General features: G+C 39.5%; 55 protein-coding genes and 3 pseudogenes (1 of these 58 running past the window's edge). 38 read left to right on the top strand and 20 right to left on the bottom strand.

What is annotated here, in order from left to right:
• Positions 1–65 carry the 5' end (the start) of a lysophospholipid acyltransferase family protein gene (locus J8M01_RS17870; protein WP_211058839.1) on the bottom strand. 538 nt of this gene lie to the left of the window's left edge, so 65 of the gene's 603 nt are visible here — the first part of the coding sequence; the start codon lies at positions 63–65; the stop codon falls past the left edge of the window.
• A gap of 46 nt (positions 66–111) precedes the next feature.
• The gene (locus tag J8M01_RS17865; RefSeq protein ID WP_192506610.1) at positions 112–360 is read right to left on the bottom strand and encodes a helix-turn-helix transcriptional regulator; all 249 of its coding nucleotides are present in this window, start codon (positions 358–360) and stop codon (positions 112–114) included.
• 263 nt (positions 361–623) lie between these two features.
• Between J8M01_RS17865 and J8M01_RS17860 the strand changes: the two genes are divergently transcribed.
• Positions 624–1,349 (top strand): S24 family peptidase, encoded by a 726-nt coding sequence (locus J8M01_RS17860; RefSeq protein ID WP_211050824.1) that lies wholly within the window; start codon positions 624–626, stop codon positions 1,347–1,349.
• Positions 1,350–1,411: 62 nt separating this feature from the next.
• A complete protein-coding gene (locus tag J8M01_RS17855; RefSeq protein WP_192506612.1) occupies positions 1,412–1,744 on the top strand; it encodes an HIT domain-containing protein in 333 nt (110 codons plus the stop codon).
• Here J8M01_RS17855 and J8M01_RS17850 read toward each other — a convergent pair.
• Positions 1,731–3,659 (bottom strand): GGDEF domain-containing protein, encoded by a 1,929-nt coding sequence (locus tag J8M01_RS17850; protein ID WP_211058838.1) that lies wholly within the window; start codon positions 3,657–3,659, stop codon positions 1,731–1,733. The genes J8M01_RS17855 and J8M01_RS17850 overlap by 14 nt on opposite strands.
• A 191-nt stretch (positions 3,660–3,850) precedes the next feature.
• Between J8M01_RS17850 and J8M01_RS17845 the strand changes: the two genes are divergently transcribed.
• Positions 3,851–5,176 (top strand): amidohydrolase, encoded by a 1,326-nt coding sequence (locus J8M01_RS17845; RefSeq protein ID WP_211058837.1) that lies wholly within the window; start codon positions 3,851–3,853, stop codon positions 5,174–5,176.
• Between the two features lie 258 nt (positions 5,177–5,434).
• Here the strand turns inward: J8M01_RS17845 and rluA are convergent, their stop codons facing one another.
• Together rluA and J8M01_RS17835 are read right to left on the bottom strand one after the other, a co-directional pair.
• Complete coding sequence (rluA, locus tag J8M01_RS17840; RefSeq protein WP_211058836.1) at positions 5,435–6,088, bottom strand: bifunctional tRNA pseudouridine(32) synthase/23S rRNA pseudouridine(746) synthase RluA; 654 nt, start codon at positions 6,086–6,088, stop codon at positions 5,435–5,437.
• Between the two features lie 124 nt (positions 6,089–6,212).
• On the bottom strand, positions 6,213–7,349 hold the full coding sequence (locus J8M01_RS17835; RefSeq protein WP_211058835.1) for a LamG-like jellyroll fold domain-containing protein: 1,137 nt from the start codon (positions 7,347–7,349) through the stop codon (positions 6,213–6,215).
• Positions 7,350–7,654: 305 nt separating this feature from the next.
• Here J8M01_RS17835 and J8M01_RS17830 point away from each other — a divergent pair, with 305 nt between their 5' ends.
• Entirely contained in the window at positions 7,655–8,716 is a 1,062-nt protein-coding gene (locus J8M01_RS17830; protein ID WP_210996014.1) for a hypothetical protein, read from the top strand.
• Positions 8,717–8,809: 93 nt separating this feature from the next.
• Here J8M01_RS17830 and rapA read toward each other — a convergent pair whose 3' ends face one another.
• Entirely contained in the window at positions 8,810–11,704 is a 2,895-nt protein-coding gene (gene rapA, locus J8M01_RS17825) for an RNA polymerase-associated protein RapA (protein ID WP_211058834.1), read from the bottom strand.
• 280 nt (positions 11,705–11,984) lie between these two features.
• Between rapA and J8M01_RS17820 the strand changes: the two are divergent.
• The 5 genes and pseudogenes from J8M01_RS17820 to J8M01_RS17800 form a co-directional block, all read left to right on the top strand.
• Positions 11,985–12,857: pseudogene (locus tag J8M01_RS17820) on the top strand (PIN domain-containing protein); the annotation flags it as partial.
• A gap of 257 nt (positions 12,858–13,114) precedes the next feature.
• On the top strand, positions 13,115–14,497 hold the full coding sequence (locus tag J8M01_RS17815; protein ID WP_058405775.1) for a PhoH family protein: 1,383 nt from the start codon (positions 13,115–13,117) through the stop codon (positions 14,495–14,497).
• 192 nt (positions 14,498–14,689) lie between these two features.
• Positions 14,690–15,052 carry a hypothetical protein gene (locus J8M01_RS17810; RefSeq protein WP_008109624.1) on the top strand — a complete coding sequence of 121 codons (363 nt, stop codon included), beginning with the start codon at positions 14,690–14,692 and terminating at the stop codon, positions 15,050–15,052.
• 209 nt (positions 15,053–15,261) lie between these two features.
• Complete coding sequence (locus J8M01_RS17805) at positions 15,262–16,299, top strand: hypothetical protein (protein ID WP_058405776.1); 1,038 nt, start codon at positions 15,262–15,264, stop codon at positions 16,297–16,299.
• Positions 16,296–16,643, top strand: a complete 348-nt coding sequence (locus tag J8M01_RS17800) for a hypothetical protein (RefSeq protein WP_058405777.1) — start codon at positions 16,296–16,298, stop codon at positions 16,641–16,643. The genes J8M01_RS17805 and J8M01_RS17800 overlap by 4 nt, the downstream gene beginning before the upstream one ends.
• Before the next feature lie 137 nt (positions 16,644–16,780).
• Here the strand turns inward: J8M01_RS17800 and J8M01_RS17795 are convergent, their stop codons facing one another.
• From J8M01_RS17795 to J8M01_RS17780, 4 genes are all read right to left on the bottom strand, one after another.
• On the bottom strand, positions 16,781–19,981 hold the full coding sequence (locus J8M01_RS17795; protein WP_058405778.1) for a CusA/CzcA family heavy metal efflux RND transporter: 3,201 nt from the start codon (positions 19,979–19,981) through the stop codon (positions 16,781–16,783).
• A gap of 11 nt (positions 19,982–19,992) precedes the next feature.
• Positions 19,993–21,303: an efflux RND transporter periplasmic adaptor subunit gene (locus J8M01_RS17790; RefSeq protein ID WP_211058832.1), complete on the bottom strand. Its 1,311-nt coding sequence runs from the start codon at positions 21,301–21,303 to the stop codon at positions 19,993–19,995.
• 64 nt (positions 21,304–21,367) lie between these two features.
• The gene (locus J8M01_RS17785) at positions 21,368–22,585 is read right to left on the bottom strand and encodes a TolC family protein (RefSeq protein ID WP_211058831.1); all 1,218 of its coding nucleotides are present in this window, start codon (positions 22,583–22,585) and stop codon (positions 21,368–21,370) included.
• An 81-nt stretch (positions 22,586–22,666) separates the two neighbouring features.
• Entirely contained in the window at positions 22,667–23,017 is a 351-nt protein-coding gene (locus tag J8M01_RS17780; RefSeq protein WP_211058830.1) for a hypothetical protein, read from the bottom strand.
• Positions 23,018–23,181: 164 nt separating this feature from the next.
• Here J8M01_RS17780 and J8M01_RS17775 point away from each other — a divergent pair, with 164 nt between their 5' ends.
• The 4 genes from J8M01_RS17775 (at position 23,182) to J8M01_RS17760 (ending at position 29,935) form a co-directional block, all read left to right on the top strand.
• Positions 23,182–24,081: a cation diffusion facilitator family transporter gene (locus J8M01_RS17775; protein WP_211058829.1), complete on the top strand. Its 900-nt coding sequence runs from the start codon at positions 23,182–23,184 to the stop codon at positions 24,079–24,081.
• A gap of 455 nt (positions 24,082–24,536) precedes the next feature.
• Complete coding sequence (locus J8M01_RS17770) at positions 24,537–25,829, top strand: TolC family protein (RefSeq protein WP_211058828.1); 1,293 nt, start codon at positions 24,537–24,539, stop codon at positions 25,827–25,829.
• 70 nt (positions 25,830–25,899) lie between these two features.
• Positions 25,900–26,796: an efflux RND transporter periplasmic adaptor subunit gene (locus tag J8M01_RS17765; RefSeq protein ID WP_211058827.1), complete on the top strand. Its 897-nt coding sequence runs from the start codon at positions 25,900–25,902 to the stop codon at positions 26,794–26,796.
• A 10-nt stretch (positions 26,797–26,806) separates the two neighbouring features.
• Positions 26,807–29,935: a CusA/CzcA family heavy metal efflux RND transporter gene (locus tag J8M01_RS17760; RefSeq protein ID WP_211058826.1), complete on the top strand. Its 3,129-nt coding sequence runs from the start codon at positions 26,807–26,809 to the stop codon at positions 29,933–29,935.
• A 71-nt stretch (positions 29,936–30,006) separates the two neighbouring features.
• On the opposite strand, the gene J8M01_RS17755 is transcribed toward J8M01_RS17760, so the two are convergent.
• A complete protein-coding gene (locus J8M01_RS17755; protein WP_211058825.1) occupies positions 30,007–30,894 on the bottom strand; it encodes a cation diffusion facilitator family transporter in 888 nt (295 codons plus the stop codon).
• Positions 30,881–31,612, bottom strand: coding sequence for a transglutaminase family protein (locus tag J8M01_RS17750; RefSeq protein WP_211058824.1), 732 nt, complete (start codon positions 31,610–31,612; stop codon positions 30,881–30,883). Before J8M01_RS17750 ends, J8M01_RS17755 begins: the two co-directional genes overlap by 14 nt.
• A gap of 77 nt (positions 31,613–31,689) precedes the next feature.
• On the opposite strand from J8M01_RS17750, the gene cadR reads away from it, so the two are divergent.
• The 23 genes from cadR (at position 31,690) to J8M01_RS17640 (ending at position 51,801) form a co-directional block, all read left to right on the top strand.
• On the top strand, positions 31,690–32,079 hold the full coding sequence (gene cadR, locus J8M01_RS17745; RefSeq protein ID WP_008128687.1) for a Cd(II)/Pb(II)-responsive transcriptional regulator: 390 nt from the start codon (positions 31,690–31,692) through the stop codon (positions 32,077–32,079).
• Between the two features lie 42 nt (positions 32,080–32,121).
• Entirely contained in the window at positions 32,122–32,499 is a 378-nt protein-coding gene (locus J8M01_RS17740) for a MerR family transcriptional regulator (protein ID WP_058405785.1), read from the top strand.
• Positions 32,500–32,560: 61 nt separating this feature from the next.
• On the top strand, positions 32,561–32,950 hold the full coding sequence (merC, locus tag J8M01_RS17735; RefSeq protein ID WP_058405786.1) for an organomercurial transporter MerC: 390 nt from the start codon (positions 32,561–32,563) through the stop codon (positions 32,948–32,950).
• Positions 32,938–33,162: a GDCCVxC domain-containing (seleno)protein gene (locus tag J8M01_RS24005; RefSeq protein WP_082653641.1), complete on the top strand. Its 225-nt coding sequence runs from the start codon at positions 32,938–32,940 to the stop codon at positions 33,160–33,162. Before merC (J8M01_RS17735) ends, J8M01_RS24005 begins: the two co-directional genes overlap by 13 nt.
• Positions 33,163–33,295: 133 nt before the next feature.
• The gene (locus J8M01_RS17730) at positions 33,296–33,676 is read left to right on the top strand and encodes a hypothetical protein (RefSeq protein ID WP_058405787.1); all 381 of its coding nucleotides are present in this window, start codon (positions 33,296–33,298) and stop codon (positions 33,674–33,676) included.
• A 107-nt stretch (positions 33,677–33,783) separates the two neighbouring features.
• Positions 33,784–34,281 carry a DUF411 domain-containing protein gene (locus J8M01_RS17725; RefSeq protein ID WP_004589252.1) on the top strand — a complete coding sequence of 166 codons (498 nt, stop codon included), beginning with the start codon at positions 33,784–33,786 and terminating at the stop codon, positions 34,279–34,281.
• Positions 34,281–35,708 (top strand): TolC family protein, encoded by a 1,428-nt coding sequence (locus tag J8M01_RS17720; RefSeq protein ID WP_004589253.1) that lies wholly within the window; start codon positions 34,281–34,283, stop codon positions 35,706–35,708. Before J8M01_RS17725 ends, J8M01_RS17720 begins: the two co-directional genes overlap by 1 nt.
• Entirely contained in the window at positions 35,708–37,450 is a 1,743-nt protein-coding gene (locus J8M01_RS17715; protein ID WP_004589254.1) for an efflux RND transporter periplasmic adaptor subunit, read from the top strand. The genes J8M01_RS17720 and J8M01_RS17715 overlap by 1 nt, the downstream gene beginning before the upstream one ends.
• Before the next feature lie 14 nt (positions 37,451–37,464).
• On the top strand, positions 37,465–40,629 hold the full coding sequence (locus tag J8M01_RS17710) for an efflux RND transporter permease subunit (protein ID WP_008467841.1): 3,165 nt from the start codon (positions 37,465–37,467) through the stop codon (positions 40,627–40,629).
• Positions 40,630–40,682: 53 nt separating this feature from the next.
• Positions 40,683–41,030 carry a copper resistance CopC family protein gene (locus J8M01_RS17705; RefSeq protein ID WP_058405791.1) on the top strand — a complete coding sequence of 116 codons (348 nt, stop codon included), beginning with the start codon at positions 40,683–40,685 and terminating at the stop codon, positions 41,028–41,030.
• 19 nt (positions 41,031–41,049) lie between these two features.
• A complete protein-coding gene (locus J8M01_RS17700; RefSeq protein ID WP_211058823.1) occupies positions 41,050–41,937 on the top strand; it encodes a CopD family protein in 888 nt (295 codons plus the stop codon).
• Between the two features lie 15 nt (positions 41,938–41,952).
• On the top strand, positions 41,953–42,423 hold the full coding sequence (locus tag J8M01_RS17695) for a nuclear transport factor 2 family protein (protein ID WP_008467847.1): 471 nt from the start codon (positions 41,953–41,955) through the stop codon (positions 42,421–42,423).
• A gap of 27 nt (positions 42,424–42,450) precedes the next feature.
• Positions 42,451–44,274 carry a copper resistance system multicopper oxidase gene (locus tag J8M01_RS17690; RefSeq protein ID WP_058405792.1) on the top strand — a complete coding sequence of 608 codons (1,824 nt, stop codon included), beginning with the start codon at positions 42,451–42,453 and terminating at the stop codon, positions 44,272–44,274.
• Positions 44,271–45,137, top strand: coding sequence for a copper resistance protein B (locus J8M01_RS17685; RefSeq protein WP_028834968.1), 867 nt, complete (start codon positions 44,271–44,273; stop codon positions 45,135–45,137). The genes J8M01_RS17690 and J8M01_RS17685 overlap by 4 nt, the downstream gene beginning before the upstream one ends.
• Positions 45,138–45,754: 617 nt before the next feature.
• Positions 45,755–46,177 carry a hypothetical protein gene (locus tag J8M01_RS17680; RefSeq protein ID WP_010558026.1) on the top strand — a complete coding sequence of 141 codons (423 nt, stop codon included), beginning with the start codon at positions 45,755–45,757 and terminating at the stop codon, positions 46,175–46,177.
• Between the two features lie 299 nt (positions 46,178–46,476).
• Positions 46,477–46,890 carry a MerR family transcriptional regulator gene (locus J8M01_RS17675; RefSeq protein ID WP_008467855.1) on the top strand — a complete coding sequence of 138 codons (414 nt, stop codon included), beginning with the start codon at positions 46,477–46,479 and terminating at the stop codon, positions 46,888–46,890.
• A gap of 101 nt (positions 46,891–46,991) precedes the next feature.
• Positions 46,992–49,235, top strand: a complete 2,244-nt coding sequence (locus J8M01_RS17670; RefSeq protein ID WP_058405793.1) for a heavy metal translocating P-type ATPase — start codon at positions 46,992–46,994, stop codon at positions 49,233–49,235.
• 24 nt (positions 49,236–49,259) lie between these two features.
• Positions 49,260–49,613 carry a cupredoxin domain-containing protein gene (locus J8M01_RS17665; RefSeq protein WP_058405794.1) on the top strand — a complete coding sequence of 118 codons (354 nt, stop codon included), beginning with the start codon at positions 49,260–49,262 and terminating at the stop codon, positions 49,611–49,613.
• An 8-nt stretch (positions 49,614–49,621) separates the two neighbouring features.
• On the top strand, positions 49,622–49,957 hold the full coding sequence (locus J8M01_RS17660; RefSeq protein WP_058405795.1) for a DUF2933 domain-containing protein: 336 nt from the start codon (positions 49,622–49,624) through the stop codon (positions 49,955–49,957).
• Complete coding sequence (locus J8M01_RS17655) at positions 49,950–50,615, top strand: isoprenylcysteine carboxylmethyltransferase family protein (protein ID WP_058405796.1); 666 nt, start codon at positions 49,950–49,952, stop codon at positions 50,613–50,615. The genes J8M01_RS17660 and J8M01_RS17655 overlap by 8 nt, the downstream gene beginning before the upstream one ends.
• On the top strand, positions 50,599–51,021 hold the full coding sequence (locus J8M01_RS17650) for a hypothetical protein (protein WP_058405797.1): 423 nt from the start codon (positions 50,599–50,601) through the stop codon (positions 51,019–51,021). The genes J8M01_RS17655 and J8M01_RS17650 overlap by 17 nt, the downstream gene beginning before the upstream one ends.
• A gap of 10 nt (positions 51,022–51,031) precedes the next feature.
• On the top strand, positions 51,032–51,403 hold the full coding sequence (locus tag J8M01_RS17645; RefSeq protein WP_058405798.1) for a hypothetical protein: 372 nt from the start codon (positions 51,032–51,034) through the stop codon (positions 51,401–51,403).
• A 62-nt stretch (positions 51,404–51,465) separates the two neighbouring features.
• On the top strand, positions 51,466–51,801 hold the full coding sequence (locus J8M01_RS17640; RefSeq protein WP_247671185.1) for a hypothetical protein: 336 nt from the start codon (positions 51,466–51,468) through the stop codon (positions 51,799–51,801).
• 216 nt (positions 51,802–52,017) lie between these two features.
• Here J8M01_RS17640 and J8M01_RS17635 read toward each other — a convergent pair.
• Positions 52,018–52,479, bottom strand: a pseudogene (locus J8M01_RS17635) (MauE/DoxX family redox-associated membrane protein); the annotation flags it as partial.
• 33 nt (positions 52,480–52,512) lie between these two features.
• A pseudogene (locus J8M01_RS17630) lies at positions 52,513–52,635 on the bottom strand (IS256 family transposase); the annotation flags it as partial.
• On the opposite strand from J8M01_RS17630, the gene J8M01_RS17625 reads away from it, so the two are divergent.
• The gene (locus J8M01_RS17625) at positions 52,622–52,837 is read left to right on the top strand and encodes a Tn3 family transposase (protein ID WP_160327105.1); all 216 of its coding nucleotides are present in this window, start codon (positions 52,622–52,624) and stop codon (positions 52,835–52,837) included. The pseudogene J8M01_RS17630 and the gene J8M01_RS17625 sit on opposite strands and share 14 nt — an antisense overlap.
• Before the next feature lie 169 nt (positions 52,838–53,006).
• Here J8M01_RS17625 and J8M01_RS17620 read toward each other — a convergent pair whose 3' ends face one another.
• From J8M01_RS17620 to merR, 6 genes are all read right to left on the bottom strand, one after another.
• On the bottom strand, positions 53,007–53,444 hold the full coding sequence (locus J8M01_RS17620; RefSeq protein ID WP_058405800.1) for a MerR family transcriptional regulator: 438 nt from the start codon (positions 53,442–53,444) through the stop codon (positions 53,007–53,009).
• A 113-nt stretch (positions 53,445–53,557) separates the two neighbouring features.
• Positions 53,558–54,997 carry a mercury(II) reductase gene (gene merA / locus J8M01_RS17615; protein ID WP_058405801.1) on the bottom strand — a complete coding sequence of 480 codons (1,440 nt, stop codon included), beginning with the start codon at positions 54,995–54,997 and terminating at the stop codon, positions 53,558–53,560.
• 20 nt (positions 54,998–55,017) lie between these two features.
• Entirely contained in the window at positions 55,018–55,437 is a 420-nt protein-coding gene (merC, locus tag J8M01_RS17610) for an organomercurial transporter MerC (protein ID WP_058405802.1), read from the bottom strand.
• Complete coding sequence (gene merP / locus J8M01_RS17605) at positions 55,437–55,721, bottom strand: mercury resistance system periplasmic binding protein MerP (protein ID WP_058405803.1); 285 nt, start codon at positions 55,719–55,721, stop codon at positions 55,437–55,439. Before merP ends, merC (J8M01_RS17610) begins: the two co-directional genes overlap by 1 nt.
• A 46-nt stretch (positions 55,722–55,767) precedes the next feature.
• Entirely contained in the window at positions 55,768–56,115 is a 348-nt protein-coding gene (locus tag J8M01_RS17600; RefSeq protein ID WP_058405804.1) for a mercuric transporter MerT family protein, read from the bottom strand.
• A gap of 191 nt (positions 56,116–56,306) precedes the next feature.
• Positions 56,307–56,759 carry an Hg(II)-responsive transcriptional regulator gene (gene merR, locus J8M01_RS17595; RefSeq protein WP_082653642.1) on the bottom strand — a complete coding sequence of 151 codons (453 nt, stop codon included), beginning with the start codon at positions 56,757–56,759 and terminating at the stop codon, positions 56,307–56,309.
• A gap of 270 nt (positions 56,760–57,029) precedes the next feature.
• Here merR and J8M01_RS17590 point away from each other — a divergent pair, with 270 nt between their 5' ends.
• Positions 57,030–57,653: a recombinase family protein gene (locus tag J8M01_RS17590; RefSeq protein ID WP_008467336.1), complete on the top strand. Its 624-nt coding sequence runs from the start codon at positions 57,030–57,032 to the stop codon at positions 57,651–57,653.
• Positions 57,654–57,671: the final 18 nt, after the last annotated feature.

Below are 57,671 nucleotides of genomic sequence, written 5' to 3'. Positions count from 1 at the left end.
CCAAAACGGTTATTTGTACGAGGGACTTCTTTCGGGATTTGATGTTGTCTAAGTGGGTGCTGCATATTGCAACCTTCTTTTCTTTGCACTGTAGCATAATATCAAACCTTATTAATTGGGTTTTTTCATACCAATGATAATGTTGGTAATATCAAGTAAATAGACATCTTCAACTAACCCAATGACATCATTCCAACGAGGGTTGAACTCATTATTTTCCCAACGGCGCAAAGTGCGTTCTTCAATGCCGTAGTTTGCGGCAGACTCGGCTTGGGTATAACCTCGACTTTTACGAGCAAACTTAAGGATATCTGATCCGCGAGGTGTACGATTAATTCTTGCTGGTGCACTTTTTTGCATAATTTATATTCTCCTTCATTTATTACGCATTAATGTATTTATAGTATGAAAGTTGCTATAAATAGGTGTATAATGCAGCATTAAATACGCATCTAGTTGTTATTCTCTTTATGTAAACATCAATTGATTGCGTATTTTTTTAAATTATAGTTTTAAAAATTACGCATTACAAATGTTATTTTTAATTTTTTGAGCCTTATTTCTTTCTTATAGGCACATAAATTCATTTTTTGGTATTTGATTTTTTAGAAGGCCTAACTTACATGACTGAAAATTATAATGAAAATAGTTGTGGTGATGAGCATCAGCGTGCGTCATTTGCCACGCGTGTCGAGCAAGCAATCAAACCTGATAGTATACGCACGTTTGCGTCAAAAATAGGTGTTTCGGAAGGTACTTTGCGTAGGATATTAAAGGGAGAAGACCCTAAGTTAAGTATTACTGAACGTATTGCGCGAGAATCAAACACAGACTTCCTATGGTTAGTAAAAGGAGAAGGCGAGCAAAGTCAAGATAGTTTGGTTTCTCCATTATTAAGTCAAAGTGTCGTGAATGTTGATGAGTTCCAAGAAAAGTTTGTACTGGTTCCGGGTTATCATATTTCAGTCAGTACTGGATATGGTGCATTTAACGATGCAGCGTTAGTTGAGCGACACTTAGCTTTTCGTAAGAAGTGGATTGATTATAAAAACCTAGATAAGAGTCAATTAGCCGTTGTGTTTGCAAAAGGTGATTCTATGGAGCCGACCATACATAACAACAACACAATTTTGGTTGATCTATCAGACAAGAAACTCAGTGAAGGGCTTATTTATGTGGTGCGCTTAGGTGAAGAGCTTTATGCGAAACGTTTGCAGCAATATATTGATGGCTCTGTACGCCTTATTAGTGATAACAAAGAATATGTGGAGCAACATGTGCAAGCGCATGAACTCGATCAGCTAGAGATCATTGGCAAGGTGGTTTGGATTGGGAAGGATTTAGCGTAGCGTGATTAGCCGTAGGCGAATATATATCATATTCAAAAGTGTATTATGAAGGAGAAAATGGCATGGACGACTTTTATTGTGAACAAGTACTGAGTAATAAAGTATCCGTTGATATTGTCATGGAAACGAGTGATGTGCTGGCGTTCCACCATACTCGGGCATTTTGGCCTGTACATATCGTGGTTATACCCAAAGCTCATGTGCCATCTTTAACCGATTTAGGTGAGCACGACGTATCGATTGTTCACAAAATTATGGCTGTGGTCACGCAAGTCGCTCAGCAAGTTGAGGCGCAGCACGGTGCATGTCGAGTATTAACGAATTTAGGTAACTACCAAGATTCAAAGCATTTACATTTTCATGTTAATTATGGTGAACCCATTACGACACGTTGATGTCAACGACTTCAACCACGCAGTTCCTGCCTTGTTTTTTTGCTTGATATAGCCCGATATCGAGTGCGCTATAAATTGAAGCAAATTTGGTATGCTCAAGTCCGTTAGTTGCATAGTAAGCGAAACTAGCAGTGACTGTAATGGAAGTATGATCGGCTAATGTTACAGGTTGACTACTTAGCGTCTGCCTTGCACTTTCAACGATATTCAAAATGTTGGTTTTTTTAATGTGTGGAATAAAGACAACGAACTCCTCTCCACCTATCCTAGAAATAAAGTGAGGTTGTGTGATGGCCTTTTTTATAGTGTGACAACACTGAATTAAAGTTTGGTCACCTGCTGGATGTCCATATGTGTCATTAATTTTTTTGAAGTGGTCTAAATCGAGTAGTATTAGTGCGTGAGCGTATTCTGACTCGATAGGTGCAGCATATTTAGACAGTGCTTTATACATGGCTGCACGGTTGAATGCGCCAGTTAAGGTATCGTGTTCTGCTAAATAGCGCTGTTTATTGCGTGAACGCCAGACAAATATGACAATTAAAGTAATACAAGCTATCGTCAGCCAGAGCCGATATTGATTGTATTGCAACTGCTGTATTTTATGTGTTTGTTGTAGGTTTTTTTGTTCAAGGCGAATCGTTTTCAATTCAGCTTTTGACATTTTTAGTTCTGTTTGAACGGCAATTAACGCTTGCTGATTTTGGTTTTTAGCATGTGTTTTCTCCAAAGCAATGTATTTCTCTTGAAATAAGTAAGCTTGCTCGAACTGGTTCAGTTTGGCATGAATTTGTATGATCACCCCAAGGGCACTCAATTGATGTGTAATGTCATTCCCTTTTTTAATTAACTGTAGTGACCATGTCGCGGCTTTTAATGCCCAGTCATACTGTTGCAATTGTAGATGTGTTTTGGCGAGTGTTAAGTGGGTATCAAATAGCAATGTAGCGTGCTGTTCTACATCAAGTATATTCAATGTGTCGATTAGCAAGGTTAATGCTTGGCTTGGTTCTTCGTACGCTAAGTGTAATTTTGCTAATTGGATATTACTATTGGCTACGCCATAATTATTGTTTAGGTTCGTAAATGTGCGTTGAGCGCTGAGTAGTAGAGATGAGGCTTGCTCAAAAGCTAAGTTTTTCCGATACGCAATACCAAGATTTAATTGGGTGAGTGCTATTTTTTGTTGGTTATTCGCTAATGTGCGTAACTCTAATGCATTTTTAAAGTGCGTGATTGCATTATCATATTGCCCCATATCCATTAGAGTTAACCCTATATTATTAAAGGTGACCGCTTGCCTTGAAGGGTTAGGGCGAGTGCCTAAGATTTTTTTGTACAAGGTTAACGCTTTATTGTGATACCCATGGTGATTCGCAACAATCGCAGATAAGTTCCAACGATACTTTGGATCTATTATCGGTTTGTCTATCGCTTCAGCTAGGGCATTCATTTTATCAAGATGTCGCGTAATACTATGATAGTTGCCTTTTTTAATGTGATCCCAAACTATGTGTTGCAATACTAGTGACGCTAATTCTTGGTGCGTTTTTTCATTGATGAGGTTTTGCACTTCCTTGAACTTACTCTCACTGAGTTGGTGTTTATTCTGCATTGATGCTTGTATTGCGTGTAATAAGCGTTGCTCTACCTCAGTAAGCGGGGAGCCTGGCTCAAGGTGAATTAATAGCGGCTTTGATAATTGCTCGGCGAGTTTTGCAGCAACCGTTGTTAAGTATATTCGCTCTAACCCTGGTTGCATTGTACGGTGTTGTTGCACGAGTGTTTCAAGAGTGTCTTGTGGTGATTGGCTGAGAGTTTGTTCGTATTGACTGAACCAGTTAGGGATAGATGCTTGCGTGCTCAGAGGTAATAAGCTGATAACAATACATAGGAAAAAGAATAAAACTTTCATAAATAGCAGCACAAGTTAGTTGAATACGTTTAAGCGCTTCCGTGTGCCAGCAAGCGTGCCATTCTAGCATAAATACAAAAATAAAATATGCTGTGCCAATTAAAAATACGGCCGTTGGATTTGAATAGTCATTGCTGCTCATCAATGAAGTTGCTACCTTGATGGTTCTTACAACAACTATAATTACGATAATGAAATTATTCACTTCAAGCTTACTTTTAATACTTGCAAGTCAAGTTAACGCACATGATATTGATTTATCTAAATCAGTGTTAAAGCAATTGCCTGACTTAGAATCGTTATATTTGCACTTACATCAACACCCTGAACTCTCATATAAAGAGCAGAAAACAGGACAACGTTTAGCAAAAGAGTTAACCGCTTTGGGTTTCACCGTGACCGAGGGCGTCGGCGGATTTGGTGTTGTTGGCATGCTAAAGAATGGCATTGGTCCTACTATTATGATCCGTTCAGATACTGATGGTTTACCGATTATAGAGCAAACAGGCAAACCTTACGCCTCAAAGGTAAAAACACTTGATGCTAATAATAATGAAGTGGGTGTAATGCACGGGTGTGGTCATGATATCCACATGACCAGCTTTATAGGTACAGCACAACAGTTGGTGATGCATAAGGCGCAGTGGCAAGGTACTTTAATGATGGTTGCTCAACCCGCAGAGGAAGTGGGGGGAGGGGCCAAGGCAATGCTCAAAGAGGGGTTATTTAGTCGCTTTGCACAGCCAGATCATGTGCTTGGTTTACATGTCAGCGCATCACTCCCAGCCGGTAAAGTCGCAATAGCCCCAGGTTACGCGCTGGCCAATGTCGATTCGGTCGATATCACAGTCAAAGGTAAAGGGGGGCATGGGGCATATCCTCATACGACCATAGACCCAGTGGTCATTGCGTCAAGGATTGTACTTGCTTTACAAACCATAGCCAGTAGAGAAATTTCCCCGTTGGAACCTTCTGTGATCACGGTTGGCTCCATACATGGCGGTTCAAAGCACAATATCATCTCAAACGAAGTCACATTACAGTTAACGCTACGCTCGTATAATCCAAAAGTGAGAGCACAACAAATTGCTGCAATAAAACGATTAACACAGGGGATAGCGTTAAGCGCAGGGTTACCAAAGGCATTAGTCCCCGAGGTATATGTTCATAAAGATGAAACTATTCCATCGACTTACAACAATCCAGAATTAGCCAATGTGATGACGGCTAGTATAAAAGCGGAGCTGGGTGAGGAGAATGTAGTAAAAGCTGAACCAGTTATGGCGGGTGAAGATTTTGGGATGTATGGCCGTACCGATGAGAACTTACCAATCACTATCTTTTGGCTAGGTGGTGTTGAGCCTCAATCTTACGCAACAAGCGTTAAAAATGGCGACACCTTACCTTCATTGCACTCAAGTCAATTTGCACCAGATTACCCATTGACCATTACAACGGGTGTGCGGGCAATGACAGCCAGTGCTCTGGATTTATTTAATCAATCTACAAGTAAATAATAAAACGCTAAAGTACTCTTATAGATACCCAGTATACTTATTAGAGTACTTAACCTCAGCTCTGGATAAGCGAATTTGCCCAATAAAGCTATTTTTCTCACTCTCGGCGTTGCTTTCATTTGTACTAGCCCGCTATTACTGCACAAAAGCGCCTTGATATTGAACAAAATATCATCATTGGATTGTACGTAAGTTTGTTTATAAAACATCTTCTATTTCAAAACCCTTATCCAAACCTGAGGTGACTTAGGGCTTTTACTAGAAAGGTGCAGGAGCTTCAAATGTCATTAACTGTTCGGTAAGAGGGTGGCAAATCTGTAGCATTTCAGCATGTAATTGCAACCGCTCAGCACCGGCCAGTGCGTCACCTTTTGCATAAAGTCGATCACCAAGTATTACATTGCCAAGTGACAACATATGTACCCGCAATTGATGAGAACGACCCGTAATAGGGATTAGTTTGACACGGGTTACGTTATGCTCATTTTTGAGGACTTCATAATGGGTTAGAGATGGTTTGCCTTTGTCATGACATACCATTTGTTTTGGTCTATTCGGCCAATCACATATCAAGGGCAAATCAACAGAGCCGGTGGCGTGTTTCATTGCACCATGCACGCGTGCAATATAATGTTTGTTTGTGAGCCTATCTTGAAATTGAATACTGAGAAAGCGGTGGGCTTCTTTACTCATTGCTAAACACAAGACGCCAGATGTCGCCATATCTAAACGATGAACAATTCGTGCCGTCGGAAAAACGGTGTTTACGCGAGTAATAGCACAGTCGGCATGTTTAGGATCTTTACCAGGTACTGTTAATAAACCACTAGGCTTATTAATGACGAGCATGTGATCATCTTGATATAGAATTTCTAAATATGGGTCCAGTGGTGGCGCATAGTTCAAAAGCACAGTTTATTACCCCAGATAAAATTAAGCGCGCCATTTTAGCGACCTTTTAGGGGATTACATAGTGTTTAATGCATCGATAGTTCATTAAAGTTGAATAAGGTGATTCTTTTAATCATCAACGAGGTTAGAGCTTACCACCCTTATGCGCAATGTTGTAGCAATGACGAGGGTTACCTTTTAAATAATCCGCCCGAATCTCTTCAGAGGTGAGTACTTTGTGGTGTAGTGAGATTTCTCCAATAGCACCTTGGAATAACCCTGATAAGTATGATGAACGGCTACCAATACGCAACGGCATATCATTGGCTAGTGAGCCCTGACGGTCGGTAGGGTTGTGACTATCAATATAACTGCCGTTGCGGTAAAAGCGGATCCCTTGAGCAGCATCTCTGTCGATTGAAACCGCAATATGTTGCCATTCATTAGTCGCAACGAATGCACTTGAGTCGTAAAAGGTGCAGGATGAATTGGGTTTTTGACAATACCATGTGCCTCCACCGTCGGCCAATTGTAGCGCTAGGTATCCATCATCAATATAAAATGCGTAGCCATGAACATTATCGATTTGATTCTCAAAACGTTTATCTATTATCAGGTGTTGACCAAGTGAGCGCGTTCTGACCCATGTTGAGATAGAGAAATCCCCTTGGGAAACGTCTAAAATATCTTGGTCAGGTAATTCCACATAATCATCGTATCCATCTAAACAAAACGCTAAGTTATCAGTGGGGGTAGCCAGATGAATACTACTATCCGTAATTTTCGAAATATATGACGTGGGTATTGCCGTGTTGCTACTACCTTTCCAGTATAGCGCGAGCATGAACATCATTAGTAGCAATAGTAAAAATGAGCTTTTTTGTGTTTTTACTAAGTTAAACCTTTGATAAATTGGCTTTTTTTTGTATTTTAGAGGTGAGTCTATAAAGTAGCCCTGACCTCGCCTATTTTTTATATAATCATACTGCTGTGGGTGCTCTAATTGCTTTCTCAAAATACTTATTCGTTGTTTGACGTTTTCATCGCCAGTGACAACATCACCCCAAACAAGTGTAAGTAGTCGATTTGTTGGAATAGGGTTTGGTGAATTATTAATTAAACAAATCAGTAGCTTATAAGATAGTTCAGAAAGGTTTAGATCATATTTATCACGGTACACTTTACGCGTTTCAAAACAAATAAATAAATCAGATATCCAGACACCTCGATATATTTGATCTATTACATTTGCTGGGGCTAGTTGTTTGGCGCGATCATTCATGTACTTTTACGTGTAATTTTTTTTAATATAGCAATGTTACCTATTTTTTTAGCAAATTTACCAGAGTATCTAGGTTATTTTCCTTTTTTACTTTAACTTTTACCATCTTTTACTCGCTGATTACGCTGTTTTATGTAAAAGTTAATATTCAGCCCATTAACAACATACCGTACCTTGTTGATGGGTTATTGAAAAATATACAACTTAATGGAAGAGGCTACTGACATTTTGGTAGCGGGTAAAAGATTTAGCGTTATGCTTACAAATGGATGAGGAGGCAGTGTCGAACACGTTACTTAGGTGTTATGGCACAAATAAATAATATGGAAACTTATGACGTTTTAGTACCTAAATTCGGTTTAAATTTGGACAGAAGTAGCGTTTTTGAAAGTATCAAACACGAAAAGTTAAAAGCCTCACCACGCTTACAAAGTGCGTTATTACAGTTAAATAAGTATTCAATTAACATCAATCATCAACTATTTTTCTTACGCTACTTTCAATCAGAGCTAGACGTTGCTGAATATCATCATGATTTTCATAAAGCGTTAGCACTGCATGCGATTGGTGTGCCTTCACAACAGCTTGATATTAAAAATCAATGGTCTCAAGTACAGCAAAATTATCGTGCAATAGAGTGGGCGAAGCGAAAGGGGAAATCTCATTCAGGGTGGGAGCATGGAATAATTCGCCATTTAGAATGGCTTTTGCACCGGGGTGATAAATTTGCCGTTGAAAATGCGAGTTCATGGCCCGTTACTGAACGAGAGCATGACTGTAATATTGACCCTAATTGGCTAGATGATTGGTTTGACTATGTCAATAAATCACAGGGTATAGAACGTACGCTCATATCCTACGAACAATTATGCATGATCCGAAACCCCGCAGGTGGCTGTACATTATTGGAAAACGTATTTTTGGAAGCAAGGCTGAGCGATTTGCGAGCAGAAAAAAGTTACTGGCTGAGCCCAAAATTTTACTATCTAAATGGATGCCACAGTACAACAGAAGGTGGTTTTAGTGATCTTGGAAACTTGATTTCACGATGGGAAGTAAAATTTGAATGGTTAGCGGATAAGCAACGATACATTCATCATGCTTTACAGGCCTTTAATGATGACTTTGATGCCATACTGCAATCTAAAGCAATGCCTGCCGGCTGGCACGAATTGAAAGCGATATTATTGTCTACTCCGATTATCTCCATGGAAGTAGCCCATACTTATCTTGAAGCATCAAGTTTTATGTTTGAATACGGGTTATTGCAGGTTAAGCATGTTTCGTCGTTAGATGATATGACCGTGTTTGAGTGTACGGCTGTTTTCAAGTTATGGGAGCGTTGGGACAATATTATGAAATTTTAAATCATGACAGCGCAGCAATTAACAAAGTGCAAAAAGCCACGTCATTAAGGGCGTGGCTTTTGATTAATAGTGGTTTTACATTATGAATGCGTTTTAATGAGACACAACGATTAAGCGTATAGCGTCAAGTTTTAATTGTGCTTTTTCTATGTAAACGCCAAGTTCGGTTCTTTGCTTTTCAAAGACTTGAACTTCTTCATCGCGGATATTAGGGTTAATCGCTTTTAATGCCGCTAAACGAGATTGCTCTTCACTCATAGTCGCGTGCATTTTTGTTATTGCATCTCCCCTCAGAGTATTTAACTGAACATTTGCTAATTCAGTCGCTTGCGTAATGAGTGGGTGAATGGCACTTTGCAATGCATTAGCCAGTTTACTTGCTGTTTGACGACCAACAGCAGATAATTGACTATTAAAAGCATCGAACGCAACATTTTCAGCCAGGTTGTTACCTGCTTTATCGAGTAATACACGCACTGGTGTTGGCGGTAAAAAGCGACCAACCTGTAGCACTTTAGGTGCTGATGCTTCGGCAATATAGATAAGCTCAACGAAAAAAGTCCCAGCTGGTAATTTCTTATTTTTTAGCAAGGCGACAGATGCACAACCAAAGTCATCATCACAGATCATATCCATGGCACCCTGTACCATTGGGTGATCCCAGCTGATAAAGTGTGCATCCTCTTGCGACAAAGAAGTATCTCGATCAAATGTGACGGTAATACCGTCCTCTTTTAAACATGGGAAAGAGGGGTTGAGCATATGTTCAGTCGGCTTAAGAATGATGGTATTTTCACCTTTATCTTCTTGGTTTACACCAAAGGTGTCGAATACGTTGATCATGTACCCTGGTAAGATCACGCCATTATCCAGTTTCTCAATTTCAGCAACCAAAGAGTCAGCGCGGCCTTGACCGCTGGAGTGAAGTTCAAGCAGTCGGTCACGACCTTGCTCCATTTGAGCACGTAATACTTGGTTTTGTTTGGCGGCTTGTTCAAGAAGTGGATCAAGCTCCTCTTCATCACAGTTATGCCCACCAATAAATTCAAGTAAGTCTTCGCTAAACTCTTTATAGAGCATTTGCCCTGTCGTACTGGTAGTTTCAAACGCATCTAACCCTTCATTATACCAGCGGAGTAAGACTTCTTGTGCTGTATTTTCAAAGTAAGGTACGTGGATATTCACATCGTATTTTTGGCCAATACGATCTAATCGTCCAATACGTTGTTCGAGTAAGTCAGGGTTGAGGGGTAAATCAAACAACACCAAATGATGTGAAAACTGGAAGTTACGACCCTCAGAGCCTATTTCAGAACACAACAATATTTGCGCTGAGTCGTATTCATCAGCGAAAAACGCCGCAGCACGGTCACGTTCAACAATAGACATGCCCTCATGGAACACCGCAGCTTTAATGGCTTCTCGTTCACGTAGGGTTTGTTCAAGACTGATTGCAGTTTGTGCTTCAGCACAGATCAACAAAACTTTTTCATGTTTAAGTGACTTTAGAGTGTCAATTAACCAGTCGACGCGCGGGTCAAATGCGGTCCAGCCACTCCCTTCACCTTCGAACTCCTGAAAAATCTTTTCTGGGAACAAAGCCCTTAATGCGGATTTTTCAGCACTTTGGATACCACCCATATTCCCAAGGACCGACATCGCTGTTTTGTATTGCTTCGGAATTTCAACAGGGTAACTGTGTAACTTTCGACCCGGATATCCATCAATACCGCTGCGACTGTTACGGAATAAAATTCGCCCTGTGCCGTGACGATCTAACAACATTGATAGAACTTCTTGCTTCGCTTGCTCATCACCAGATTGTGCGTTGACCAATAGGGTACTGATATCGGTTTCTTGTAGCAAGTTAACAAGGGTTGCTTCTGCTTGGTCGTCTAGCGCCCCATCTTGTAACAGTTGATTGGCCGCCTCTGCCACTTCTTTGTATTGGCTTTCTTCCGCAACGAATGCGTCGTAATCGTAGAATCTATCAGGGTCTAACAACTGTAATCGAGCAAAGTGGCTTCGGTGACCTAATTGGTCAGGCGTTGCCGTGAGTAGGATCAGGCCTGGAATATCTTGGGCAAGTTCAGCCATACGAGCATATTCAGTACTGGGCTTATTATTCTCGATTGTTAAATGGTGTGCTTCATCAATGACGAGTAAGTCCCAATCGGCTAAGGTTGCTTGTTCAAACCAGCGACGTTTTTTTGCAATGAACTCCAGACTCACCAGTACGAGCTGCTCGGTTTCGAATACGTTTGGAGAATCAGCAAAAGCTTCATCGCATCGCTCTTCATCAAAAATTGAGAAGCGTAAATTAAAGCGACGAAGCATTTCTACTAACCATTGGTGTTGTAAATTTTCAGGCACAACAATTAAGACGCGATTTGCACGCCCGGTCAGGAGTTGCTGATGTAAAATCATACCAGCTTCGATGGTTTTACCTAAACCAACTTCGTCAGAGAGTAATACGCGGGGAGCAAAGCGTTTGCCCACTTCATCTGCAATGTAAAGTTGGTGTGGGATCAAGCTGGCTCGTTGGCCTACAACGCCTTTTAAGTGTGACTGTTGGCGTGCAAACTGATGTTGCCACGTTTGGTATCGTAACGTGTAGCGGTCAAATCGGTCGACCTGGCCTGCAAATAAACGGTCTTGTGGTTTATTAAATTTAATAAAGTGATCAAGAAACGTTTCTTTTAAAGTCGTTTTTTCTTCGGTATCAAGACGAATACCGTGGTAACACAATAATTCACCAACAGGTTCAATTGTTTCGACTTGTAGCTCCCACTCATCGGCACTGCGAATAATATCACCTGGATTGAATACCACACGCGTTACAGGCGCTTCTTGCATTGAGTAAACGCGGTTTTCTCCACTGGCGGGGAATAATATTGTCACTTGGCGGCCTTCTAATGCCACGATGGTACCTAAGCCTAAATCTGACTCAGTGTCACTTATCCAGCGCTGGCCTAAGGAAAAATTCATGTTCGTCTCGTTTAACCCGAAAAAAGGCGGCTATGTTACCCGTTCATTTAAGCTTGTTCAATCTTGTTTATTCATTGCGAATGTGCCTATCTCTATTCTTTTTACAGTTCTTCTAAATTATTGAGATCTATTTGTAATAAGAACATAAATTCACTTTCGGTTTGTCATAAAACGGACTTTTATGACAAATAGACTAAACTTGGGTTATAGCCAGTACGTTTGATATTTCATCAAGAGTATTGGGTATAGCATGAATATTTGCAAACGATAGGATGACGCTATGGGAAAAGATCAAGAACTCGACAAAAAAATGTACGTACTTGACACCAACGTGCTGCTTCATGAACCCCTCGCTTATCTATCTTTTCAAGAACATGATGTTGTCATACCAATGACAGTACTTGAAGAGCTAGATCATATCAAAGACAGAAAGCGCGACGTGAGTCGTGACGCTAGAATTGCAATTCGTAGTTTAGATGGTGTACTCAAAGATGCATCCCCAGAGGAAATGTTAGATGGTGTACGTTTACCAAGCGTACAATCGAGTAATGAGTCTGGGCCTTTGTCGCGTGGAAAATTGATTATTGTTAATGATCATTTATTCCCAGATAGCATTTCAGGCCTGCCAGGTAATGAGAATGACCACATTATTATAAATTGCGCCGTCAGATTACAAAAACAACATGCACACACCAAGGTGGTTTTAGTCACCAAAGATATTAATATGCGTCTCAAGGCCAAAGGTGCTGGGCTGCAGTTTGTAGAAGACTACCGAACGGATCAATTGATTGATGACATTAAGTTATTGAGTTTAGGGTATAAAAAATTCACGGGCGACTTTTGGCAAAGTGTAGGAGCTTGCACATCAGAGCAGCAAGGCCGATATACGTTGCACCATGTGCCTAAAAGTTTGTTACCAGATGTTTTTTGTAATGAATATTTAGTCGATGACAGTGAGCACTTTGCGGCACGGATCACCCATTACGATGAGACGAACATTACCTTTAAGGACTTGGGGGTAGAGCGGTTAATGCATCAAAGTGCTTGGGGCGTGCAACCAAAAAATGTGTATCAAGGTATGGCAATGGATGCATTGCTTGATCCAAACATTGAATTGGTCATATTAACAGGCCCAGCCGGGTGTGGGAAAACAGGTATTACTGCAAGCTTTTTTTCAATATTTGTGCAGACCTATCTACAGACCTTATTCTTACTGAATAAATTGAGTATTTATAACAGGCTAAGATCTAATCTCTCTAACATGTCATTAAGTGTGACTTAAAGAATAGAACCATTCATCAATAAATATAAATAACGGATTTAACCTGCAAGAGGCACAAACAAAAATAATAAAGCTAAGGTAAATCTAAAATGCTAATTAATGAAAATCGTTCTCAAAGGAGAACTAAAATGAATAATCCAAGTGAAAACAAAACCCCAAGAGTATTGGATACATCGGCACTAGTTCATGATCCAAAGTCACTTCTTGCGTACAGTGAAGACGTATACATCTGTCTAACAGTTCTAGAAGAATTAGATAACTTAAAAGAAAGAACTAACAAATCGGTTAGTGCTGATGCTCGTGTATGTATTCGTATGCTTGAAGATATAATAAATGGGCACAGTGCAGAAGAGATGGAAGCTGGTATTCCACTGCCTTCTACTGAAACAGCTAAACGAGGAAAACTGTTTATTGGAATTGATACCCAGCTCGATATGGCTAAAGAGTTAAAGCACGGTATTGGAAGTGACGCTGACAATAGAATAATTAACTATGCACTGTATCTTCAGAAGGACTTAGATAAAGACGTAGTAATTGTTAGCCGTGACATTAATATGCGCTTGAAAGCTCGAACCGTAGGGGTCATGGCAGAAGACGTTGCCGTAGATAATCAAATATCAGATATTGATCTTTTATACACAGGGGTACAAGCCTTTAAAGGAGATCTTTTTGATCGAATTAAATCAGACAAAGACTTCAAGGTTTCAGGAGAAGTTTATACTTTCCCAATAAGTCTATTTAATGATGAAGTTCAGCCAAACATGTATTGGTACGATGAAGCTGGACACATTGGGCGAATTTCAGAAGTAACAGATACTGAGGTATTCACAAAGTTATTGCCTCGTAAACAAGAAAAAGTATGGGGCATTTTGCCTAAAAATCAGCGTCAGGCAGTAGCTTTAAGCCAATTAACAGATCCATATTATGACTTAAATATCATCCTTGGCCCTGCTGGCTCCGGAAAAACTTTTTTAGCAGTTGCTTCGGCGCTGCATCAAGTATTGGAGTTAAAAAAGTACAAAAAAATCGTTGTGGTGCGCTCCAGAGACTTTATGGACGATGATCCGGGGTTTTTACCCGGTGACCTGACAGAGAAATCAATGCCGTTATTAGCAGGTATAACAGATGCGCTTATATCAATGCATTCAGGTGATAACAATGAAGGTAATATTAGTGCAACTGTTGAGCATGTGATCGAAAAAGCCAATATAGAATTTACTAGTATGGCTTACTTCCGAGGTCGTTCAATAGACGATGCTGTTTTAATCATTGATGAAGCTCAAAACATGACTAGAGCGCAAATTAAGGGCATGTTAAGCCGTGGTGGCAAAAATTGTCGCACAATCGTGTTGGGCAACTTAGCCCAGATTGATGATAAGTTTGTCACACCCGCATCTTCAGGTGCTAGCGCGGCTGTTAACGTGTATAGAAACTATGAAAAAGGCTCAGTATTGATATTTGATGAAGTAGAGCGTAGTAGCTTGGCTGAATTCACTGAAAAGAACATGTAGGCATCAAACTACAATTCACATTTCCTTATAATATTGCGACAATAGCCACTGCTTTTTGCAGTGGCTTTTCAGAGAAGCCCGTTCCCACGAAAACAGGACGAAATGGATTTACTCTGAACTAAAAGATTAAATATTCACAAAAACTGAGTGACATAGGTGCGTGGCCTAGCGTTGCCGTTTTTTGGTGTATTGATGTCTTTTAATAAAGAAGACCTGCTAGTAAATATAAAAAGGCAGGCAAAACGATTATCTAAATTATTAACTATTCCCCTTGGACAAGCCCAAGAAGCCCTAGCTATTTGTCTTTACGGCTGTGACAGTTACAGCGATTTACTAGTAAAAATAAAAGCTGAATCCTTTGACAACCCATTGATAGCACTGTCTGCACTCTCACCAAACTCGGAAATATTTTTAGTAAAAATATTAGCTAGCCACCTAGATAGCATTATTGGAAATTTTGAAAAAAAATTTCCCGGCTCCAATATAAATGAAGAGATGGTCGTATCCCTGTTTGGGCTTAGCTTTTCAGAGTTCAAACTCAAAATATCTACCTAAAGTTGTACAAATACGTAAGTTGTCATTTTGTTTTTTGGCGATATTATAATATGAAGGCTGAACGGACAGCCTACGCCTACACATGTTTTTAAAATAAAAATATGAGCAGTGAAGCGGAGCATCCGTAAAAATTTGGTGATTCAAATAATCGAATAAATAGTGTGTTGGTAGGCCATTATTTTTTCGCAATAAATTATTTGGAAAATTACATGATATCGCTAAATCAATTACAAAATAAATTAAATAATCAAACAAAAAACTTCGCCTTACTATTAGAATTTCCCCAGCAATATGCTGAACGTCTATGGTCAATCGGTGTTTACGATTGTGCTACTATTCCACAAGCTCATGAGCGTCTTAGAGACGTTTTTGACAGCAATGATTTAAATTCAATTCTTACGCATGACTCTTTCAAATATCTGATTATTAATGAATACGATGATCAAGAAATAATTGAGTCACTTCATAAAGAAATAACGGCAATGGCATCCCGCATAGAAAGCCAGATGTTTGTTGATATCGAAACTTTAGAATTAGTTTCTGCAATTTATAAAGTTTTGGGTTTGTCTGAAGATGCCAAGTTCATCATTAATACAGGAGCTAACTTTAGGCTGGAATGGCGACCTTATTTTGACGCATATGATGATCCATTAGCCGTTCAATATGCGGATTTAAAGGTTCACGGCTGCTACTACAGGCTCATTGCCACTAAGTTTCCTTTTGAAAAAATATCTTTCGATAATATTAAAAGTTATTTGTACAAAATCAAGTGGGAGCACGATGGTGAGTTTGAGGGCTGCATTTCTAATGGTAACAGTTTCTCAAAGCATGAAGACTGGCTGATGATGACACTTGAGCTTTTCAACTCTGGAATAGGAAATGACGCTAGATTAAATCCAACGACCTTCGAAATTGAAAGGGTACGATATTTAGTTTATGGCTTTCCTCTGGTGCCTTCGTTGGTATCAGACTGGCATAAGCCTGACCTTAACCTTCAGGTTAAAAACCTAGACGGAGACCAAAAGTTTATAGTTCGTATTGACCAGCAGAGCCTAATATTTTACGCCCGTCGAGTAGAGGCTAGTTTGTTTAATACGATTGATTGTGAAAAGCATATTTCGTTGTATCGAGCTAGTGTTCTTGCTCATTTTGACGCAGATGACGAGTTATTAAAGGTCAATGGGGTTAAGTACTTAACATGCTTTCGTCCATATTCTCTAGAAGACACGAGAGGTGTTCAGATATGACAGAAAAAACTTACTTAAAGGACGTAAGCATAGTATCGGTTTATGACTACAAAGATTTTGAAAAAACATTTTTGATTGATGTCTTAGCTGGTGTAGTTATTGACGATGAAACATTTAGATTTCGTCCATTTGAGCAAATAGTTACTTCAAAAATTGTTAACAAAAGAGTTGTTGGCGACAAAATAGAAGTAATTACTCATAACGGAAGTTGTTATGTAATTGATGTTGAACATAAGTTATATGACATTTCATTTGCTGAGCTTGTAGTAATGAGAATAGGAGTGCATTCACCTGAACGTATTTTAGAAATGAGAGAACAGCTCAAAACTCCAAAATTGAATTGAATGTTAGTATGCTACGCGAGTTGCAATAACTATTACATTTAATTTCATTAAACTTTTTGGTGAATCTTTACTATTAATTAATAGTCCCACACAAAACGTCACTTAGGTGTGGGATATTGGTTCTTAATAAAATTATTCTATCTAGATAACTCCTCAATTTTCTTTCTAGAAAACCAGCTATATAAAACAGGCAAGACAAACAGTGTTAGCAGTGTTGCTGTTACCAATCCGCCAACAATAACGCTCGCTAATGGACGCTGGATTTCTGCACCAACACCATTAGACATTAACATCGGTATCAAACCTAAAGCCGATGTTATTGCTGTCATTAAAACTGGCCTCAATCTGGAGGTTGCTCCTTCAAATACAGCTTGAGAAACTTCCAAGCCATCTCTAATTCGTTGGTTAATACTCTCTACCATTACCACGCCGTTCAATACAGCAACACCAAATAGTGTAATGAAGCCAACGGAGCTAGGCACGGACAAGTATTGTCCAGATAAATATAAGGAAAAAACACCGCCAATTACAGCAAGCGGTACGTTGACCAATATCAGCATTGCTTGACCAACAGAGCCAAAAGCAAAGTAGAGTAGCAGTGCGATTAGTGCTAACGATAAAGGTACAACAATAGCTAGTCTATTTTGAGCACGTTGCTGGCTTTCGAACTGACCGCCAATCGAAACAGAATAGCCTGAAGGTAAATCAACCTTATCAGCAATTACCGTTTTGATATCAGCAACTACGCTACCCATATCACGGTTTTGAACATTTGCTTGGATAACAACCCGTCTTTGTACATCGTCGCGTCTAACTTGCGGAGGCCCCGATTCAAACGACACCGTTGCAACATCACCTAAGCGTACCCAAGCACCTGTTGGTGACTGAATGCGAATATCAGAAATCGCTTCCTTATTTCGTCGGTATTCTTCTTCAATACGTACATAAACATCATAACGCTCATTGCCGTTAATTATTTGCCCAGCTTCAACGCCTCCGATACCATCTCGTACAACTTCCATAATATTAGTGACGGAAAGCCCGAATCTTGAAAGCTCTTGCCTGTTAGGCTTTACAACTAGTTGCGCTTCCCCTGCAATTTGTTCAAGGGCAACATCTTTTGCTCCATTGACTTCTCTTATGGCAGCTTCAATTTCCTGACCTTTAGCCGCCAAAACTTCGAGTTCTGGCCCAAATAACTTAATCGCCAATTGAGCTTTAACGCCAGATATTAGCTCGTCAACACGAGTCGCAATTGGCTGAGAAAAGTTAAGTAGTAGCCCCGGAAACTCTTCTAATGATCTTTCCATCTTACCTTGAAGTTCATAGCGGTTAGATGCACTTGTCCATTGTGAGATAGGTTTTAAACCAATGTAAATTTCTATATTGTTTACAGGCTCTGGGTCGCCGCCAATTTCTGCCCTACCTATACGGCTAAGTGCATAGGTTACTTCAGGGAACGCCATTAATTTTTCTTCTAGAATTGGCGCGACAGTTAACGCAGTATCTAAACTTGAAGAAGGTGCCAGCGTTACTCTTAAGTTTATCGTGCCTTCTTCTAACTCTGGCACGAACTCAGTACCAATATAAGGCACGGTTGCCAAAGCAGATATAACTAATAGTATGGATGTAGAAACAATCAATTTAGTGTGTTTTAGAGAAAATTTCAGCCCTTTTTTGTAGAGCATGTTTAACGGCTTGAGAACGAAACTTTCTCTCTCTTTTACACCAGATCTAAATAGATAAGTTGCCAGTGCAGGTACGATAAACAACGCAACCACAATCGCAGATACAACGGCTAAGATGATGCTTATTGCCATAGGTTGGAATAACTTTGCTTCAACCCCTTCAAAACTGAACAATGGCGCAAATACGACTAAAATAATCGAGGCTGCAAAAAAGACAGGACGAGCCACTTCTTTACCTGCTTCTGTCAGGCGCAGTTCAATACCATGATCGTCGTGTTCGACATCGTGCGGATCTGCGTCAGAAGTTGGAACGCGTTCCTTTACCGATTTCGAATGTGTCGCGTCAGGTCTATTTAAATGTTTAAACATATTTTCAACCATAACGACTGAACCATCAACTAGCATACCAATGGCTACGGCAATGCCACCCAGTGACATAAGGTTTGCAGAAATGCCCCACCAAGCCATGATCATTAACGCGATACCAATTGAAATTGGAATAGATATTAAGACGAGAAAGGTTGCACGTAAGTTCATCAAAAACAGTGCTAGAACAATCGCGATGAAAATAAATGCAAGTAATAAGGCATCTACAACAGTGTTAACGGCTTTTTCAATCAAATCAGCCTGATCATAAAATGGCTCAAAGCGAACACCTTCCGGCAATGCTTGATTAATTAATGGAATTCTTGCATTGATACCATCAATGGTGGCTTTAGTATTTGAACCCATGCGTTTAAGTACAATACCAGAGACAACTTCGCCTAAATTTTCGACTTTTCCATTGGGTGATTTTCGCGTCATGGTGACAGCGCCTTGACGAATTTCACTGCCCATTTCAACTTTAGCAATATCTGAAACCGTCACAACCGTTCCATCAACCGTTTTAACGGGAACTTGTTTGATGTTACTGATGCCAGCCTCACCACTCTCAAACCAGCCTGTGCCTCTAATGACAAGCTGCTCTTGTCCACGGTTCATGTACCATCCGCCAACGTTGGCATTATTGCTATCTAATGCGCTAACGATATCTTCTTGCGTTAGTTCATATGCTAGGAGCTTAGAAGGATCGACGTTGACTTGATATTGCCTAACATTACCACCAAAAGAGAGCACATCAGTAACGCCATCGACTGGCATAATAAGCAATTTTACTATCCAATCATTGAGGCTCCTGAGTGCCATAGCATCATAGCCAGCGTTTTTATCTGAAATAAGTAAGTACTGAAACACCTGACCTAAACCCGATGTGTTTGGTCCCATTTCTGGCGTGCCGACACCTTCTGGTATTAACTCTTTTGCTGCTTGAAGCCGTTCAAATACGAGTTGTCTTGCAAAGTAAATGTCGGTGCCTTCTTTAAACACTACGGTTACGCCAGAAAGACCTGTTTTAGAAATTGAACGTACTTGCTCAACATCTGGTAAGGCGTACATAACCGCTTCAATGGGGTAAGTAATAAGTTGTTCGACTTCTTCGGCAGCCAGTCCCGGTGCTTCAGTATTAACAGCGACTTGAACGTTAGTAACGTCAGGAAAAGCATCCAAATTTAATTTTGGGATCACCATAATTGAGCCGACAATTGTGGCAAACAGTGCAATTAATATAAGGAGTCTGTTGTTAACAGACCAATCTATTATTTTATTAAACATAGTCTTGCTCCTTAGTGGTTATGCGGATCAAATCCGCCTTTAGCGATTTCAGAAGCAACAAAAAATGCGCCTTTGGTTACAATTCGAGTACCACTTTCTAGTCCGATAATTTCTCTGAAATCACCTAAAGCTCGACCAAGATTAACTTCAGTCGCTTTAAACTCTCCGGGATGGTCTTCAACAAATACTGTCCAATCACCACCGGCACTGCGGATCAGTGAACCTTCTGGTACAGCCATCACTTTCTGTTTTGTGGCGAACTGGAAATAGACTTTGACGAACATACCAGAGTGGAGTTTGTCATCAGCATTTTCTACCGCTAATCTGATAATTCGGGTGCGGGTCTTGGGATCAATAGTATGTGCTTCTTGGATAACTTTAGCTTTGTAACTTTGACCTTCTAATTTGATTGTCGCAGGAGAGTTAATTGATAGACTAAGCTTTTTGTTTGGCGAGACTTTAGCCTCAACCCATAATTGTTTTTCGTCCGCAAGTAACATAACAGTATCTCCGGCATCAACGCGTTGGCCTTGGATAAAGTCGTCTAGAAGCACGACACCTTCACGCTGGGCAGTTAATGTATATTGTCCAAATGCTTTAATGTCTTTGTTAGAAATACCATTTATTGCTTTTTCAGTTAACCCTAAAGCAATGAGTTTCCCATAACTCGCATTGTATGTTGTTTCAGCTTGTAATAATCGACTTTCACTCACCGTCTTATTACCCAGCTTTTTTACACGTTGCCATTCGGTGGAGGCAATTAAATAGTCCGCTTGCGCTTGTGCCATTGCCTCACTAAATAAAGTGACTAACTTTTGACCTATTTCTACATGTTCTCCAAGAGCTGCATGGCGGCTAATAATGACGGACTCAGTGCGAGGTGAAACTACATAGCTGGTATATCCATTTGCCTTGATTTCACCGGGGGCGTATATCGCACTATATTTGTACTCAGGGACTACTCTTTCCACTTTGATGTTAGCAAGTGACAGTTTCTTTGGACCAATAGTGATACCTTCTTCTTGTTCTGCTCCCTCTTTATTATCACCTTCATGGCCGTGCTCATCATGGCCATCTTTATCTTCTTCATGTCCCTTTTCGTGAGCATGCTCGTCATGGTCATCTTTTTCTTCTTCATGTCCTTTTTCGTGATCATGCTCGTCATGGTCATCTTTATGTTCTTTTACGTCTTGCTTCGAAACCTTTGCGACAGAACCAGTATTATCTGACGACTGTGCAAAAGCATCATGATTTGTAGTAAGCCCTACTAACAGGCTGCTAATTACTACGGCTAATAATTTTTTACTAAATATTGTATTCATTTTTGTAACCTATATTTTTAATAAATTTAAGATTTCGTTTTTCTCTACTGAAAAATTAAAACGTTTAAATCTCAAATTTGGATAACTGACCCATACTTAAAACGAAGGATATTTCTGCAAGCTTGAATTGATTTTCCAAACGTATTCCTGCATGAAGACCTTCCGCACGTTGATTTAGTGCAAGTAAGTAGTCAGAAGTATTAATGTCACCAGCTCCCCAGCGCTTATTTAACAAATTTTCGCTACTATCTAATCTGCCTTGTGTGAGCTTTCGCCATTGCTCATAGTATTTTTTACTTACATTAAACGATTCATAATTAGCTTTTGCTTCAAAAGACTGCTTTCGATAAACCGACCGAAAGTTAGCCTCTGCTGCAATTGCTTCTGAATAAGCGGCTTTAACAGTATCTGAAAAGTTATTTCTGATGTTTAAAGGAATTGAGAAAGTCAAACCAACCAAGTCTTCATCACCACTTCTTCCCGCGCTAATTCCAATGGTTGGATTAGCTTTAGATTCCATAGTGGTTAGCTGAGCCTTAGATTGTTGTCTCTTCCATTGCGCTTTAGCGAGTTTAACTTTTGGATGATCTTCAACCCACTGGGAGTTAAATGAATAGCTTGTTGCTCCAAAAGTAAATGAAAACAAATTGGCTGTATTAGGCGTCCAATCAGGCAATAACTCCTGAACCTTTACCTCTGCATTTTTCAAAGCAATTTGAGACTCAGATATTTCACTGAAAATTTGGGACAAGTTTAAATAGACCAATTCAGCGTCAAGTGGCTCTAGAAGTCCGGCTTTTCGCTTATCTTCAACAATTCCAACGAGCGTTTGTAATTGATTTTCTCTTTCTGAAAGTAACTGAGCCGCCTTTTTTGCTGCTTGCCAATTAACTATTGCAGTTAAAGCGTTAGCTTTTTTAGAATCGAGTAGAGATAACAATTGTTGCTGGTTTGCATAAACATCAATTTCACCAATGCTTTTATTTGCTGATTGCTTATCCCAAAAATCAATCTTTTGACTGATACCAATAGAGTAATTATCAAAATCTCCCTCTTTTTCATAGCTTGCTTCAAGCTCTGGGTTATATACGGCTTGAGTTAAGCTTTTTGCTCTATGATTACTTGCATTAAGTAACTCTTTAGCCTCAACAACTTCGGGATCTTTATTTATTTGACTATCAAGCCATGAAATATTTTTACCTTTGCCATAACTGGCAACTGAAAAACTCACAGCCATACATAATGACAGGACTAAACCTGCATTTTTTAAAAATATATACATAAAACTTCTTAATTTTTTAATTTATAAACACGAACCCTTTATCCTTCTCATGGACAAATAGGTCATTAAAAATCAATCTAATTAAGAAATGGGTGGGCGAAGTATCGCTTCAAGGTAGGTATTGGTTTGATCAATTTGATAAGGCGTTTTATTGATAATGTTTAGTTTGCCCGTGGTATTTGAATTACTGACTAAAACCCAAGATAAGTGGCTGCCACTGCAATGACCACAGTGGTGACAATCTTTTTCATTATGCTGCTCATCATCTGCATTATCGTTTAAGGCATTTCGGTCATCGGCATGATCATGTTGAGTTTGAAGATGTTCTATATCTATTTGGTGATTCTCAGATGTTGAGGATGCGACAGCAGTTAACGATTGTAAAACAATCGAAACGACTAAGAGCATTTTTAGCACAACATTTAGATTCAAAGTTATTACCTGTTAAATATAGTATTTAAAATACTAGCAGAAACAATTCACTTAAACTAGATATTTCCTTAAGTTTCAGGCTTTTCACTTAAAATATTTTTTATTTGACTCTATAGCCACTATAGATTTTATACTTACTTTAATATTGTTACGGAATGTTAAATATGTCAGAGAAATGTAGTGGTCAGTGTCAATCATCTTCTACCAATGAAGACGTAAAAACTGATGCACAATTAGATAACTATAGTGGCGCGTTTGTCAGTACATATAAAGTGCCTCAAATGGACTGTCCTTCAGAAGAGAGGTTGATCAGATTAGCACTTGACTCAATTGAGCCTTCCGTTGGATTGCAATTTGATATTCCTAGTCGATTAGTCAAAGTTTTTCACGATGAAAATTTAGATGAGATAACAAAAAGATTACAACAGCTCAATCTCGGTGCAGAACTAGAATCAACCCAAAATAGTTGCAGTACGGAAGCTGCAAAAGCAAAAGACTTAGCTCAAAAAAATGAGATGAAAGAAGCATCAATTCTAAAATGGCTGTTAGCCATTAATGGAGTCATGTTTTTTATAGAAGTAATTGCTGGGATTATTGCACAGTCTGCTGGCCTAATTGCAGACTCATTAGATATGTTTGCTGATGCTGCTGTGTATGGTTTAGCTATTTATGCCGTAGGTAAAAGTATCAGTATGAAACTTAGAGCAGCACATATATCTGGTGTGCTTCAAGTAATTCTAGCGCTAGGTGCTTTGAGCGAAGTCGTAAGACGCTTTGTTTACGGTAGTGAACCGATCTCTTCTTTAATGATGATATTTGGTGGAATAGCACTAATCGCTAACGTTGCTTGTCTGTTTTTGATATTTGGCAACAAAGAAGACGGCGCTCATATGAAAGCGAGTTGGATTTTTTCAGCAAATGACGTTATCGCAAACGTTGGTGTAATTTTAGCTGGCTTATTAGTTACAGTAACAAGCAGTCGTTATCCAGATTTAGTGATTGGTTTGATAATTGCTCTTGTCGTTTTAAACGGTGCTCGCCGTATTTTACAGTTAAAGTATTAATTAGAGAGCCAAGAAAAGAATGCGCCCATCATATTTAAAACCATATATATCATACGTGATAATGATTTTAATCGCGGTGCAGTCTGTGTTTTTTTCGCTAGAAGAGCTTGAAGGAAACGTAATCGAAGCTTCTTTTAATACACCATTAACTGAGTCAATTACCCTCCTAAAAGCTCCAGAAGACTCCAATATGTTTGAGGTGAATAATAGCAACTCTTCAATTGATAATTGTAATTTTTGTTGCTGCTGTCACTTATTTTTAAATGCTGATTCTTCCTGTAACATTTTCCAAGCAACAGATCACTTCCTTACCTACTCCTTAGTTTATCCTGAGCTAAAAGGCTATATCTCGGTGCCATTCCGCCCACCTAAATACGCCTAAATTTTATAGAAAATTAAGAAAGGTCATATGTTAATGACCTAAATATCACATATAAATTTATAGGAAAGTATACATGGCACTTAATACCTGTGTGCATCGCAAGATAGCAACATTGAGGTGTGTAACACCTCGGCTTAAATATATCGCGTTTCTCGCTTTGTCACTTTTTACATTTAATGTCTATGCCTTTGAAAAGCAGTTAAACCTTCAAGAGGTAATTCAGTGGACGCTTAAACAAAATCCAGAACTTAAAATATTTGATTTCAAGCAAACGGCATTAACAGGACAAGAACAAACAGCAAGTTTAAATCCCGCTTATGAACTAGAAGTTGAAGCTGAGAATTTTGCAGGCTCAGGTGAATTTAATGCATTCGACAGTGCTGAATTAACAGTCGCTCTATCTTCGGTTATCGAAATGGGAGATAAACGCTCAGCGCGAATTGGACTTGTTTCAAAATCAAGAGCACTACTCAATGCTGAGAAAGAAGTCTCTGCGCTTAACTTAATGGCTCAAGTCACTGAGAAGTACGTGGAAGTACTTGCAGCCCAACAAAGAGTCTTGCTAGCTGGGAATGCTTTGAGCTTAGCACAAGAAACGTTAGAGATTGTATCTCAGCGTAACCGCGCAGGTGCTACTCCTGAGGCGGAAGTGAAACGATCAAAAGCGGTTATTGCTCAGGCTAACCTCACCCTTCAATCTGAACAAAAGCGCTTGGAATATTTGAAGCTCTCATTAGCAGCCTACTGGGGGGAAAACTCTGTAACCTTCTCAGAAGTAAAAGGTGATCTGTTTCAGTTTGGCAATGATAGTGATTTTAGTAGTCTCTTTGCGAAATTAGAGAAAAACCCTGCTATTCAAGTTTATGCAAGTGAGCAGCGACTAAAAGAGGCCGAATTACAGTTGGCTAAAACAGAGTCAACGGCCAATATCAAATGGTCTGTTGGTGTTAGGCGCTCTCAAGAAGCTAATGATACGGCACTGGTCGCTGGCTTTAGCTTACCTTTGTTTGCTGAAAAGCGAAATTCTGGTGCAATCGCTAGTGCGCTAGCAGAGCGTGACCAAGTTGCCATAGAGAAAGAGGCGACTAAGTTGAGGTTTAGAAATCACTTACTACGAGCATACTCCAATAGAAAACAAGCCATATTAACAGCTAATTCATTAAAGCAGTCAGTTATTCCAATGCTTGAAGATGCACTGGAAGATACTCAAGACGCCTATCAAAAAGGTAGATATGGGTACCTTGATTATGTATCGGCTAGACAAGAGTTGTTAAATGCTCGGCGAACCCTTATTGACGCGGCATCTGCTGCCCTTATTTACGGCGCAGAGATAGAAAAACTAACAAACGAAGCGCTGTCACTCTAAATAAACATCACTTTAAGTTTAATAACAATTTATTGATTCAGTTATTAACTGAATCGTTTAGGAATTCAAAATGAAAAACTATTTACTCGCACTATTGATTTTTATTGGGTATTTGTCACCCATTCAAAGTGCTTTCGCTAGTGAAGATGAACATGAAGGCGAAGAAGGCATAAGCAAAATCGACAATAATATGGCAAAAAAGGTTGGTGTTGAAACTGCCTATTTAGCTTCAAAAACGTTGAACCAAACTATCCCTGTATACGGCGCTACAACGATAGGCGCTGAACAATTATTTCAAGTTGGCGCTAGATATAACGGCGTTATAAAGACAATAAAATCCACCGTTGGTGATAAGGTAAAAAAAGGCGATCTATTAGCCGTTATTGAATCTAACGAAAGCTTAAATACCTATAAGATAATTTCCCCTGTTTCTGGTGTCGTTTTACAGCGAAATGGGAATATTGGCGGTATCACGCAAAACACCAGCTTGTTTGAAATCGTCAATTTTGACACGTTGTGGGCCGAATTTAAGGTTTTTACTAACCAATATAATCAAATCAAAGTCGGTCAACATGTTGACATTATGCATGGCGAGCAAGCATTCAACTCAACCATCACCAATATAATTCCAGCTAAAGATCAGCCTTATGTTTTAGCACGTGTACGATTAAGTAACACTGAGCTAAACCTAACCTCAGGCCAATTATTAATGGGCAGCGTAAAGATAAACCGATTTGAGGTGGATTTAGCCGTCGAGAAAGTTGCCATACAAGAACTGGGAGGACAATTTGGTGTCTTTGTAAAAGAAGATGAAGAGTACGAGTTTGCGCCACTTGTCCTCGGTCGTTCAGACAAAAACTATATCGAGGTCATTGATGGCCTCAGTAAAGACGCTGAATATGTAAACAAAAACAGTTATCTGATTAAAGCAGATATATTGAAATCTGAAGTAGAAGACGACGATTAGGAGACGCAATATGATTGAATCAATTTTGCGTCTTGCAATAAATAGGCGCTACTTAGTATTAAGCTTGCTGATGGTAATCATCGGCGTTGGTATGTGGAGTTATCAAAAACTTCCCATTGATGCAGTTCCAGATATAACAAACGTACAGGTACAAATAAATACTTCTGCTCCCGGTTATTCACCTTTAGAAGCAGAGCAAAGGGTAACCTTTCCTGTAGAAACCGCGTTAGCTGGACTACCAAAACTGTCTCACACCCGTTCCCTGTCAAGATATGGTTTATCCCAAGTAACCGTTATTTTTGAAGAGGGAACAGATATTTATTTCGCACGCAACTTAATCAATGCCAGACTAGCTGCGATAAAAGGCGTTATTCCCTCTGGCTTAGAGCCAGAAATGGGTCCTATTTCTACAGGGCTTGGTGAAATATTTATGTATACCGTACAAGCTTCTCCTGACGCTAAAATGTCTAATGGAGAACCTTATACCGCTATTACTCTGAGGGAAATTCAAGACTGGATCATTAAACCGCAATTGGCTCAAGTTAAAGGTGTCATTGAGGTCAACAGTATCGGCGGCTACAACAAGCAATATCACATAACGCCGAAACCTGAAAAATTACTTTTTCATCGTGTAAGCTTTGAAGAAATATCTGATGCATTGCGAAAAAACAATGATAACCGTGGCGCGGGTTATATAGAGCAAAACGGACAGCAAGTGTTAGTACGCTCCATTGGGCAACTAGCGACAATGGATGAAATACTCAATGTCATCATCAAAAAGAACGATGGTATTCCTGTAAAAATAAGTGATGTTGCCAATGTTGCTATAGGAAAAGAGCTTAGAACGGGAGCTGCTACTCGTAATGGTATTGAGACAGTGTTAGGTACAACCATGATGCTGATTGGTGAGAATTCTCGGACTGTTGCTTTAGATGTTGAACAGAAGCTCAGCGAAATACAAAAATCTCTGCCAAAGGGCATTACCGCAGAGCCTGTTTACGATAGAACAACGTTAGTAGATAAAGCCATTGCCACAGTTACCAAAAATCTCGTTGAAGGTGCGCTTTTAGTTATTGTTGTTCTGTTCTTACTGCTAGGAAACTTACGGGCAGCACTAATAACCGCCGCCGTAATACCAATATCAATGTTGATGACAATAACAGGAATGGTACAAGCGGGAGTATCTGCTAACTTAATGAGTCTAGGCGCATTGGACTTTGGTTTGATAGTGGACGGGGCTGTCATCATCGTTGAAAACTCTGTTCGTCGGTTAGCAGAGGCGCAACACAACAGTCATAGGCAAGACCTAAGGGAACGACTAAATACTGTTTTTGAAGCCACTTCAGAAGTCATACGTCCAAGCCTGTTTGGGGTAGCCATTATCACAGTGGTATACATACCTATTTTCACCTTAACTGGTGTTGAAGGGAAAATGTTCCACCCTATGGCCGCAACAGTCGTTATGGCGTTAATATCAGCAATGATCCTTTCAGTTACACTGGTTCCTGCTGCTGTTGCGATATTTATGAATGGTAAAATCAGCGAAAAAGAAAGTGTTGTTATTCGTTCAACCAAGTCTATTTATAAACCATTGCTGATTATGGCAATGAAATTTCGCTGGATTATTGTTTTATTTTCGACGCTCTTAATGGGGTTTAGCCTTTGGTTAGCAACTACATTAGGGACAGAATTTGTTCCACAATTAAATGAAGGTGATATAGCACTACAGGCGTTAAGAATTCCTTCGACTGGCCTAGAGCAATCAGTAGAAATGCAAGAAGTACTTGAACAACGCATTAAAGCATTTCCTGAGGTTGATAAAGTATTTTCGCGCATCGGTACTCCAGAAGTTGCGACTGACCCAATGCCACCGAGTATTGCTGATATCTTTGTTATTTTAAAACCACGTAAAGATTGGCATGACCCAGCAAAGCCAAAAAGTGAATTAGTTGAAGAAATGGAAGTGGTACTGAAAAACATTCCGGGCAACAACTATGAATTCACTCAGCCTATTCAAATGCGTTTCAATGAATTGATTTCAGGCGTTAGAGCTGACGTAGGTATCAAAGTATTTGGCGATGATTTGGATCGGTTATTACTGACCGCAAAAGATATTCTAAATATTGTGAAAACCGTCGATGGTGCAGCAGATGCCCGAATGGAACAAGTCACAGGTGTTCCATCTTTATCGGTAATTCCTAAACGCGAAGCGCTTGGTAGGTATGGTTTGAGTGTTACCGAACTGCAAGACTGGGTTGCCACTGCAATAGGCGGTGAATCTGCGGGGATCATTTATGAAGGTGACAGACGATTTGAGTTAGTTGTTCGTCTACCAGAGCAAACGAGAACGGATATCGATGGTTTGAAGTATCTGCCGCTTCCACTTGATAATGGTAACTATGTGCCACTTGAAGAAGTTGCAGAGCTTAAATCAGAGTCTTTACCTGCTCAAATTAGCCGAGAGAACGGAAAAAGAAGAGTTGTAGTTACCGTCAATGTACGTGGTAGAGATTTAGGCGGTTTTGTAAAAGAAGTGAAAGCTAAAATTAATCAGGAAGGAGAAATCCCCGCAGGATACTGGCTTGATTATGGCGGAACGTTTGAACAGCTAGAGTCAGCGAGTAAAAGATTAAGCTTAGTTGTACCGATCACATTAGTTGTTATCTTAGGTATTTTGGTTATTGCATTTGGTTCATTAAAAGATGCGTTGATCATTTTCAGCGGCGTACCTTTAGCATTGACTGGGGGCGTATTTTCTCTTTATTTAAGAGACATGCCCTTATCAATTTCGGCAGGTGTCGGCTTCATAGCATTGTCAGGTGTTGCCGTATTAAATGGCTTGGTTATGTTGGCTTTTATTCGAGACCTTTGGCATGAAAAAGGCGACCTTTACGTTGCAATCATTGAAGGTGCCATCATTCGTTTAAGACCTATTTTAATGACGGCTCTGGTCGCAAGTTTAGGTTTTATTCCAATGGCGTTAAACACTGGAATTGGAGCAGAAGTACAACGACCACTAGCAACAGTTGTTATCGGCGGTATTGTATCTTCTACCATTTTAACTTTGTTTGTATTACCTGTTTTATATCAGTGGGCGCATGGCTCTGAGAGTAATAAACAGCAATCTGACGAAATTTAAAACCCAAAAAGCAGCTTAATTTATGTTTAAGCTGCTTTTATATTTAATCTATTTATTTCAATTTTTAAAGTTTAATTCGCATCATCTCGGCAGCTTTCATTTAAAAACTCAAACTCTATCGTCGTATGCGATAAATGATAGGAAACTAATTTAGTTGCAACTTCTTGTTTAAGTCTAATTAAGTCTTCAACTTCAAAGTTGTCACTCAGCTCAAGATGCGCTGTTAAAACGTGACTTTCACCATCTAGTGACCAAAAGTGCATGTGATGGATACCATTAACTTCTGGAAATTCCATTAATGATTGTTTAATACGTTCTTGGGTCTCTTTTTCTGGTGCCGCTTGAAGAAAAAGTACCAACGTTGATTTCAAGTTTCTAAAAACGTTAAATAAGATAAATAGCGTGAAGCCAATTGATAATAAAGGGTCTAAAATTGGCAGTTCAACAAAAAGAAGTACGACAGAAACAATAAGAACAGCAACCCAGCCAAGTACATCTTCAAGTAGATGCCATGTCAGCACTTTTTCATTTAGTGTTTCACCCGCTTTTAATTTAAATACCGCATATCCATTAACGACAACACCGAGTATGGCAAGTCCCAGCATCCCCTCAACTACAGGCATTTCAGGATTGGACAACCTCGGTATTGCTTCAAATAAAACCCAAACTGAGCCAACGACCAACACTATGCAATTTATCAATGCCCCGAACAAAGTGAGTCTTCGATAGCCATAGCTATATTTATCTGACGCTTCTTTGTTTGAAAAACGACTTAATATCCATGCAAAACCGATAGACAGGCTATCACCTAAGTCATGTACCGCATCAGCCATGATAGCTGTGCTGTTGGTAAGCCAGCCACCTATAAACTCTATTATTGTGAATGTTACATTTAGAAAAAACGCCCAACCAATACGGTCGTCTTGTCCATGTTGATGACTGTGATTATGGTTGTGCATTTTGTACCTCCAGTACTGTCTTTTTTCTAATATTAGCGACATTGAAGTTGATCAGATGACGGATCACTCGTTGATACATCCAACGTTTCACGCCTGATAAGTTAGTTCCTTGCTCACGATAGAACTCATCAGGGGAATCATAAAGTCCGAAATCGTCATGAATACCTTCTTTTTGTATATAAGTATCAGTTCCGCGCCAATTTGTATCTGGAGCAGAGAAGCATTTTGTCGCAACACCATAACCACAAAAGTTATCTTTTTCTTCGCTAAATTTCTGTTGTAACGAAGTGAGATATTGCCCATCCAAGATAAAGCCTTCTAAGTTGATCCAACGTCCATCAAAGTAAACCTCTACCCAACTGTGGATAATGTATTTCGGCGCTAACCAAAAGACATACGTTGGAATTGCACCTTTTTGTAATTGCTGATCAATGGTGAACCCGTGAAATCGGCATTGAATACCTAACCCTCGTAACAAGGCCATCAGTAAGTTACCTTTGGTATTACATTGTCCGTAACCATCCGCTAAAACATTGCTTGCAGAAATGTCATCGCTTTCATTGTAGCCAAATAATATTTCATCTTTAACAAATTGGTAGGCCGCACCAATTTTGTTGAAATCATCCAAGCTTTTCCACCTTCGTTGATTTATGAGGGATTGGATATTTTTGTGTTCAAAATTGACTATGCTGGTCTTGGTTAGATACTTATCACACATTTTTACCCCTTATTAACTTGTATGCTTTAACTATAAAACCTATAGTAACTATAGAGTCAAGTTTATTGGAAAGGTTTATGAAAATTGGCGAATTATCGAAAACATCAGGCTGTTCAATACAAACAATTAGGTATTATGAAAGAGAAGGGTTGCTTTCAGATCCTGAGCGCTCTGAGGGTAACTTTAGGTTGTATTCCAATAAGGCGTTAAAAGAGCTGGAATTCGTTAAGCATTGTCGCAGCCTCGATATATCTCTTGATGATATCAAACGTCTTATTGAATTAAAGAATAAGCCAGAAGAAAGCTGCTCTAGTGTGAATGAATTGATTAAGCAGCAATTAAATTTAGTCAACAAACGCATGAAAGAATTAAAGGCCTTAAAAAATGAATTACAACATATGGCAAGTACATGCAATTCTGATAATACCATTGAAGGATGCGGTATTATTAAGTCGTTGGATAGTTAATCTAAATTCTGCTTTGAGCTATTCTTAGTCGCAAAGGCAATTATGAAAACCATTGGTAAATTAGCACAATCATTAAATTTAAACGTAGAAACCATTCGTTTTTATGAGCGAGAAGGACTTATTACACAACCTACAAAACCAATATCAGGTTATAGACAATATGACGAAACAATAGCAGGACAACTTAGGTTCATCACAAAAGCCAAAATGCTCGGCTTTACGTTAAAAGAAATTAAATCGCTAATGTCTATGGACAACGACTGCGCTCAAGTTGAGTTATTAAGCCGACAAAAGTTAGCAATCATTCGAGAAAAAATTAGCGACCTTCAACGTTTAGAGAAAGTAATTGTGGATATGACAAATACCTGTATACAAAACGATGATCCAACATATTGCCCTATTATTGATTCATTAAAATGATTGACTCCGTACTCATGTACGGAGTTTAAAGTGCTGGTAATATCAACCAATAGACTTTCAAATGATAAATAAAATTTTAGATAAAGTTGGCTCAGGCGGGGTTTGGCTTGCAGCACTTAGTTGTACAGGGTGTTTCCCTGCACTTGGTTCATTAGCATCAGCGTTGGGGTTAGGTTTTCTTTCTCATTTTGAGGGGATTGCTGTAAATACCTTGTTACCTATATTTGCAACTCTGGCGCTACTAGTAAACTTATACAACTGGCACAAAAATAAAAGCCATACCAGAGCTGCCTTCAGCATTCTTGGGCCTGTAGCAGTGCTATTAACGCTTTATCCTCTTTGGCAATATGATTGGAGCACATACCTATTTTACTTTGGTATTTGCTTAATGGTCGTTATGTCGGTTTTGGATATCGTAAAACCAGTAAGGGAGCAAACATGCAACGTATAGAGCTAAAGTCGACTATTACATGTCCAGAATGTGGGTATAGTAAAATTGAAGAAATGCCGACAAACGCTTGTCAGTGGTATTATGAATGTGAATCGTGCAAAGTTTTGTTAAAACCATTAAAGGGTGACTGCTGTGTTTACTGTTCATATGGAACAGTAAAGTGTCCACCAATTCAGGAAGGACATAATTGTTGCTCTCATACTGGTGATTAATTAGTTATTTTTTCTCGACTATATTCACTAGTCTCCTGTATTAATCAAAATTTTTAAAAGCACCACGGTTTATCATTTACTTAGATATGACTTTAATTTAGTATTGTGATGGTATTTTTCTTAAGAGAACTTTATGTTTAAACCACTTTCAAAAGTCTTAGTTGTTGTAGCTATGCTGATTGCCTTTGTTGGGCAAGCATTGGCTTATACTGCTATGTCTTGTGAAATGTCATCAGGTTCTCACGAATCACACATGAACATGGATCATTCCAAAATGAGTCATCATGAAGGAATGAATCATGGGGATATGAATAAAAGCAGTAATGGTCAATCAGAAGATTGTTGTGACGTTGAATGTATTTGTCCTGCAAATGCTTGCTCATCTACGACAGTCCTAAATTCCAGTATTGATTCGACAGATATTCAAATATTCAGTGAATCTGTAGCTGCTCTGCAATCTAAACAACCTCATTCAATTTCCACTTCCCTTTATCGTCCACCAATTTTTGCCTAATACAGGATTAGTGCGTCCAAATTTCTCGCACATGTAATTAATTTTTCTGTTAGTCAATATAGCGTCGTAGCGCTATAGATATTTTCCAGCGATGTCTGGGGGCAAAAATGATCAATAAGTATTTAAAAATAGCAGTAGTAATGCTGCTTTCACCTGCGTTTGCAAACGCCAACGAACATAACCATGCACACAATAACGACGTAACACCTTTGGAGTTAATCGTTTATAAAACCCCTACTTGTGGGTGTTGTAAAAAATGGATAACTCATATTGAAGACAAAGGGATCGTTGCGCATTCCAAAGATTTCCGAAACATCGGCAACATCAAAACTAAGTATGGTATCAAACCTAATTACCGTTCATGCCACACGGCAGTGAGTAGAAATGGATTTGCCTTTGAAGGTCATATACCTGCTAAATTTATTCAGCAGTTCTTATCAGAAGAACATCCCAATGCGATTGGGCTTTCAGTTCCAGCAATGCCAGTTGGCTCTCCCGGTATGGAAGTCGATGACCGCTTTATGCCATACAACGTGTTAATTCTATTTAAAGATGGAACGAGCAAAGTCTATGCAAAAGTTAAGACATACGAGGAGCAATTCTAATGAAATTGAACTCTTCAAACCTTACTTCACTTTCAACTGCATTAATACTCGGCTTATCTGTATTCTCAGCTCAAGCTGAGAAAGTAGTGTCGCTTGAACAAGCTATCACCTTAGCTCAGCAAAATGATCCTTGGCTTCATGGTAGCCGATTGAAACAAAGTGCAGTTGAAAATAGAAGTATTGCTTCAGGTACTTTGCCTGATCCGAAAGTATCGCTAGGGATAATGAATTTACCAACAGATACTTGGGATTTAGATCAGGAAGGAATGACTCAGCTAAAGGTTGGCGTCTCTCAAATGTTTCCGAGAGGCGACAGTCTAGAGATCAAGAAAGACCAGTTACAAATTGAGTCCACGAAATTTCCACTGTTACGAGAGGATCGTAAAGCTAAGTTGAAAAGCCAAGTGTCACAACTTTGGTTAGATGCTTACTTAGCCCAACAAACTATTAAATTGATTGAAGATGATTGGTCTCTCTTTGAGCAGATGGCGGAAGTGGCTAAAGCTAGCTATTCAAACGTTGTTGGTAAAACTAGACAGCAAGATGTTATTCGTGCTCAGTTGGAAATCGTGCAGTTAGATGACAGATTAACTTCGCAAAAGCAGAAACTAGAAACGACAATCGCTCGTCTCAATGAGTGGCTTCATATTTACGATGCGGATCGTTTGAATGAATCATTCAACTTTGACGCGCAACCATTAGAGTTTAGCGTCTCAAAAGAATTGCCTTCGATTCAATTGAATAATCCAACAGTCCTAAAAGCATCTAATTACTCAAGAAATCTATTGGCTCAGGAGCTTTCGAATCACCCAGCCATACTTGCGATTGATATAAAACGCAAAGCTTCAGAAAAAGGAATTGAGTTAGCCAAACAGCAATATGAGCCGCAATGGGGCGTTAATGCTAGTTATGCCTATCGCGACAATATGCCCTCTGGTGATAGCCGAGCTGATTTATTTTCTGTTGGGGTAACGTTTGATTTACCCTTGTTTACCGAGAACAGACAAGATAAGCAAGTTGCAGCTTCTATTGCAGATTCAGAGACTATTAAAACCGAGAAACTATTACTGACAAAGCAAATGATCAGTGTTTTAGAAAAAGAACTAAGACAGCTTAAACGCTTATCAGATAGACAATCTATCTATCAAGAACAACTCCTTAAACAAACTCATGACCAAGCAGAAGCGTCATTGACAGCCTACACAAATGATGATGGCGATTTTGCCGAAGTTGTTCGAGCAAGAATTGCCGAATTAAATACCAGAATATCAGCTTTAAGAATTGATGTTGACGCACTTAAAACAGTTGCTCGTATCAACTATTTCTTTGCGCATTCTCAATCTAACTCAAATGCTGAACATAAGTCGATGCAAACTTCACACAAAACTAATCAGCACTTATCCAGTCAGCAATTTGGAGAAAAATAATGTCAACGAATACAAAAACAATTATTGCCATCATCATTGGGGCAGCACTTGGTGCTGGAGCATTGAGTTTATATCAAGGTACTGGCTCAAACAGTAATAGTAATGAAGCAACATCAGGAGAAAAAAAGCCTCTGTATTGGGTTGCACCGATGGATTCTAATTACCGCCGGGACAAGCCCGGTAAGTCGCCTATGGGGATGGATCTAATTCCAGTGTATGAGGAAGGATCATCTGGTGATGACTTTGGCCCCGGAGCAGTAAAAATTGCGCCTCATGTAGTGAATAACCTTGGGGTTCGCACTGCACCTGTTGAACTGAAAAATATGCATACTGAAATCTCAACGGTAGGTTATGTTCAATATGATGAAGATAAGCTAATTCATATCCACCCACGGGTTGATGGCTGGATTGATAAACTTTACATCAAAGCAGCAGGTAACCCTGTAGAGAAAGGGCAGCCTCTTTATACACTATATTCTCCTCAGTTAGTTAATGCTCAGGAAGAGCTGTTAATAGCGTTAAAGCGCAACAATAGTTCTTTAATTTCAGCAGCCAAAGATCGCCTAAAAGCGTTACAGCTTTCAGCAGACTTTGTTCAAAAGCTAGAAAAGACACGAAAGGTTCAGCAAACAATTACCTTTTATTCACCACAAGCAGGTGTTGTCGATGGTTTGAAGGTTAGAGAAGGTTTTTATGTAAAGCCGGGAAACACCTTATTAAGCATTGGCCAGCTAGATCAAGTTTGGGTTGAAGCAGAAGTGTTTGAACGTGACGCAGCCTTAATTAAAAAAGGACTTCCTGTATCAATGACACTGGATTATTTACCCGGTGAGGACTGGGCTGGTGTCGTTGATTATGTTTATCCAACATTGAACAGTAAAACACGCACACTCCGAGTGAGATTGAAATTTGATAACACAGACTATCAATTAAAACCAAATATGTTTGCACAAGTCTCTATTCACGCTAATCAAGCTGATAGCACCATCCTCGTGCCTAAAGAAGCCGTTATTAGAACAGGTAAACAGGACAGAGTAGTACTTGCGTTAGGTGATGGGCAATTTAAATCTATTGAAGTGACTATTGGCCGGGTTGATATCGACAGCATCGAAATATTAGACGGCTTAAATGAAGATGACGTTGTGGTGACATCTGCCCAATTCTTGATTGATTCTGAATCAAGTAAAAGCTCTGACTTTAAACGAATGACTCATGATGAAGTGCCTAACTCTGTTTGGATGCAAGGGGATGTTAATAGTGTTATGGCAGGGCACCGCATGGTTAATATTTCACATGGCCCTGCTGAAGCTTGGGATTGGCCTGAAATGGTTATGGATTTTACTGTGGCTGAAAAAGTCGATATTGACTCATTAAAGTCAGGTCAATCTTTGCACTTTGAAGTGAGCAAAACCGAAGACGGTGGATATGAAATTACTGGAATTCATATCATGAGTGAGCCTGAAGTATCATCAGCAACAGTATCTGGTTTGATTAATGCGATTGATATTGATACACGGATTCTAAATATTAGCAGAGGCCCAATAGAGAAATGGGATAGACCTGCTGCGACGATGGATTTTATCGTCGCGGACAATATAGAAATGGTTGATTTCAATGTCGGTGATAATGTCACTTTCACTTTTGAGGTTAGAGATGACTTAGTTATCACTGACATTTCTCTTGAATCAGATGAACAACACGGCAAGGAAAATAAAGCTGCTGTTGATCATTCTAATCATTAAGTGGGAGAAAAATAATGATTGAATCAATTATTAGATGGTCTATCGGCAATCGTTTCTTTGTTTTGTTGATTACCTTAATTATCGCGTTTGGTGGTTTGTATTCATTACAAAAAACACCAGTAGATGCACTCCCCGATCTTTCTGATGTGCAGGTGATAATTAAGACGAGCTATCCGGGACAGGCACCACAAGTAGTGCAGGATCAAGTGACATTTCCTCTTACTACAGCGATGTTATCAGTGCCGGGGGCGCAAACTGTTCGTGGTTACTCATTTTTTGGTGATTCCTACGTCTACATTATTTTTGATGACGATACTGATTTGTATTGGGCTAGAAGCAGAGTACTTGAATACTTAAGCCAAGTAGCATCAAGCCTGCCTGATTCGGCAAAACCTCAATTAGGACCTGATGCAACAGGTGTGGGTTGGGTATACATTTACGCTTTAACAGATAAGTCTGGAAACCATGATCTAAGCCAATTAAGAAGCATTCAAGACTGGTTCTTAAAGTATGAACTACAAACTGTTCCGGGCGTGTCCGAAGTTGCCGCCGTTGGTGGTATGGTTAAGCAGTATCAAGTGCAAGTAGATCCTGATAAATTGAGAGCTTACGATATTCCTCTAAGTTTAATACAAATAGCCTTACAAAAAGGGAACAAAGAAACTGGCGCATCCGTTGTGGAAATGGCTGAAGCTGAATATATGGTTACCGCAACGGGGTATATTCAATCAGTTAGTGATATAGAGAAAATCCCACTTGGTATTAACGAACAAGGCACGCCATTGCGTATTGGTGATGTTGCTACCGTTAATTTAGGGCCTCAAATGCGCCGTGGTATCGCAGAGCTTAATGGTGAAGGCGAAGTTGTTGGTGGTGTTGTCGTTATGCGCTTTGGTGAAAACGCTCAACAAACCATAAACGGGGTAAAAGAAAAACTTGAATCGCTTAAATCTTCTCTACCAGAGGGGGTGGAGATTGTCCCTGTTTATGACAGATCGAAGTTAATAGATCGTGCTGTTGATAATCTTTGGAGCAAGTTGCTAGAGGAGCTTGCAGTCGTTGCTATTGTCTGTGTGGCTTTCCTATTTCATCTTCGCTCATCTATTGTGGCAGTTGTTACTCTGCCATTAGGTATCTTGGTGTCGTTCATTATCATGTATATGCAAGGCATCAATGCCAACATTATGTCTTTAGGCGGTATCGCTATTGCGATTGGTGCGATGACTGATGGTGCAATAGTGATGATTGAAAATATGCACAAGCATATGGAGAAAACACCACTAACAGATGAAAATCGCTGGCAAATTGTTGCTAAGGCTGCGAGTGAAGTAGGCCCTGCACTATTTTTTAGCTTACTGATCATTACAGTCTCATTCTTACCTGTATTTATCTTGGAAGCGCAAGAAGGAAGAATGTTCTCTCCGCTCGCCTATACAAAAACCTATGCAATGGCGGCATCAGCAGGTTTGGCGATCACATTGGTGCCTGTTTTGATGGGCTACTTTATTCGAGGCAAAGTTGTTTCTGAAAAGAAAAACCCGTTAAACCGATTATTGATTGCTATCTACATGCCTGTTTTAAAGCAAGTCATGAAGTTTCCAAAATCGACAATAGTAGCAGCAATATTAGTGACTATCGTTGGCTTTTGGCCTGTCGATAAAATTGGTAGTGAATTCATTCCGCCATTGGATGAAGGCGATCTCATGTATATGCCTACTACCTATCCCGGTATTTCAATTGGTAAAGCAAGGGAGTTATTGCAGCAAACAGACAAGCTTATTCGCACTGTGCCAGAAGTTGAAACTGTATTTGGTAAAGTAGGAAGAGCTGAAACTGCAACCGATCCTGCACCTTTAACCATGATTGAAACCTTTATTCAATTGAAGCCACAAGAGCAGTGGCGAGAGGGTGTGACTACTGAATCGTTAAAAGCTGAGTTTGATAAATTGGTTAAGTTTCCGGGCTTAACGAATGCTTGGGTTATGCCAATCAAGACCCGAATCGACATGTTAGCAACAGGCATAAAAACGCCTGTGGGTATTAAAGTCGCCGGACCAGAGCTTGATGTGATTCAGGAAATCGGCCAACAAATAGAGCAAATTTTACCCGAAGTTACAGGCACAGCATCAGTTTACTCAGAGCGAGTTGCAGGTGGACGATATATCAAGGTTGATATTTCACGCGATAAGGCAAGTCGCTTTGGGTTAAACATCGAAGATGTTCAACAAGTGGTTTCTACAGCTATTGGTGGTATGAACGTTACCCAAACGGTAGAAGGTCAAGAGCGTTACCCTGTTAACTTACGCTATCCGCAAGACTATCGAGACTCTCCTGAGCAGCTATCACGATTACCTGTTGTAACACCAAGTGGTCAACGCATTGCACTAGGTGATGTCGCAGATATTCGAGTTGAGAACGGTCCGCCGGGGATTAAGAGTGAAAATGCTCGTTTAAATGGCTGGACGTTTATCGATATAGACGGTGTTGACGTAGGTACTTATGTTGAAAGTGCAAAAATACACTTGGCTAATAATCTAAAACTACCAGCAGGTTATTCAATTACTTGGGCTGGGCAATACGAATATATGGAAAGAGCGAAAGAAAAGCTCACCTATGTATTGCCTTTAACACTCGCCATTATTGTTATTCTACTTTACTTAAACTTCAGAGCGTTTAGTGAGGTGGCTATCATTATCGTTACCTTGCCGATGGCGATGATTGGTGGCTTATGGTTGATGTATCTGGAAGGGTTTAACTTCTCTGTGGCTGTTGGCGTGGGCTTTATTGCTCTAGCTGGGGTAGCGGTTGAGATTGGTGTGATAATGTTGGTCTATCTCAATCAGGCACTTGCTGAGCTTAAGGAAAAAGCTGAAGAGCGAGCTGAACCTATCTCTGATGATGCATATCAAGATGCATTATTGCACGGTGCAGGCTTACGAGTTCGTCCAGTAATGATGACAGTTGCAACAATCATTATCGGCTTGATGCCCATTTTATATGGTACAGGAACAGGTTCGGAGATTATGAGTCGTATTGCTGCACCTATGGTAGGCGGAATGACAAGTGCTGTGCTACTCACTCTTATTGTGCTCCCAGTAATTTACTCAATCGTTAAAAAGCCAGAATTAAACGCCTTTAACAAGGAGCTTTCTAAGGCGGAGCTAAAAAGTAATGCTTAGCGAAGTTAAGAAACCATAAATAGCAATTTCAATAAACTAAAATAGAGGTAAATATGAAAAAACTAATTAAATTTTTAACCGTAATCAGTGTCGTTTTTAGTAGTGCGGTATTTGCGCATGTGCATCTTGAAAAAAGTGTGCCTGCTGATAATGCAATGCTAATGAATCCTCCAGAAGAATTAACTTTGATGTTCACCAAAGAGGTACGGGTTGTAAAAGTTTCATTGGCCAATAAACAAGGCGAAGAATTTAAATTTGGATTCGAGCCTTCTAAAGTCGCTACTAGCAAATTTACATGGAAACTACCTAAATTAGCTCCTGCAAACTACGCTGTGGATGTAACCTTCTTAGGTAACGATGGTCATAAAATGAAACATAGCTTCGGCTTTATGGTTCACTAAAATAGGCGGTGTGATTGATATGGAAATGTATATCTGGAATACAGTCATTGTACTGTCAAAAATTGTATTTTACGTCGGCTTTGCCTGTATTGCAGGTTATACATTTTTCAGGCAAATATTTGAGAATAATGAATCTCATACTAATGCTGTAATAGCGAATTTAACGTGGACAAGAACTTATATAGTTATGGCTTTGATCGCTAATATTACTTGGTTCTTTGCCAGTACTGGTGCAATGGCAGAAGAGGGAATTCAGGGGGCGATAGACGCTGATATATTGGCTATTATGTGGGACTCCTCTGTCGGCACTGGAGCTTTGCTTCGAGCGCTTGGGCTAGTTACCGCAATAATCGCTTTAGCTTTAAGGTTCAAACTCGCTGTGAACTCGTACTTAAAACAAAGCGCTTTAATGTTGAGTTTAGTAATCCTTGCATACTCATTCACGTTACTGGGTCATATTTCTGAGTTAGGCACAATTGAAAAAGGCTTGCTTATTTTGCATGTGCTCGTTATGGCATGGTGGTTTGGGGCGTTATTGCCATTAAAACAGGCTTGCCATCAGCTAAGTTATGCAGAACTTCATTTGCTGATGGAAAGCTTTGGCAAACAAGCAAGTTTTACATTGAGCCTATTGTTGGTAGCAGGCCTCTGGCTCGTGATTCAATTGGTCGGAAGTCTTGATGCACTAATAAGCTCAAGTTACGGACAAATACTGTTGTTTAAATTGGCCCTTGTAGTGTCTATTTTGGCACTTGCTGCTAAACATAAACTAATACTCGTTCCACAACTTAAAAATAGTCAAGGCAGAGAGGCTTTATCTAAATCTATCTCGATAGAAATGGTAGTAGCTTTTGCCATTTTATCTGTAACGGCTGGGCTTACTAGTGTTGTTGGCCCTGCAAATTAAAACCTAAAAGAGAGAATGAAAATGAAAACAATAAATATATTACTCGTTTTATTAATGACGTTTAGTTTCGCAGCAAACGCTCATGGTGATAAGAACAAAGACAAAGGTTTGTTTAAAGGTATAGATACCCCTGCCGCAAAAGTTGTTTTGGCATTTCATCAAGCACTTGAAACTGGCAATCAAAAACAGGCTAGAGCGCAGTTAGCGGATGATGTCACCATTTTCGAGGGAGGCCGCGTTGAAAGGAGCGCTGATGAATATGCTCATCATCATATGTTGTCGGATATGAAGTATTTAGCAGCGATGAAGAGCGACACACTTGAACATCAAGTGACGATACTTGGAAATACCGCTATCTCTGCGTCGCGTAGTCAAACTACAGGTACTCATAAAGGTGTTGAACGCGATTATCAAGGCATGGAAACGATGGTGCTGGAAAAACAAAATGGTGAATGGAAGATTAAGCACATTCATTGGTCACATTAATTTATTGGTTAAATAACGGAGTACAAAATGAGAATTAAAAGTCCATTACATCAAGTTTCTACGCCACGTAGACGCTTTGTACAAGGTGTAATTGCTGGCGGTGTATTAGCTGCTTTTCCAAGTGTTCTTCATGCAGCTTCATCTTTGATTGCTGGAACTTCAACAGGTACTGCGCCCGAACTAAGTGGAGAAGTAATAGATTTAGTGATAGATGAGTCACCCGTAAACTTCACAGGTGTTGTAAGAATGGCTACAACAATCAATGGCTCAATACCAGCTCCTACCTTGCGCCTCAGAGAAGGTGATGACGTTACTATCAGGGTAACTAATAAATTATCAGTGCCGAGTTCAATTCATTGGCATGGGATCATTCTTCCGTATCAAATGGATGGCGTACCGGGTATTAGCTTTAAAGGTATAATGCCGGGTGAAACCTTTGTTTATAAATTTAAGCTGCAACAAAGCGGCACATATTGGTATCACTCACACAGTGGCTTTCAAGAAATGACAGGTATGTACGGCGCATTAATTATTGAGCCAAGAGAAAAGGATATTATTAGTGCTGACAATGAGCATGTCATCCAATTGTCTGATTGGACTGATGATGACCCAATGGATTTGTTTCGCAAGTTAAAAGTACAGAGCGATGTATTTAACTTTAATCAACCTACTGTTCCAGAGTTTTTTGATGACATTTCAAATAGCAGCGTTTCAAATGCGCTACAACGCCGGGAAATGTGGAATAAAATGAGAATGAACCCTACAGATCTTGCAGACTTATCAGCATCTGCAATGACTTTTTTAATGAATGGTTGTGCGCCTTTGACAAACTGGCGTGGAATGTTTAAAGCTGGCGAAAAGGTTAGGCTTAGATTTATTAACGGTTCTAGCAATACGTTTTTTGATGTAAGAATACCTGAGCTGAAGTTAACAGTTGTACAAGCTGATGGACAAAATGTTGAACCTGTGACAGTAGATGAATTTAGATTTGGTCCCGGTGAAACTTATGATGTACTTGTCGAGCCAAAAAATGATGCATATACGATTTTTGCACAAAGCATGGATCGCTCAGGTTATGCTAAAGGTACTTTATCAATGGCACCTAACGTTGATGCACCAGTACCTTCTTTAGACCCCGTTGAGTGGTTAACGATGACAGATATGATGGGCAATATGACCCATGATAGTGTGCATTCTACAATGGCTGATACGGCAGGTATGTCGGGCATGAATTCTAATAAAATGGATCATAGTGCAATGGGTCATGGAGCGATGGCAATGGATCATAGTAAACATGGAATGACTAAAAACCCATTAGCTGTTGCTAGCACTAAAGTGCGTCATGCAAAAACAGAGTATGGAGCTTCTGTTGATATGCGTGTTGATATGCCTAGAACAAACCTTGATGATCCCGGTATAGGTTTACGTAAAAATGGACGCCGTGTTTTAACACTTGCAGATTTACATTCTCTTGAGGGAATTACAAACCAGCAAGAGCCAGAGGCTGAAATTGAATTACATTTAACTGGAAACATGGAGCGTTATAGCTGGTCATTTGATGGCTTGGAATTTGGAAAAAGCACGCCAGTTCACATGAAGCATAATCAACGTTTAAGAGTTATTTTACAAAACGATACAATGATGACACATCCCATGCACCTGCATGGTATGTGGAGCGATTTGGAGAATGAAAAAGGTGATGTACAGGTTCGTCGCCATACTATCCCTGTACAACCAGCGCAAAGAATTAGTTTTTTAACAACACCTCATGACGTAGGTCGCTGGGCATGGCATTGCCATTTATTATTCCACATGGATGCAGGTATGTTTAGAGAGGTAGTTGTATCATGAAAAAATTAATACTAACCAATACGTTAAGACTATTATTAATAGGTTTGCCCCTTATAAGTGTATCTGTATCTGTATCTGCAAAAGATGAGATGACTGAGATGGGTGATTCTAAAATGCAAGCACAAGGTGGAGATGCACCTAAAGATGCTAGAGACCCCCATGCTTATGCAGCAGGTACAACTTTGACTGAAGGCCCTTATGCACTCAGTAGCGACAAACGACTGACTTTGGCAGATGAGCATTCATTTTACGCGCTACTAGGGGATCGTCTTGAATATAATGAGCAAACAAACGCAGGTGTTTTTGACTTTCAGGCATGGTATGGCACTACTTTTGATAGATTAGTCATCAAAACTGAAGGAGATTTTAGCGAAGGTAATTTAGAGGAGAACCAAACAGATTTTCTATGGGGCCACGCAATATCTGCTTATTGGGATACACAAGTCGGTATTCGACTTGATTACAATAACGAAGGTGAAAACCGCAAATGGCTAGCTTTTGGTTTACAAGGTCTAGCCCCCTACTGGTTTGAAATTGATATGACTGCGTATTTAGGAGAGCAAGGTAATAGTGCATTTTCGATCGAAGCTGAGTATGAGCTATTACTTACTCAAAAGTTAATTGTTCAACCACGAGCAGAGTTGACGCTTTACGGTAAGGATGACGTCCAAAATAACCTTGGTAGTGGCTTGTCTAGCAGTGCTATTGGTTTTCGGGTTCGTTATGAGTTTACCCGCCAGTTTGCTCCCTATGTTGGCGTTGAGTGGACAAATAAATTTGGTAATACAGCCGACTTTGCGAAGTTAAATGGGCAAAGTACTCGTGATACTGCTTTTGTTGCAGGTATCAAGTTCTGGCTCTGATATGAAGAAATACTATATTGACTTGATGAGAGCTACCGCAACTATATTGATGGTAGCTTTCGTTTTTTGGGATTTAAACCATTTTAGTTATGTTAGGAAAGGCCTAGCTAATAGTTTTTTTGGAAAGAACTAAGAGCAGTAATAGTAAGCTACTTCTTGTTTTCAGTCGGTGCCAGTCTAGTGTATACCTATCAAGGTGGAATATCAGCTAAGAAGTAAAGTTGGCGAATGGTTAAGGTTAAAGAGTCAAGGCAAAAAACATCGCCATTGAAAGACGTACAATAGGCCATTTTATCACTTTTGATGAACGGGAATTGGATGTGCCCGGGATAGAACCGATTGTTGCAAAGTACTGCGCTTAAAGCTGAACAATTGGAAAAATGATCCATTACTCAATACCTAGTTATGAGCGTAGGGTTTTTATTTCTTTTAATGGTGCTCATGCTTGGCTTCAATCTCATGAGTATAAATTAGACACCCCTTTTATACTTGTGAAGTTAAAGCTGTTTAAAAAAGTAAAAAGTAAAAAGTTTAGGTTTTAGTTCAAAGGTTGATCAAGATCATAAAATTATTTTTATAAAGTGGCTAATATTGTAGGTGATAAATAAGGAATTAAAATGTTTGGACTTTTCAAGTGGTTTAAAATAGTGGTAATTACTCTGTTGCTTACGCAGCATGGCTTTGCTATTGCTAAACCAATGAATTGTGAAGAACATCAAAATGGATCTTCCGACACGCATATTATACAACCAAGCAAAAATATGCATCATCAATCAATGAATGACAATAGTCACTATCACACTGAAAATTCGCAAGATTCTAAAAACCGTCATGGTGATGAAGACTGTGAAAAATGTAAAGCTGGTGATTGTGTTTGTTGTGAAGGCGGTTTTTGTACAAGCTTTCATTTAAATGCCTATCTTGTGGAAGCGCAAGACGAAGGTATTTGCAATATTCATTCTGAGCTAATTCTACAGCGTATACCCCTACCAAAATCTGGTATCCATCTCTTACTTTATCGTCCACCAATTATTGGCTAATCACGGGATCAGTGCGCCTTTTTTTCGCCAGTCCCATCAAAAATAAAACGATTTACTGATTGGTTTAAATTACCAACCGTTTTGAACAATTAGCACAATATTTTTTGGAGGCATGATGAACATGCTCAAACTATTGCTATTTACAGTACTTAATGCTGTCGATTTTGACCGAGATTTCTCTTTTACCAAAAAATTAGTTTTTAGCTTATTCACTAGAATTAGTACTTGACCTGTGTCTTAGACACAGGTCTAAGCTGAAGATGAGAGTACAAACTTAGCTAAAAAACTGAGGAGTGAATATGAAAGTTGCGGAGCTGGCAAAAAGCCTTGGAACGACTGCTGATACGGTGCGCTATTACACCAGATTAGGATTGTTAAAACCTGCTAAGTCAGTGAACGGCTACAAGTCATACTCGAATAAAGAAGTATCGAGACTTAAATTCATTTTAAGTGCCAGAAACCTTGGTTTTTCCGTTGCAGATATCAAGGAAATTATTAATGAATCTGAAGATGGTAAAAGTGCGTGCCCATTAGTCAGAAGCCTGATCAAAGAGCGGCTTGAAGAAACAGAAAAGCAGTTTCAAGCAATGTTGGCACTTCGAGGAAAAATGTCTTCTGCGCTTTCTCGATGGGAAGAAATGGAAGACAAAGCACCGACTGCAAACATGGTTTGTCATCTCATCGAAAACTTTGAGCAAATTAAAAAAGCATAGGAGGAAAAAGGGTGGCTACTAACACAAATATAAAAACTGAATCAGGCTGTTGCTGTCAGGCAAAAGCTCAATCCTCTTCGTGTAAAAGTAAGGAGAATACGTTGGAGAAAGTATCACATAACCAACAGCTTATCATTGAAGGTGCTGGGTGTGCTAGCTGTGTAGGCAAAATTGAAGGGGCGTTGAAGGCAACTCTTGGAGTCGTCAGTGCGGAAATGAATTTTGCTGATAGGACAGTAACAGTTTATGGGACAGCTAAAACAAAAGAGTTGATCAAAGCTGTTGAGTCAGTGGGGTATAACGCGAAGCCAATTGATGATAGCTCAGCAACAGATGCGCTTGATGAGAAAGAGGCTGCGGATTTTGCATATTACAAAAAGCTAATGCGCGATACGTTTATTGCCCTTTCACTCGGCGTTCCTTTGATGATCTACAGCATTGTGGTTGGAGAAATGACGGTTGAAACAAACCTTGAGCGCATGTCTTGGCTGGTTGTAGGCATTTTAACTTTTGGTGTTATGTATTTTTCAGGTAAGCATTTTTATGTTGGCGCTTGGAAAAGCTTTAAAAACCACTCCGCTAATATGGACACTCTAATAGCTTTAGGAACAAGTACAGCTTGGTTGTATTCGATGGTTGTCGTGTTTGCACCTGACGCTGTTCCATTGATGGCACGGCATGTTTATTTTGAAGCTACCGCCATGATCATTGGCTTAATTGATTTAGGTTTAGCATTAGAAATCAAAGCCAGAGGTAAAACCTCTGAGGCCATTAAACGTCTTATCGGCTTGCAAGCCAAAACAGCAACCGTGGTTCGTGACAACAAAGAAGTTCAGATAGGTATTGAGCAGGTTTTATTTAACGATATTGTGAAGGTAAAACCGGGTGAAAAAATTCCCGTCGATGGCGTGGTATTGGAAGGACACACCTCTATTGATGAGTCCATGCTGACAGGCGAACCTATGCCTGCTGAAAAAGCTGAAGAAGATGAGGTTGTCGCAGGTACTTTGAACAAATCAGGCATGATTTTATTTAGAGCCACACGCGTTGGTAAAGACACGGCGCTTGCACAAATCATCAATATGGTGAAACGAGCACAAAATTCAAAACCGCCGATTGGCCGTTTGGCCGATGTTATTTCAGCTTTTTTCGTACCTGTCGTGATGATCACCTCTGTGTTAAGTGCGCTAGCATGGCTTAACTTTGGACCTGAGCCAGCCATTGCTTTTGCCATCGTTTCAGCAACTACTGTGCTTATTATTGCCTGCCCGTGTGCTTTGGGCTTGGCAACGCCTATGTCTGTTATGGTCGGAGTAGGAAAAGCAGCAGAAGCAGGAGTGCTAATTCGAAACGGTGAAGCACTGCAAACCGCCTCTAAAATCACTGCCATGATTTTAGATAAAACGGGCACTATTACTGAAGGGGCACCTAAGGTAACCGATATTGTTTTGGCAAAAGCTACTGACGAAGAAGGCGTACTACAGCTTGCAGCAAGTTTAGAAAGCGGCTCAGAGCACCCTTTAGCGCAAGCGATTGTTGAAAGTGCGTTAGATCACGATATTGAGTTACTAAAAATTGAATCGTTTAACGCCATTACGGGTTTTGGTGTAGAAGCAAGCTGCAACAACAAAGCCCTGCTTTTCGGAAACGATAAACTAATGAAGTTAAAAGGCGTAGACCTCACAGGCTTTGTTGAACAAGCACAGTCTTTAGCCAAAGAAGCCAAAACACCTATGTACTTTGCTGTAGATGGTGAACTTGCAGCAATCATTGCTGTTGCAGATCCCATTAAGTCAGACTCAATCTCTGCTATCCAACGTCTTCAGGCTAATGGTATACGCGTCATCATGCTAACGGGGGATAACAAGGAAACCGCTGCCGCTGTTGCCAAAAAAGCGGGCATTAGCGAGTTTTTTGCTGAAGTGCTGCCAGAAGACAAAGCCAACAAGGTGAAAGAGCTACAAGGCAGTGGCGAAATCGTTGGTATGACAGGTGATGGCATCAACGATGCTCCGGCGCTAGCGTTAGCTGATGTTGGTTTTGCTATAGGCACAGGTACAGACGTTGCGATTGAAAGCGCGGATATTACCCTGATGCGTGGTTCACTTCATGGCCTTGCTGATGCCATCGCGGTAAGCAAAGCGACTTTACGAAATATCAAACAAAACTTGTTTGGCGCGTTTGTCTATAACGTAGCCGGGATTCCTTTTGCTGCGGGGGTTCTATACCCCTTCTTTGGCATTCTGCTTAGCCCTGTAATTGCTGGTGCTGCAATGGCGTTTTCGTCATTGACCGTAGTGTCAAATGCAAATCGACTTCGCTTTTTTAAAGCCCAAAACTCATAGAAAGTAAGCATTAGGAGAATCACAATGATTATAATTAACTTATTAGGCTTAGTGTTAATTGCAATGATTGTTTGGTGGTTTTGGCTATACAAACCCAATAAAACAATTGTTCAAGATAGTGAAGTACTCATTGAAGTGAGGGATGGCGTGTATTCACCATCCTCAATTCAAGTGTCTGCTAGCCAGCCTGTCACTCTGAAGTTTATGCGCAAAGATCAATCACCCTGCGCTGAAACAATGCTTATTCCATCATTGGAGATAAGTGAGCAGCTTAAATTAAATGAAATTACTCAAATTACCTTATTGAACTTATCACCGGGAGAGCATGAGTTTCATTGTCAGATGCAAATGTATCGCGGTGTCTTAAAGGTCGTTTAGGAGGCAACATGAAAAATGAGCACCCTAAATTTTGGTTTACACCCACAGGTTGGGCTGCATTGGTGCTTATTGCCGCAGCCACCTATTTTTTAATCTTTGAACATGGACAACATGTTCTGCAATTTCTTCCCTATTTAATTTTGCTGTTATGTCCTTTGATGCATGTATTTATGCATGGCAGTCACGGCAAACATGGTCACGATCATTCACATGCGCCTGATGACAAAAAGGAAGAGAGCTTTCAAGAACTCACGGATAAAAATGAAGCCTATCGCGATGGCTACATACAAGGGTTAGAAGAAGGACGCAAGGAATTGCATAAGAAGGAGAACAGTGATGAATGAGACATATGATTATGGCTTATGGTCAATGGTGATACTGAATTCAGCAATTTTTATCTTTTTTGCCTTTAGTTTTGTAAAACCAAAAACATCAACTGATTGGCGAAGCCTAGGAGCGTTCTCTGCCTTTATTGTTGCCCTATTTACTGAAATGTATGGCTTTCCTTTAACTATCTATTTTTTGTCTGGATGGTTAACTGAAAATTACCCAGAAGTTAACTTCTTTGCGCATGAAAATGGGCACTTATTACATACTTTCTTTGGTTTGGAAGGTGATGCCCATTGGGACCCATTTCATATAGCGAGTATGGTGTTTATTGTGGCAGGTTTCTTTATGTTGTCTTCAGCATGGAACGTATTGCATCACGCGCAAAAACACCATCAATTGGCTACTACAGGATGGTACGCGAGGTGTCGTCACCCACAGTACGTAGCTTTCATTCTAATCATGTTCGGCTTTTTATTGCAGTGGCCGACCATCCCAACACTTGCGATGTTTCCAATCTTAGTCGTTGTTTACGTCAAGCTAGCGAAACGCGAAGAGACACAAGCTATTGCCGAGTTTGGTTCGGAGTACCATAGCTATATGGAATCGACACCAAGTTGGATTCCAAATTTTAATAAGAACATAGAAGGTAAAAATCATGAAAACGTTAACTAAATCAATTTTATTTGTCAGCTCACTATTGGCGGCCACAAGCTTATTTGCTCAAAACAATGAGAATAAACATGAAGGTGCGAACAAATCGGATATGCATCAAGGCATGGCAATGTCGCATGAGAACATGGGAAAAATGCATTCAAAAATGATGGAAATGAAAAAGGAAGTCCATGCCATTAAAGCTGAAAAAGATCCTGAAAAGCAAAAGCAGATGATGGCTGAACATCACCGCTCAATGATGAAGATGATGCAATCCATGCACAAAAACATGGAAGCAATTCCAATGCATAAGCAAATCAAGATGGCTGAACATCATCTGGAAATGATGGAAAACATAATGCCACAAATGAAATACAAAATGGCAGAAATGAAAGACAAAAAACAACAACACTCGCACTCACATTAGGAGATAAATTATGAGCGATTTAGATCATAGAGTTGGCGTTAGAGAGCAGAATTTAGTTGTTCGAAATTTAAGACTAAGTAATGTCACAGAAGAAAACTGTGACGAGTTAGTAAAAAAAATTGATCAGCTTTTTGGTATAGATGAAGTCAGTTACAACATCAAAGAAGGTGAAATACACCTAGCATATGATGCGGCAAATATAAACCTTGATGGGATTGAGGAAGTTATTCGCAAACATGGTGCCGATGTTCATGATGATTGGTGGACGCACACTAAAGAAAGTTACTACAAATTTGTTGATCAGAATGTTAAAGACAACGCTGCTCATAAACCGTGGAGTTGTCACAAAGTTCCTCCGGGTGCAAGCCGGAAAAATAAGTAAGCTTCCAAAGAGCTTGCTCAGTTAATAAGTTAGATGAGGAAAAAATGATGAAAACATCCAATATGAAAATTCTTTTGCTTGTTGTATTCGGTATCTTTTTAGCAGGCTGTTCGAATACTGCGTTTTATCACAAAAATATGATGAGGGGCCAAGTGGTTGAGCAGTCTACTGATCGAACTCTGATTTGTATTGGTGCCAAACATGGTGCAGAGGTTGGACAAAAATACAGTGTTATTAGATTCCATGAGGAAATTGCGCCGGGTGAAGGTGATGATCCGTACACTATTGAAAAAGTGGGAACGGTACAAATTACTAAAATTGTAAATGATCACTTCGCAACGGTAAAACTAATATCTGGTGACATCGCAGCGAAAGATATGGTGGAACTTGAAGACTAGTAAAGTGGTGGCGAAAGCCACCACAAGAGCATAACAATAAAACTTAATGAAAAAACTTTAGTGTTATTTTGTACAACCTTTGAGATTGTTTGCTCAGTTCTGGTTATCTTGATGCCAGTACGACAGAAAAAATGTTACATATGAATTAGAAAGGTGTGGGCTGGCATCCTAGGTCTAATCTTAACAGTTAAGGGGCCGCCGAATAGAGCTATACCTTTACATCAGCAGCATAATCAATGCTCCCGCGATCATAAATAAGTTTTCAGATAGCGATACAAATCCAAGTGGCACACTGCTATCGCCGCCTACACAGGCACACTTTAACTGGCGTTTGTCGATGTAAACGGCTTTGAAAACTGAAATTGCTCCAACTGTGCCGATAAACAATGAAAATGGTGCCACTGCGAGAGGCTGTAGTTGGGCAACCATACCAATACCTGCATATGCTTCAATGAAGGGATAAATATAACCATATCTTATCCATCTCATCGCTAGTAAATCATAAGTAATAAACGAATTTGTGAAACTGTATAGGTCTTTCAGTTTTTGCACCGCTAAGAGCGTCATTGAAAAAGCTATAAATAGCATCAGTGTTCTGATGGAGATAAATGAGCCGGAAGCAAAATGTTGAGATGCGACAGCAAGAAGTGCAGCTATCGAGAAAATGGCTACAACGGGAGGGCGTTCAGAATTCTGTGTCAGCCTAAGTTGCTAAATATCTAGCACACCATCTAACCTACCTTCGAAGTGGATGGCCAATTGCGACAATGTCAGATTCCAATTATGGATTGGCATTGTCCATTTCTTCGAGGCATTTAATATGCCTGCATACAATATTTATTATAATTCCGCGTTACTATCGGCATTTTTACAAATCCAAGAGAGGAACGGTAGGCAAGATGTGGTTGATGTTATTTCTCGGCTTTCACCTGTTGCTTGGCAACACATTAATCTAAATGGGGAATATGCCTTTAATAAAGACCGCAAAGAAATCGACTTAGCTGGTTTACTTAGTGATGTAGAATCAATAAGTTAAATCATAACATCTGTTTATATTTCTAATTCAACAGGTACTTCGCATGAAAGTGCCATTAAAAATTGGAGTTGTTGATATTCTATATGCTTGATATATACAAGCTAACATTGATAGAAAGTAGATAAGCTAACAAGTTTTTGGTCGAGCCATGAGCTGTTCTATAATTGTTCTAATTGCAAAACTCTTCAATTTGGTTTGTTATTAGATCTAAAAATACTTTTCTATGCTCGATTTTAGTAAGTAGCAGCTTTTGGATGTCGTCAGGAATTTTTCTTTCTCCTGCATCTATTGCCATTAGTAATGGCTTGATATCAATTACAAGAAGACCTGCCGCCCTTGCTGCTCGAATGAACTTTAATCTCTTTAATGCACATAAGCCGTAAAGGGAATAACCTGATTTAGTTTTTTCTTCGCAGTGTATTATATTCTCAAGTGCATAATTCCTTATAGTATGGACAGACGTTTGTGCAGCTTGTGCCAGTTGAGAAATACTCAAAGGAAAATCCAACGCATCATCATCACTATTAATGAACTTACTGATGTCAGGGATCTCCGTTAAAAAACTGACTTCACCAACAGGAATGTTTTCAACCTTAGATTTAATCATGGTTTAGCATGTTTCCAATTTGTGTTGTTAATGGAATGCCTTAATATATCTTGATTACATTCAATCAATTGGCACTCCATTAACATTTCTATAAGTACATTACCGTTAAATGATTACCCCGCGCAGCAAGATAGCTCTTTAACGTCTTTGCTAAAGGTTTGAGCGCATAGCTTCAATCCTTCAACCATCGTCAAATACGGAAATAGTTGACCTGCTAAATCCTCTACGGTCATGTTGTTATGAATGGCTAATGCTGCACTTTGTATAAGTTCACCACCTTCATGCGCGAGAATTTGTGCGCCTAATATCTCACCTGTTTGTTTTTCTGCAACTAGTTTGATAAATCCATCAGTTTCAAAATTTGCTAATGCTCTAGGTACGTTTTCCATATCAAGTACACGACTTATCGTATTTATTCCTTCCGCTGAAGCTTGTTCTTCGGTTAGACCCACCGTAGCAACTTGTGGGTCAGTGAATATAACAGCAGGCATGGTAGATAAGTCGAGTGGTGCATTTCCGCCCGTCATATTAATTCCGGCTCTACTTCCGGCAGCAGCAGCAACATAGACAAACTGTGGCATATTGGAGCAATCTCCTGCGGCATAAATGTTAGCTGTTGATGTTTCCATCATACTATTAACAATAATGGCACCACTTTTATCTGTTTTAACACCAACGTTTTCTAAACCAAGCTTGCCAGTATTTGCATGGCGACCAGTAGAAATAAGCAATTTTTCAGCGATTAATGTTCCTTCGTTAGTTTCTAATGAAAACCCATTGCTACCATAAGAAACATGACTTGCTTGCGTATTATTAAGTACACGAATGCCTTCTTTTTCAAAACATTCAGTCAGCTTTTCACCTAATAACGGATCTTCTGCATATAAAAGCGTATGTCGTGCTAATACTGTTACACTGCTACCCAAACGGGCATAAGCTTGTGCAATTTCCAGTGCTATAACAGAAGAGCCGATGACAACCAGACTACTTGGTAACTCCTCCGAAAATAAAGCTTCGGTTGATGTCCAATAAGGTGTATCAATTAGCCCATCAATAGGTGGAATACTTGGTGTAGAGCCTGTAGCAATTAAAATGCGATCTGCAACCAGCTCTTCTTCGTTACCATCAGCCTTTTGAACTAACAAGGTATTTTCATTTTTAAAACGCGCATAACCTTTAAGTAAAGATAGCGCAGGGTTGTTCTCTAAAATACTTTGATATTTAGCACCGCGTAATTCTTCAACGCGAGCTGTTTGCTGATGTGCTAGTAAGGAGCGGCTAAGTTGTGGTTGAATATTCTCTAAACCATCAAATGGGTTAGTACGTTGCTGGTGCGCTAATTGCGCTGCACGGATCAATATTTTTGAAGGAACACAGCCTACATTTACACAGCAGCCACCGATAACATCAGCTCCCTCTATGATAGTAACTCTTGCTCCGCCTTCCGCTGCTTTAATAGCACTGGCAAATGCTCCTGAGCCACTACCAATAATGGCTACATGTAATTGTTCTGGCTGAGTGTCATTTGACGAGCAACAACTATTCGTTGACATATTTTATTCCTCTTAAAAAGTTAAGCGGTACAAGTTTCATCATCACAGCGTTTATTTGCTGGAGAAACCATGTCCCAAATTGATACAGCAGCCATCAGTCCTAGCCCCGTATAAGTAACGTATGAACTCCACCCGTACTGGAACCAAGGGTATAAAGAGAGTAAAACCAAAATGGGGCCAATTGAACCAACTAAACTGCGGTGCCATTGACGATGGCTAAACCAACTTAAGATATTCATTGTCAGCGCTAATACTGCAAACAGAGGGAATAACGTATTGATAAATAATCCTTCCCACTGACTAAGAAATCCCATACCAATTGCCGCACCTAGACTAGCTATCGCAGGAAAACACATAGCGCATCCCATTGCAGAAACAAGTGCGCCTATAGCGCCTGCTTTATCTCCGATACGCGTAACAAGATTTAAGGGGCTAAACATTACTTATTTTCACTTTTTAAATTTGATGGGTAGCCAGCATTGGTAGTCGCTGTGATTAATGCATTGATGTTGGTTTTAGTATCATCAAAAGAAACAATAGCTAGCTTAGGCTTGTAGGTAACTTTCGCTTTTTCAACGCCATCAACATTTTCTAACGATTTTTTAACTGTGATTGGGCATGTCGCACAGTTCATCGTTGGTACTTCCAGCGTAACTGTTTTTACTTCAGCAAAAGCACCAAAACTAGTAAGTGAAAGCAGTGCGGTTAATAATAATTTTTTCATAATTAGCTCCAAATTTTAAAATGTTATAAATTTCTTGATCTGTATATTAAGCAAACAAAAGTATCCAATAATTACTGGTCACAAAAATTGTTGCAGCTATAGCGCTCAGCCAGAAAATGACTTTTCGTTGTTGCTGCTTCTTAGGAACTGCACAGGCGGTTCCCGGCTCACACTCTTCTACTGGACGATAAATTTTCCAACCTGAGTAACCAAACAACAACACTACAAATGTGATAAATAATGGCCTATAGGGTTCAAATGCAGTTAAATTACCAATCCATGAGCCACTAACCCCCAGTAGTAGCAGGACTAAAGGACCTACACAGCATACGCCTGCGCCTAATGCTGCGATGATGCCTCCTATCATTGGAAGGTTTGATTCTTTTTGATTCATATGGATACCTCATTAAGTGATAATGCAAGTGTATTGTATGTACCTAGGTACGGAGTCAAGAGTGATTTATAAAAAATTTTATATTGGATAATCTGCTACGACAAATATGGGGAATAAGCTGACTTGAATTAAGGCGCAGACGTAAAATTGGATATGCTGTCTTAGTAGGAAATGGTAGTTAACCGAATCGTTTACTTCGGTTGCAACGAATCAATTATTGGGCAGTAGTTATCGTCATCATTATTTTGGCATTGTCCTAAATGTTCTTCCAAAGCGTGTTCTAACAGCAACAAGTCAGCCATCTTTTTTTGTACTGCGATCAGCTTTTTATTAGCTAATTCTTGTACTTTACTACATGGGCTATCGTTTAACGCAAGTAACCCTTCAATTTCATTTAGCGTAAAACCTAATTCTTGAGAACGCTTGATAAAATGTATTCTATTTACCGTTTCTTTCGGGTAATGTCTATAGCCCTGCATAGGCTTTGGTGGTTGTTTAATTAAGCCTTTGCGTTCATAAAAGCGAATTGTCTCGACATTTACACTCAGTTCTTTAGCCAACATACTTATGGTTCGTTTAGACACGTTATCAATTACCTTACTTACTTTTTGTTTACTTACTTTATATCTAATTAAAGTGACCATCAATGAATACCAGTTTAAACACCGCTAATTGATTTTGTTTTTTTCTTCTATTAAATAAGTAAAGTTATCGTTGTTACAACAATACTAAACCACAACAATGTATGGTTTATCCTTTTTCATTATCAAAGTCCAAATTAATGTTATTACATTTAGTTTTACATGAGTACACCCTAAAGACACTATTGAGATATCACAGGAAATTACGTAATGACACCACTTAAATAAACCTATATGATATGACACCATCTAAATAGACCTAATTAGGCAAAAATGTTCATAAGAGCATATTTACGAGCATCAACTTCTGAGCAAGATGCCAATAGAGCAAAAAGCTCATTAAAAAAATTCGTTTCTGGCTTTAGCAAACGAATAGCTTCTTTTTATATAGAAAATAAATCTGGCAATTCTTTAGATAGACCAGAGCTAATTCGTTTATTGGATGAATCAGAGTCCGGTGATGTTTTGTTAGTTGAATCAATCGATCGTTTAACAAGGTTAAGTCCCGATGATTGGAAAACTCTTGTAGCCTCAATAAATGAAAAAGGAATTAGTGTTGTTAGTTTAGATCTACCAACAAGTCATTTAACATTTGGTAGTTTTCCAAGTGATGATTTTATGAGATCAATACTTAGCGCTATTAATAATATGCTGTTAGAAATATTAGCGGCCAGTGCATATAAAGAATATCGAGAACGTGAACGTAAGCAAAAAGAAGGTATTGTGAAAGCACAGCAAAAGGGACTTTATCACGGTCGTCAGCCTGATTTAGAGGCTCATGATAGGATTGCCTCGTTTACTGAAGCTGGATTTAGTATTAATAAAACGGCTGAAGCAGTTGGAGTTAGTCGAAGTACGGTAATTAGAGTTAGAAAAAAGCTTAAAAATTTAGACTAAGGTTAATTTCGAGGGGAT

Source organism: Pseudoalteromonas sp. MMG005 (genome assembly GCF_018101015.1).
Classification (GTDB): domain Bacteria; phylum Pseudomonadota; class Gammaproteobacteria; order Enterobacterales; family Alteromonadaceae; genus Pseudoalteromonas; species Pseudoalteromonas aurantia.
Note: the sequence above shows the minus strand (reverse complement) of the source record. Positions and strands in the feature narration are given on the sequence as shown.

Coding starts and splice junctions, on each gene's coding strand:
- merC (WP_058405802.1), bottom strand. CDS start 55,437: ATGTTTAGCCCCTTAAATCTTGTTACGCGTATCGGAGATAAAGCAGGC.
- J8M01_RS17755 (WP_211058825.1), bottom strand. CDS start 30,894: ATGCACAACCATAATCACAGTCATCAACATGGACAAGACGACCGTATT.
- J8M01_RS17660 (WP_058405795.1), top strand. CDS start 49,622: ATGAAAAATGAGCACCCTAAATTTTGGTTTACACCCACAGGTTGGGCT.
- J8M01_RS17725 (WP_004589252.1), top strand. CDS start 33,784: ATGATCAATAAGTATTTAAAAATAGCAGTAGTAATGCTGCTTTCACCT.
- J8M01_RS17650 (WP_058405797.1), top strand. CDS start 50,599: ATGAAAACGTTAACTAAATCAATTTTATTTGTCAGCTCACTATTGGCG.
- J8M01_RS17855 (WP_192506612.1), top strand. CDS start 1,412: ATGGACGACTTTTATTGTGAACAAGTACTGAGTAATAAAGTATCCGTT.
- J8M01_RS17850 (WP_211058838.1), bottom strand. CDS start 3,659: ATGAAAGTTTTATTCTTTTTCCTATGTATTGTTATCAGCTTATTACCT.
- J8M01_RS17795 (WP_058405778.1), bottom strand. CDS start 19,981: ATGTTTAATAAAATAATAGATTGGTCTGTTAACAACAGACTCCTTATA.
- J8M01_RS17625 (WP_160327105.1), top strand. CDS start 52,622: ATGCCTGCATACAATATTTATTATAATTCCGCGTTACTATCGGCATTT.
- J8M01_RS17645 (WP_058405798.1), top strand. CDS start 51,032: ATGAGCGATTTAGATCATAGAGTTGGCGTTAGAGAGCAGAATTTAGTT.
- J8M01_RS17785 (WP_211058831.1), bottom strand. CDS start 22,585: ATGTATATATTTTTAAAAAATGCAGGTTTAGTCCTGTCATTATGTATG.
- J8M01_RS17770 (WP_211058828.1), top strand. CDS start 24,537: ATGGCACTTAATACCTGTGTGCATCGCAAGATAGCAACATTGAGGTGT.
- J8M01_RS17740 (WP_058405785.1), top strand. CDS start 32,122: ATGAAAACCATTGGTAAATTAGCACAATCATTAAATTTAAACGTAGAA.
- J8M01_RS17640 (WP_247671185.1), top strand. CDS start 51,466: ATGAAAATTCTTTTGCTTGTTGTATTCGGTATCTTTTTAGCAGGCTGT.
- J8M01_RS17810 (WP_008109624.1), top strand. CDS start 14,690: ATGTCTTTTAATAAAGAAGACCTGCTAGTAAATATAAAAAGGCAGGCA.
- J8M01_RS17590 (WP_008467336.1), top strand. CDS start 57,030: ATGTTCATAAGAGCATATTTACGAGCATCAACTTCTGAGCAAGATGCC.
- J8M01_RS17800 (WP_058405777.1), top strand. CDS start 16,296: ATGACAGAAAAAACTTACTTAAAGGACGTAAGCATAGTATCGGTTTAT.
- J8M01_RS17790 (WP_211058832.1), bottom strand. CDS start 21,303: ATGAATACAATATTTAGTAAAAAATTATTAGCCGTAGTAATTAGCAGC.
- J8M01_RS17865 (WP_192506610.1), bottom strand. CDS start 360: ATGCAAAAAAGTGCACCAGCAAGAATTAATCGTACACCTCGCGGATCA.
- J8M01_RS17690 (WP_058405792.1), top strand. CDS start 42,451: ATGAGAATTAAAAGTCCATTACATCAAGTTTCTACGCCACGTAGACGC.
- J8M01_RS17765 (WP_211058827.1), top strand. CDS start 25,900: ATGAAAAACTATTTACTCGCACTATTGATTTTTATTGGGTATTTGTCA.
- J8M01_RS17845 (WP_211058837.1), top strand. CDS start 3,851: ATGAAATTATTCACTTCAAGCTTACTTTTAATACTTGCAAGTCAAGTT.
- J8M01_RS17720 (WP_004589253.1), top strand. CDS start 34,281: ATGAAATTGAACTCTTCAAACCTTACTTCACTTTCAACTGCATTAATA.
- J8M01_RS17680 (WP_010558026.1), top strand. CDS start 45,755: ATGTTTGGACTTTTCAAGTGGTTTAAAATAGTGGTAATTACTCTGTTG.
- J8M01_RS17835 (WP_211058835.1), bottom strand. CDS start 7,349: ATGAATGATCGCGCCAAACAACTAGCCCCAGCAAATGTAATAGATCAA.
- J8M01_RS17710 (WP_008467841.1), top strand. CDS start 37,465: ATGATTGAATCAATTATTAGATGGTCTATCGGCAATCGTTTCTTTGTT.
- merP (WP_058405803.1), bottom strand. CDS start 55,721: ATGAAAAAATTATTATTAACCGCACTGCTTTCACTTACTAGTTTTGGT.
- J8M01_RS17760 (WP_211058826.1), top strand. CDS start 26,807: ATGATTGAATCAATTTTGCGTCTTGCAATAAATAGGCGCTACTTAGTA.
- J8M01_RS17685 (WP_028834968.1), top strand. CDS start 44,271: ATGAAAAAATTAATACTAACCAATACGTTAAGACTATTATTAATAGGT.
- J8M01_RS17805 (WP_058405776.1), top strand. CDS start 15,262: ATGATATCGCTAAATCAATTACAAAATAAATTAAATAATCAAACAAAA.
- J8M01_RS24005 (WP_082653641.1), top strand. CDS start 32,938: ATGCAACGTATAGAGCTAAAGTCGACTATTACATGTCCAGAATGTGGG.
- J8M01_RS17815 (WP_058405775.1), top strand. CDS start 13,115: ATGAATAATCCAAGTGAAAACAAAACCCCAAGAGTATTGGATACATCG.
- J8M01_RS17675 (WP_008467855.1), top strand. CDS start 46,477: ATGAAAGTTGCGGAGCTGGCAAAAAGCCTTGGAACGACTGCTGATACG.
- J8M01_RS17655 (WP_058405796.1), top strand. CDS start 49,950: ATGAATGAGACATATGATTATGGCTTATGGTCAATGGTGATACTGAAT.
- J8M01_RS17860 (WP_211050824.1), top strand. CDS start 624: ATGACTGAAAATTATAATGAAAATAGTTGTGGTGATGAGCATCAGCGT.
- merA (WP_058405801.1), bottom strand. CDS start 54,997: ATGTCAACGAATAGTTGTTGCTCGTCAAATGACACTCAGCCAGAACAA.
- J8M01_RS17775 (WP_211058829.1), top strand. CDS start 23,182: ATGTCAGAGAAATGTAGTGGTCAGTGTCAATCATCTTCTACCAATGAA.
- J8M01_RS17695 (WP_008467847.1), top strand. CDS start 41,953: ATGAAAATGAAAACAATAAATATATTACTCGTTTTATTAATGACGTTT.
- J8M01_RS17730 (WP_058405787.1), top strand. CDS start 33,296: ATGTTTAAACCACTTTCAAAAGTCTTAGTTGTTGTAGCTATGCTGATT.
- J8M01_RS17665 (WP_058405794.1), top strand. CDS start 49,260: ATGATTATAATTAACTTATTAGGCTTAGTGTTAATTGCAATGATTGTT.
- merR (WP_082653642.1), bottom strand. CDS start 56,759: ATGGTCACTTTAATTAGATATAAAGTAAGTAAACAAAAAGTAAGTAAG.
- merC (WP_058405786.1), top strand. CDS start 32,561: ATGATAAATAAAATTTTAGATAAAGTTGGCTCAGGCGGGGTTTGGCTT.
- J8M01_RS17750 (WP_211058824.1), bottom strand. CDS start 31,612: ATGTGTGATAAGTATCTAACCAAGACCAGCATAGTCAATTTTGAACAC.
- J8M01_RS17700 (WP_211058823.1), top strand. CDS start 41,050: ATGGAAATGTATATCTGGAATACAGTCATTGTACTGTCAAAAATTGTA.
- rapA (WP_211058834.1), bottom strand. CDS start 11,704: ATGAATTTTTCCTTAGGCCAGCGCTGGATAAGTGACACTGAGTCAGAT.
- J8M01_RS17715 (WP_004589254.1), top strand. CDS start 35,708: ATGTCAACGAATACAAAAACAATTATTGCCATCATCATTGGGGCAGCA.
- J8M01_RS17600 (WP_058405804.1), bottom strand. CDS start 56,115: ATGAATCAAAAAGAATCAAACCTTCCAATGATAGGAGGCATCATCGCA.
- J8M01_RS17830 (WP_210996014.1), top strand. CDS start 7,655: ATGGCACAAATAAATAATATGGAAACTTATGACGTTTTAGTACCTAAA.
- J8M01_RS17705 (WP_058405791.1), top strand. CDS start 40,683: ATGAAAAAACTAATTAAATTTTTAACCGTAATCAGTGTCGTTTTTAGT.
- cadR (WP_008128687.1), top strand. CDS start 31,690: ATGAAAATTGGCGAATTATCGAAAACATCAGGCTGTTCAATACAAACA.
- J8M01_RS17620 (WP_058405800.1), bottom strand. CDS start 53,444: ATGATTAAATCTAAGGTTGAAAACATTCCTGTTGGTGAAGTCAGTTTT.